This window comes from Pedobacter psychrotolerans, assembly GCF_004340665.1.
Taxonomy (GTDB): Bacteria; Bacteroidota; Bacteroidia; order Sphingobacteriales; family Sphingobacteriaceae; genus Pedobacter; species Pedobacter psychrotolerans.
Map to the genome: position 1 here is coordinate 345741 of NZ_SLWO01000005.1, position 57671 is coordinate 403411.

A 57671-nucleotide genomic window follows, 5' to 3' on the forward strand; every position below is an offset into this window, starting at 1 on the left:
TTAAATAACTTAAAATTAGTTTACAAATAATAAACAAAGTTTAGTATTGCCAAATAATCTTAACTCTAATTATTTGGCAATTATGGATGCTTTTTACCCCAATTTAAAAAGGCTCGCACTCCTGGTGATGTGCTTCCTTTCTCCGCTAATTTTACTGGCACAAACTAAGATTTCCGGCGTCGTTAATGATGAGGCTAATCAGCCGCTTCCCGGCGTAAGTGTTATGATCAAAGGTTCTAAAACCGGAACAACCACCGATAATTACGGTCGCTTTATCCTATCGGCGAATATCGGGCAAACACTCCAGTTTCAGTTTGTAGGCTTCACCAGCCAGGAAGCTACCATTGATCAAAATCTCAACCCAATTACCATTACCTTGAAAGGGAACAATGAAACACTTAACGTAGTAGTAGTAACCGCTTTAGGTGTAAAAAAGGATAACCGCAAAATTGGTTATGCGGTTTCCACCGTTCAGGGAGATGATCTTACCTTAGCCCGCGATCCCAATCCGGTAACAGGCCTTATTGGTAAAGTGGCCGGATTATCAGTAGGTCCATCTGCCGAATTATTGGGTGCACCAAATGTAGCCATCCGTGGAAATACCATTTCTTTATATGTAGTGGATGGTTTCCCAATCAATACAGATACCTATAATATCAGTCCGGATGATATTGAGACTTATACCGTATTAAAAGGCCCGGCAGCTGCTGCACTTTATGGCAACCGGGCATCTTATGGTGCAATCCTCATCACCACAAAAAAAGGCAACAAAAACAAAAAAGGTTTAACCATTGATGTAAACAGCAGTACTGTAATTAACAAAGGTTTTTTAGCCTTCCCACGAGTACAGCATGCTTATGGAGCAGGTGAAAATACTTTTTATCAGTTTGTTGATGGTAAAGGTGGTGCACCGGGCGGTGTGGATGCCGATTATGACATTTGGGGACCTTATTTCAATGGACAATTGATTGCTCAGTATGATAGCCCTATCGTAAATGGCGTACGTCAGCCAACACCTTACACAGCTCGAGGTGCAAATAATTTAACTAACTTTTTACGCACAGGGGTTCAAACGAACAACAACATTGCCTTAACTTCCAACGGCGAAAATCATACCATCCGCTTTTCTGCTTCGCAACAACACCAGGATAGTTATATTCCTGAGCAATACCTGGATATTGCCAATGCGAACCTATATGCATCATTTAACCCAAGCCCACGCTGGAAATTTGAAGGTAATGTTAACTTCAACCGTCAAACCACTGATAACTTTCCAGATGTACAATACGGTCCAAACAGTTTAATTTATAACCTGGCCATTTGGACTGGTGCAGACTGGGATGTTAATGCACCTGACATTAAGGCCATTTGGCAACCTGGTAAAGAAGGTGTTCAACAGCAATTTGCCGAATATACCCGTTACCACAACCCTTGGTTTATGGTGAAGGAATGGACAAGAGGTCATTACAAAACCAACACAACTGGCTACCTTTTAGCAAATTACAAAATTAACACGAACCTGAATGCCACCTTACGTTCACAGGTTGATACCTATAACATCCTGCGTACAGAGAAAATGCCATTTTCTGCCCACCCTTACGGACGTGAAGGCAATGAAGGGGATTATCGTGAAGATCGCCGCGACTTATTCGACAACAATACAGAGTTGATGTTAAATTATGATTATACCGTTAAAAAATTCATTAACATTTCAGGTTTGATCGGTGGAAACATGCGCAACATGTCTTATAATTCCAGCTGGACTTCAACCGACTATTTGAATGTTCCTGAAGTTTATGCTTTCAGTAATTCTAAAAATCCAATCCAGTCTACCAGTTTCAACTCCGGCATGCGGGTATTAAGTGCGTATTACTCATTAGATTTAAGCCTAGGCAAATATGCAACCATTTCAAGTACAGGTCGTTTAGATAAATCTTCGGCCTTTCAAGTTCCTACAACTTATTATTATCCAAGTTTATCGATAGCAACTGTGGTATCTGATTATATTAAAATGCCAGAGTTTATCAGCTTTTTAAAAGCAAGGGCTTCATATTCTAATATTCGTTCTGATGCCACTTCTACTACCATAGGCCCTGCCCCATTCAGTTCAATTACAGCTTTTGGTGGCAGCACTGGTGCTTCACTTTTTAATAATCCATTGGGCTATGGCACCACTTATACTTCTCCGTACAATGGTCCTGATTATTCATTAAATACTTCTTACGCCACCAGCAAACCTTATAACAGTCAAACCGCAGGTTATGCTTCCGATTATTTATACCAGAATGGGATTAAAACATCAACCCGGGTAAACTATGAAGAAGGCTTTGACATCAGGTTTCTGAAAAACAGGTTAACCTTTAGTGGAACAGCTTTCCAGTACATTGATGGACCAAGAATTTTACCAAACGCCATTTCAACAGCTACAGGTTATACCATCGAATATCTGAATGCGCTTAAAACTAAGAAAACAGGATACGAAGGTTCATTAAGTGGTGATGTTTTCAAAAGAGCAGATGGCTTTAGCTGGAATATCTTAACCAATATTTCTACTTACAAAGAAGTTTATAAAGAGCTTCCTCAAGGTCAAAGCATTTATGCCACATTCTTTAAAGCAGGAGACCGCACAGATAAATTATACGGAACCGCGTTTGTAAGAACACCTGATGGAAAAATCATTAATGATGCAGCAGGCAAGCCATTGGTTAACCCAACAGCACAGTTCCTGGGTAACGAAATCGGTAAATTTAACTGGAGCATTTACAATAAATTCCAATATAAAAACCTGAGTTTGGGAATACAGTTTGATGGCAATGTTGGTGGTGTAATTGTTGATTACATGCACAACAAAACCATGCGTGGTGGTTCTAATGCTGAAACTGCAGAAGGTGCCTTGGGTGCCGCAAGGTATCAGGATTGGTCAAATTTTGGAAAGGCTGGTTATAATGGCAGCTATGTTGGAGAAGGTGTAGTTATCGCTAACGGCACTTCAATTAACTATGATTCCAACACTGGTGCCGTACTTAATTATTCGGCTTTACAATATGCGCCAAACACCCAGGTTGCCTTTGTACAGGATTATGTGAGTAAATATTATAATGTTGATGAGGCGAACCTGATGAGTAAAACATTTACCAAGCTTCGCGAAGTAACCCTTGGATACGAGTTTTCTAAAGAATTACTGGAAAAAACCTTTATCAGAAAAGCTTCTTTATCCCTTTACGGCCGAAATTTATTGTATTTCTATAAAGATAAACGTTTTAAGGATGTAGATCTTGATCAATATAACTATGCAACGGCATCAACAGGTTTACAATCACCAACGGTCCGCAGTTTTGGCATCAACCTAAACGCTTCTTTCTAACCTTGATAACACAAAAGATCATGAAAAAAACAGCCCATATATTCCTGCTGCCTCTGGTGCTCATCACCTTGGTAACAGGCTGTAAAAAAAGCTTTGAAGAGCTTACTCAAAACACCAATAAACCCAATGCCGTTTCCGCAGCCCTTTTGTTAAATGGTGTATTAAATAATTTGCCCGACTTACCAGATGGCGCTAAAGAAACTTATAGTCAGTATTACCTGAACAATTATGATTATTATGGCAATAACCGTTATGATTTAGGTGGCGGCGATGACTATTACACTACACTTAAAAACGTAGTGGAGATGGAGCAACGTGCTGCAGCTACTGGCGGCGCCAGCATTAACCCTTATGAGGCTTTGGGTAAATTTTTCAAAGCTTATTTCTTCAGTAAAATGAGTTTAGAAATGGGTGATATTCCAATGACCCAGGCATTAAAAGGATTAGATGCACTGGAGCCAGTGTATGATTCGCAAAAAACAGTGATGCAGCAATCTTTGGCTTGGCTGGAAAGCGCCAATAGCGATTTGGATCAGTTAATTAAAAACCCTGCTAATTTTGGTACGGGCGCTGGCGCAACACTCAGCAACGATATCTATTTCAACAATGACTTAAGCAAATGGCAAAAAACAGTAAATGCATTAAGAATCAGATTATTGCTTCAATTAAGCAAAAAAACAGCTGATACTGACCTGAATGTGATTACACAGTTTGCAAGCATTATTGGCAACCCTACTAAATATCCCCTAATGACCAGTAATGCAGATAACCTGCAATACACCTTTGTAGCACCCAATAACTATTATCCTCAAAACCCGAATAATTTCGGACAGAGCGGATCAAGGAAAAATTCATCTGCTACATACATTAGCTTGCTTACCCGTCTTAGAGATCCAAGAGTTTACGCAACGGCTGAGCCATCAAGAGATTTAGTGGATAACGCCAAACAAAGTGCTACAGATTTTGCTTCTTTCGTTGGTGCAGATGCAGGATTAGATTTGGGTGTGATGTATAACAATGCTGGTTTACAAAAATATTCTTTCATTAACCGCAAACGTTTTTATTCCACTTATACCGGTGAGCCAAGCATACAGATTGGTTATGCCGAACTTATGCTCAACATTGCAGAAGGCATTAACAGAGGATGGGCAGCCGGAAACGCTGAAACATATTACATTGCAGGTATAAAGGCTTCAATGAGTGCTTATGGTATTCCTGAAACGGGCAACTACACGGCATATTTTTACCGCCCGGGATCAACAGATGTAACCAACTCATCCAATTATGATACCTTCATCATCCCGGTAGATTTCAATACTTATTATAACCAAACCACAGTAAAGTACACCGCTGGCGCAACAGGCATCACACAGATTTTGCAACAGAAATACCTGGCCTTATTCAGACATTCTGGTTTAGAATCTTACTTTACGTACCGCCGCACTGGGGTTCCTGCTTTTACAACTGGCCCTGGAACAGGAAACGGAAATCGGATCGCACAGCGCTTCAAATATCCTTCAGCAGAGCGCACTGCCAATGCTAAAAATTATCTGGCAGCCATTACCAGCCAGTTTAATGGCAATGATGACATCAATGGCATCATGTGGATTTTAAAATAATACCTGTTCAGGCAAGGCCCAATAATTGGCCTTGCCTTTTCACCTTAACTCATTATATGAAAAAGCTCATATTAATTTTTGCATTATCCATTAGCGCATCATTTTCCTTTGCGCAAACCAGGAAAACAAAAAACCTGATTATTGTCACTCTTGATGGAATGCGTTGGCAGGAAGTATTCAGGGGAGCCGATTCTGCCATGATCAGTTCTAAATACACTGAAGATAAGGATGAAGTGAGAAAAAAATACTGGACTGCATCTTTGGAGGATCGTAGGAAACTACTTTTCCCGTTTTTATGGAATACCATAGCCAAGGACGGACAAATTTATGGTAATCGCGATTTAGGCAACAATGAGGAATTATCCAATCCATATCGTTTTTCTTATCCGGGATACAATGAAATCTTTACGGGTTTCCCTGATGTAAGAATGAATACCAATGATGCCATTGCCAACCCAAATACGAATGTGCTGGAATTCCTGAATAAGCAAAAAGGCTTTGAAGGTAAAGTCATTACATTTTCATCATGGGAACGTTTTCCACAAATTTTAAATACCAGCCGCTCTGGTCTGCCCGTGTATTCTGGTTATGCAAATTTGAAAAATAGCGATGCAAATGCCAGACTAAGGTACCTAAACGAACTTCAGCACCATGTACCACACTACCTTGGCGATTCTACCAGACTGGATTTCATTACCTATGAATTTAGTAAGGAATACATCAAACAATATAAACCAAGAGTAACGTATATTGCTTTTGATGAGACAGATGATATGGCACATGCAGGCAATTATAAGTTTTATCTCGACCGTGCCAGACAGGAAGATGGCTACATTAAAAACCTATGGGAAATGATACAGGCAGATCCTTTTTATAAAAACAACACTACATTGCTGATCACATGCGATCACGGCCGTGGTGAGGTACCCATAGATCAATGGCGTGATCATGGCGCAAATGTTAAGGGTGCTGAAAATACCTGGTTCGCTATTTTAGGGCCAGATACACCTCCAAATGGCGAATTGAAAACACCGACAATAATTTACCATAAACAACTAGCACAAACGATTTCTATGCTTTTTGGCTTTAATTTTAAGGCAGCTGCCGGACATGAAGTTGGAGATGCCATCAAAACGGTATTTAAATAGTTCGCTGTTTTCTTACAAAATAGAAAGTTGATTTGAAGCGATAGCGCTGAAGATCAACTTTTCTAGTTTTACAAGCTTCTTGAATTGCCTGTTTATTTACTCCCGAACATTTTAATATGATTGATGTTATCAATTAAACTAACCCGATAAACATCATGGCAAAAGAGAAGAAGAAAAAAACAACAAAGAAAAAAGGTGGCAAAAAGAAAGATAAAAAGAAAAAAGGAAGTACTAAAAAAAACAAACTTGGGGTAAAAAACTCCTTGGTGAACAATATCAACGCCCGTAAAAAGAAAGGAAAATCCCGTTCAAAGAAAAAATCAAAAGTCAGCAGAAAGGCATACAAAAAGATGAAGGAAGGCTGGAAGAAATAAGGCATTTAGCGGATTATGATCTGGTAGCATCTTTACGTTAATGGCCAGATTTAATCTGTAATCATGATCTTTCGGTCTGCAAAATTCGTAAAAATTATAAATGATAATTTTAGGCTATCTTTGCACAAAATAAAATCGATGGCGGTATTACATAAAAAAGAAGAAAAAATTCAGGCAGTGCTGGGTAGGTTGCCTAAAAAATATACAGATGAACAATTTGTTGAAATGTTTATCAGACTTTACTCTAAAGATTGGGGAAAGATTAAATCAGCTTACATCAAGCAATCTCAGGATAAAGAAAAGGGTTCTATCATCAACATGCCTAAGCCAGAGATTTATTTGAAACAAGTTTTAGCCAACTACTTACAAAATGCAGATGCACCAAAAGCTGCTGAAGTAAAAGAAGAAGTGATAAAGGCACCAGAAAATAAAGTGGAGAAACCAAAAGCAACAGCAAAAAAAGAAGCTGAGGCAATTGAAGAAACCGCAGCGCCTAAAAAAGCAAAAGCTCCGGCCAAAAAGAAAGTTGAAATAGTGGAAGAGCCTGTTGCCGAAGTAAAGAAAACTAAAACACCAGCTAAGAAAAAAGCTGAAACGACTGAAGAGCCAATTGCTGAAGTGAAAAAAACTAAAGCACCTGCAAAGAAGAAAACAGAAACTGAAGAAGAATCAGCTGAAATCAAGAAACCTAAGGCCGCTGCAAAAAAGCCTGCTGCAAAAAAATAAAAAAAATTTTCACTCAGATATAATAAATCATCCTTTTGGTTGTTTATGTATATGAGAGCGTTAATTTAGATTACGGGGATAGGTCGGTATGATTTATCCCCGTTCTTTTTTAAAGCTTTTTTATTCCTTTAACGCTCATCTCGAGGAGGTTGGAAGGTAAAATAACTGACGAAGTTTAGCCGACCTATGCGAAGGAAACTTCGCCAGTTTAAATATAAAATATCTTTTATAGCTCCTGGTGAAGTGAGCAAACCTCCTCTTTCTTAGATAAGGTAATGAATCAGATTGCTTCAATGCATTTATATAAACCTTAAAAACATCAAATTGTAAACTTCATTCTTATAATTGGTATATCGGGAAAAGTCGATATATATTTGCTTTATGGATCAAGTAGAAATCTTTAAAGCCTTATCAAACAAAACCCGTTTACAGATTTTAAACTGGCTCAAAGAACCTATTACAAACTTTCCAGATCAACCCAATGCTGATTTCGAAAATGTGGGCGTATGTGTCGGGCAGATTCAAATGAAGGCAGGTTTATCTCAAAGTACCATTTCCGAATACCTTTCCATTTTACAGCGTGCCAATCTGGTTACTGCCACACGTGTAGGCCAGTGGACTTACTACAAACGCAATCAGGAAGGCCTTGAAAATTTAAATAAAATCATCAATACAGAACTTTAAAAATAGAAATATATGAACACAGATAGTTTATTTAAGCCATTTAGCTTAAAAACATTAAACACAAAAAACAGAATTGTAATGGCACCCATGACGAGATCTTTTTCTCCTGATGGCGTTCCAACCGATGCAGTTGCAGAATATTATGCAAAAAGAGCTGCGGGTGAAGTGGGATTAATCTTATCGGAAGGAACAGTAATCAACCGCCCTTCATCTTCTGCAGATCCAAATATCCCACACTTTTATGGCGATCAGGCTTTGGCTGGATGGCAAAAAGTGATTAACGATGTTCATGCTGCAGGCGCACAAATGGGTCCGCAAATCTGGCACCAGGGAATAATGGAAAACCATACATCTGGCTGGACACCTAGTACACCTTTCGAAGGCCCATCTGCTTTACAAAGACCTGGTTTTGAAAACGGTGTTCCCATGACTGATGCTGCAATTGCAGACACCATTGCGGCTTTTGGGCAGGCAGCAGCAGATGCAAAAGCATTGGGCTTTGATACGGTAGAAATTCATGGTGCACATCAATATTTAATTGATCAATTTTTCTGGGATGCTACGAACAACCGCACCGATATATATGGTGGTAAAACCCTGGCTGAGCGGACACGTTTTGCCGTTGAAGTAATCAAAGAAACCCGTAAGCGTGTTGGAGAAGATTTTGCATTAATTATTCGTTTATCTCAATTTAAACCTGCTGCTTACGACTTCAAATTAGCGAAGAATGAAAGTGAGATGGAACAATGGTTAACGCCACTTGTTGATGCGGGAATTGACATTTTACACTGTTCTCAACGTCGTTTCTGGGAACCAGAATTTGAAGGATCTGATTTAAACTTTGCTGGATGGGCGAAAAAAATCACTGGTAAAGCCACGATATCAGTAGGTTCTGTTGGTTTAGACGGTGATTTCTTTGGTGCATTTGCCGGACAAAGCTCTCAACCAAGTTCATTGGATGAATTGGTACGCAGAATGGATCGCGGCGATTTTGATTTAATTGCCGTTGGCCGTCCATTATTATCAGATGCAAATTGGGTAGAGAAAATCAAAAATAACCGTACGGATGAATTGAAAGGCTTTAGCAAAGAAGCTTTAGCTGAATTGGTATAAATTTTATCTATTGACAAGGTAAGAAGCACCTCATTTCTGAGGTGCTTTTTTAATACCAGTCCAATTAACAATAAGTCGAATATTATGCTCACCCACAATTAATATCTATCTTTCAATATTATAATCTATAACGTTATCAGAAATATAGTATTAAAGCACTTCATTACCCTAATGCTCACACTGGGCAGCCTAAAATCATATTGCCAGCAAGCAGATAGTATTGGGAAGGTTAACCCTTATCAGCCAAAAATTCAATCTTTTATCATTCCAGCAGCCTTTCTCACATATGGAATCATTGCATTGAATGAAAATCCCTTTAATACTTTAGACCGAGATACCAGAGCCGAATTGCAGGAAGATCATCCCAGGTTCGCCGCTCATGTAGATAATTATAGCCAATTCGCTCCCGCTGCTGCGGTTTTTATCCTTAATTTTTCAGGGATTAAAGGTAAAAACAGCATTAAGGATGCTGCATTTATTTATGCCATTTCAACTGCAATAATGGGTGGAACTGTTTCTACCTTAAAAAGTGGAATACATCGTTTAAGGCCTGATGCATCGGCTTTTAATTCTTTTCCTTCCGGGCATACAGCTACTGCCTTTGCAGCGGCAGAGTTTTTAAAACAAGAATACAAAGACTTATCACCCTGGTATAACTATGCAGGATACACTGTAGCCATTGCAACTGGCACGCTTCGCATGTACAATAACAAACATTGGTTTAGTGATGTAGTAGCTGGTGCCGGAATTGGAATAATATCTACCAAACTATCCTATTTAGTATATCCAGAGTTAAAAAAACTATTTAAGCCTTCAAAAAGATCTAATGTTGTATTGATGCCAACCTATAATAATAAATTATTTGGCCTTGCTTATTCAGCTCGCTTTTAATTCAGGATCTACCCACCACTTTTGATTGGTGACTCATAGTTGTTCGGAAGATTAACAAGCGACCTATCTTTAACCACATCTTTCGCGGTGAACAACGAATCAATATTTTTCTTAAATTCAACTTTCAAAAAAATATTCCATGTCAAATATCTCCCTTATTATAGAAGAACGTCCGGCCAATATTGGCAATTTTATGGTTGGAAGATTGCTGCCTTTCAGGGAAAAGCGAATGGTTGGTCCTTTTGCATTCATCGATCATATGGGACCTGCGGCCATGAGCAATCATGAAAATTTAGACGTGCCGCCACATCCACATATTGGTTTATCGACACTCACTTTTCTTTTCGAAGGAGAGATTGAACATCGGGATAGCTTAGGAACAGACATCATTATTAAACCAAGTCAGGTGAACTGGATGACATCAGGAAGTGGCATTGCACATTCTGAAAGAACGCCAGCACATCTTCGCCAAACAGACAAAATGCTTCATGGCTTACAAATTTGGGTAGCCTTACCCAAAGACCTGGAACAAATGGAGCCTGAATTTTTTCATGTTGAAGAAACTGATATCCCGAGTTGGGAGCAGGATGGCGTAAATATTAAGTTGATAGCCGGTGAAGCTTTTGGACGTAAGTCACCCGTTCCGGTTTATTGCCCCCTTTATTTTATCGAAATTAAAAGCAATAAAAGGCAAAAGCTGAACATTGGGAATGATTTATTTGGGGAAAGTGCCCTTTATATTTTAGAAGGTGGTATTGAAAGCGATGGACATTTATTTGAACCACGACTTATTTTAATTGCCAACGATGCCAAACTTTGTGAGTTTACCATGCTGGAAAACACGACAGTTTACATTTTTGGTGGAGAGCCTTTTCCTGAGGAAAGATTTATTTACTGGAATTTTGTGGCTTCGGATAAAGCTTTAATTGAACAGGCAAAGCAAAATTGGTTGGATCAAAAATTTAAACCCGTTCCCGGCGAAACTGAATTTGTTCCCTTACCGAATCAGAATCCTTATTTAAAAAAGTAAAAGTAACAACAGAAATCCTTTTAGATTCGTCCTCCTGAACTTGATTCTGGATCTTACCATAAAAAGGTGCTGAACTAAATTCAGCATGACGATTTGGTTAGGGAATCCCTTCAAAAAATCCTTCTTTGCGAAGCAGATCTTTCATCTGCTGAAGCAATCGCTATCAAAGAATCTGCAAAATAGATTGCTTCCCCGAAAGGTCGGGGCAAGCTGTCGTTCCTCATCGCAATAACGATAGATCATCTGATCTTACTCTTCCAATAAAGCCTGTCTAATTTTTTCAGCAGCTTCAGCCAGTTCTTCCTGATTTGGACTTAGCTTCTCTTTGCTAAAGTTCATATCGCTCACATTATTCATTGGGATTAAATGAATATGAGCATGTGGAACTTCCAATCCAATTACTGAAACGCCTACTTTTTTGCATGGGAAAGCAGTCTTCACCCCTTTTGCCACAATTTTAGCAAACATCCAAAGACCAACGAAAAGGTCTTCATCCATATCAAAAATGTAATCCACTTCGATTTTTGGAATTACCAAAACATGGCCAGCAGTTAAAGGCTGAACATCCAGAAACGCTAAATACTCTACTGTTTCAGCCACAACATGTGCGTTGATTTCGCCAGCAACGATTTTTGAAAAGATAGTCATAAAAGGTAGAAGGTATAAGGTGAAAGATATAAGGTTTTAATAGCGGAGTGAAGACCATAAGCCTTTAATCCTCCGCTTCTACCTTATCTGGATATTTCTAAAACTTCGAATTGCATTTTACCTGCCGGCACTTCAATTTCAGCAAATTCCCCTACAGATTTACCTAATAAACCTTGTGCAATCGGCGATTTTACAGAAATTTTTCCAGTCTTCAAATCTGCTTCTGTTTCGGCAACTAACTGATAAGTCATGGTAGCACCGTTCTTTACATTTTTGATCTTAACGATAGACAATGCCAACACTTTTGTTAAATCCAATTTCGATTCATCAATTAAGCGGGCATTCGCCAATGTATTTTTTAATTTGGAAATTTTCGCTTCATGCAAACCCTGAGCCTCTTTTGCGGCATCATATTCTGCATTCTCCGATAAATCACCTTTATCTCTTGCTTCAGCAATTGCTTTAGATATTAGCTGACGCCCTGTGGTTGTTAGATAATGAACTTCCTCTCTTAATTTATCTAAGCCCTCTTGTGTGTAGTACGTTACCTCTGTCATTGCTCTATTAATTTTATTTCAAACGCTATAAAAAACAAACAAGACTACATAGTTGGTTACTACATAGTCTTGCTTCAATTATAACGAAGATAAAATCTGAAAATTACAAATGCAAATAAATACACAGGATTTTTGTGATTTAAGGGTAAACAAGATTTTATGTGCTGATTAAATCTTGCCACAATTCCTCCTTTATTTTTTACTTTTAGCTAAAATTATTCAGGAAAATGAAAAAGTTATTCTCACTAGCCCTTATCTGGGGTTTGGGCTGTTATACCATTTCTGCGCAGGAGCTTTATATGCCTAGAAATATCAAGGCGGCCTATCAAAAAGGAACACGATCTATTACTGGCCAACCGGGGCCTAATTACTGGCAAAACCATGGTCAGTACAATATGGACATTACGGTTGATGCAGAGACCAAAGTGGTAAGCGGACAAGAAGAAATATTGTACAGTAACAACAGTAATGATACGTTGAATGTGTTAGCCATTCGTTTTGTAAATAATTTGCACAAACCCACTTCGCCTCGTGGCGGAGCCGTTAGCGAAGATTTTTTATCTAGCGGCTTAAATATTTCTTCTTTTGCTGTTGATGGAGAAACCTATAAGGTAGACAGTAAAAGCTGGGGAACTGTTGGAAATGTGAAACTGAAAAAACCTTTAAACCCGAAATCTAAAATCACAGTTAAAATAGCGTGGGATTATCCTTTATCAAAAGAAAGCGGTCGCGAGGGACAAATTGACCCGAATTCGTTTTTTGTGGCATACAGTTACCCCCGTATTTCAGTGTATGATGATTACAATGGCTGGGATCGAATTCCACACACTGACAGAGCTGAGTTTTATAACGATTTTAATGACTATGTTTTCTCTGTAAAAGCACCCAAGAATTATGTGGTTTATGCTACTGGCGATTTTTTAAATCCTGATGAAGTGCTTCAGCCAGAAATTGCAGCTCGTTTAAAAAAATCGTACAACACAGATGAAGTGGTTCATATTGCAACTGCTGATGAACTAAAAGACGGCAAAGTAACTGCACAAAAAGATTGGAACACCTGGAAATTTAAAGTTGACCACATTACCGATGTTACTTTTGCGTTGAGCAATCACTATGTTTGGGATGGTGGAAGTGTGATTGTTGATCCAAAAACTGGCCGCAGGGCAAGTGCACAGGCTGCTTATAACCCAACTACCGGCAAAGATTTCTTAAACTCTGTTAAATACAACATCAATGCCTTATCCTGGTTTTCAAACAACTGGCCTGGCATTCCCTATCCATATCTAAAAACCATCGCATTCCAAGGTTTTGCAGATATGGAATACCCTATGATGGTGAATGATTCTAATTTTGGCGATCCGGTTTTTGCACAATTGGTTCAGGATCATGAGGTGGCACACACCTATTTTCCTTTCTATATGGGCATTAATGAAACCCGTTACGCTTACATGGATGAAGGTTGGGCAACTACCTTCGAATATTTAATTGGCATTGCAGAACATGGTAAACAAGCCGCAGATGATTTTTACAAAAAGTTCAGGGTAAACAGCTATATCAATGATAAATCAGCGGAAGAAGATCAGCCAGTAATTTCCATGTCTGATCAGGTTTCAGGTGCAGGATATGGAAACAACTCTTACGGTAAGGCTTCATTATCTTATCTGGCGTTAAAAGATATGCTGGGTGATGTTCTTTTCAAAAAAGCATTACATCATTATATGAACACATGGAATGGCAAACATCCTATTCCATGGGATTATTTTAATTCGATGAATACAGGGTCTGGTCAAAACTTAAATTGGTTTTTCCAAAATTGGTTTTTCACTAATAATTATTTGGATTTAGCTATTGGAAAAGTTGCCGCAGATAAAGGAAAATCGTTGGTTACTGTTAAAAATTTTGGGGGCTTTGCCATTCCTTTTGATGTAGTGGTAATTTATGCAGATGGTAAAAAAGAAACCATTCATCAAACACCTGCTGTTTGGAAAGTCAATCAAAAAGAAGTGGTGATTAATATCCCATCAACAAAAAAAATTACATCAGTTACTTTAGATAATGGCATTTACGTAGATGCAACACCAACAGATAATGTTTATATTGTAAAATAGTTGACACTTTAAGGTTGGCAGTTTTCAATTTGCAAACTGCCAACTTTCTATTCTCTATTTCCTCTTCCTTATTCCCTGCTTAAACGGCTAACTGTTCTCTGCTTTGAATGTCGCTTCGTGTTTAACGGGAAAATTCAGTGAGTTGGCAATAAAGCACATTTTATTGGCTTCTTTATGTAGCGATTCTGCAAGTTCTAAATGAGCCTTATCTGCGATTAAAACCTGGGGATGTAAGGTTACCTCTTTAAACTTTCCACTCCCATCAGCCAGTTCCTCCATGGTTCCAACGGCCTCATCCTTATAATCAATTACTACAATTTCATTTTTTGAGCACAGGTGCAAATACCAAAGCATATGGCAACTGGAAATGGAAGACAAGAGCAAATCTTCAGGATTATATTTAGTTTTATCGCCTAGAAAGGCAGAATCTGATGAACCTAAAATATCGGCTTTGCCATCAACTGAAATGGTGTAGTCGCGATCATATGATCGATAATCCATTGTTCCGGAACCCTTATTTCCCGTCCACGTAATTGTTGTTGAATATAAATGATCTTTCGGCATGATATAATTTAGTTAGATTTTGTAATCCAATTTAGGGAATTTTGGTCTGAATTCTTAAAAAGAAATCCAAACTGTTTTAATTTAGAATGAGGATGAGTGAGAATAGCGATTTTATCGTCCTCATTTCATATCCCTCTCAGGAAAAACCCTGTAACTTATCCGCCAACACCTCCGATATTTTTCGGTAAGAATCGAAAGTCCAGCCGCCTACATGCGGCGTTAAAATGATCTTTTCATTCTTTTTTAATTCCTCATACCAATCTTGTTCTGCCAGGGCAGGAAACTTTTCAGTTTGTAACACATCTAAACCAGCGCCTAAAATTTTACCAGATTTAATGGCATTCAAAACAGCTTTTGTATTTACTACCTCTCCCCTTGCCGTATTAATAAAGAAAATTGGTTTTTTAAAATGGAAAAAATATTCATCATCAACCATTTGCCTGGTTTCGGCAGTGAGTGGAATGTGCAAGCTCAACACATCACTATGCTTCACAATCTCTTCCATACTTACCTCACGGACAAAAGCATCGCTAAAACCAGTTTTATATTTGTCGTAGGCCATTACATCCACTTCAAAGCTAGCCAGTTTTTTAGCAAAACTTTGCCCCATAAAGCCGTAACCTATAATCCCTACCTTTTTACCTTTCAACTCATAACCTCGATTGCCTTCACGATCCCAGATTCCATTTCTGATTTCCTGATCAGCCTTGCGGAAATTATTCATCAACGACAATAACAATCCGGTAGCATGTTCTCCAACAGCATCACAATTTCCTTCAGGCGCATTAATCAGTTCGATGTTTCTTTCAAATGCGATTTTATCATCAATATTATCTAAACCTGCACCTGCTCTGGCCACAAATTTTAAATTGGGAGCAGCTGCAAAAACCTCAGCATCAATTCTAAACTTGGTACGCACGGCAATACCTACATAATCCTTAATTTTCGCTAACGTTTGCTGCCGTGTAATTTGTGGTTCATCATCAACCACATAGCCCATTGCCATAGCACGTTCCTTAAAAACAGGATGTAAATCATCAACGATTAATATTTTTTTCATTTGTATATTTTATTTTCGACGTTTTTGAGATCAGACAAAAGTAACATTTTATGAAAGGCTTCAGCGTCACAAAACCCCTTATTTATTTAAGCCAACCAGCATCATTTAGGCTCACAAAAATATTACTATAAAACCGCTGTAATAAAATAGTTACGCCACGCTTATTAAACTTAGTTGCTGTTACTTTGTCTCCCTTTACAACACACACACAAATTTTAATTTTTAATGAGACTTTTACAATCGCGTGCCGTACCCATTACCCTTCTATTTTTAAGTTTAACATTTAATCTTTTTGCCCAAACTGGTGGCAAAGCAAAAATCACCGGTGTATTAAAAGACGCTAAAACTCAAGAAACTATTCCTTTTGCTACAGCTGTTTTAATAGATAAAACAACGGCAAAGAATGTGAAGATTGCACAGACAGACCTGAACGGAGCCTTTGTAATGACTGACTTACCCAAAGGAAATTTTACTTTCAAAATAAGTTTTGTTGGCTATCAAACCATGGTGAGGGACAATGTTGCCATTACCGCAGCAACAGGCACTTTAAACTTTGGCGACATTAAAATGAATGCGGCCAAAGGAAATATTTTAAGTGAGGTGACGGTTACAGGCCAGAAACAGGGCATGCAGATGGGAATTGATAAAAAAATATTTTCAGTAGATCAGAGTGTAATCAGTGAAGGTGGTTCGGCTACTGATTTATTGCAGAATGTTCCTTCCGTTTCTACAGATATGGATGGCAATGTAAGTTTACGAGGTTCTACAGGCGTTAAAGTTTTAATTGATGGCAAGCCTTCTTTAATTGCGGGTGGTAATGTTGCGCAAATTTTAGCTTCCATTCCGGCCAGTTCAATTGAAAGTGTAGAAGTAATCACCAACCCCTCAGCTAAATATGATGCAGAAGGTCAGTCGGGCATTATCAACATTGTTTTAAAGAAAAACACTAAATTAGGTTTCAATGGTTCTGCTGCAATTACGGCTGGTAACCGCGATAATTATAATGCAAATACGAATTTAAGTTTCCAGAACAGCAAGGTAAATATCTATGGAAACTATAGCTATCGTTATGGAAACCGTGTTGGAGGGGGTTATCAGGACATTACCTATAAATCAGACTCGGCAAGAACAGCCTTTACCAATCAGGCAACCACTTCAAATACTTTGGAAAAAGGGCATAATGCTAAGGCTGGTTTAGATTATTATCTGGCACCTAAAAGCGTAATCAGTTTATCAGGCGGTTTCAACTCAAGAGAAAACGAGCGAAATGAATTATTGGATATCAGACAATTGAACCGTGCACAAACACCTGTTTCTTTGAGCAACAGAACCAATTTAAATGATGGCTATGGTAGCAGTTATGATTTAAATTTGGATTATGTACAGAAGTTTAAAAAACCTAAAGAAGAATTGAGTTTCAATTTTGGTTATTCAAGCGGAGATAACAATAACGATCAAACCTACAGCACTACTACAACCAATAGAAACAATGTTCCGATTAACGAAAACTTAAGTTTACAAAGAGTTTTCAACAGGGGCGATAACTCAAACTACAATATCCAAACAGATTATAGCTTACCTGTTGGCAAAGCCGGTAAAGTGGAAGTCGGCTACCGCAGCCAGATTCGTTTAGGGGATAACAACCAATATGCAGATTCTATTTTAACAAACACCAGCGTTTATATAGAAAACAACAAACTGATCAATAACTTTAATAGCAAAGACCAGGTGCACGCCCTTTATGTAAACTATCAAAATCAAATTAAAGATTTTGGGTACCAGTTGGGTTTAAGGGCTGAAGATGCCCGCTTGGATACGCACTTAGATGGCTACACCAATAATGTGCTAACTTCAAGCGAAGGAAATATTCACTACAAAAGATTATATCCAAGTGTATTTTTAACACAGAAACTGAAAGGTGATAATCAACTTCAGTTAAGCTATACCCGCCGTGTAAACCGCCCACGCCCATGGGATACCAATCCATTTTTGGATGTATCAGATCCATTTAACTACAGAGGTGGTAATCCGAACTTATTGCCTGAAGACGTTCACTCTTTTGAATTGGGCTACAGCAAATACTGGAAAAAAGTAACCTTAACTTCAAGTTTGTATTTTCGTCAAACCAATGATGTTATTCAACGGGTAAGAAGCTCACCTGTTAACGGAATCATCACTTCAACACCACAAAACTTATCACGCCAGATTAACAGTGGTTTAGAGTTAATTGGCCGTTTCGATTTAGTGAAAGCGTTAAATTTCACCACCAATGTAAACCTTTACCAGGCAAAATTTGATGGTGATGAAAGATTCAATATTAAATCAAGCAAGGGCTTTAGCTGGAATGGAAACGTAACCGCAAATTTAACTGTAGTTAAAAACGTATCGGTTCAAGTTCGTGGCGATTACCGTGCACCAGAAGTGATGGCGCAAGGTAAACGCAATGCGATGTACGGAATTGATGGTGGTGCAAAATATGACTTCCCGAACAAAAAGGCTTCATTAAGTTTCAATGTGAGGGATGTATTTAATACCAGAAGATGGAGTATGACCACTGAGGATGATTTTACAATTGTAGATTTTGAACGTCAGATGCAGGGCACCATGGGTAATTTAACCTTCTCTTACCGCTTTGGAAAAACCACATTTAGTAACGTGAAGAAACAGAAAAAAGAAGATCAGCAGGAAAATAGACCTGATGAAGGGTCATTCTAATAGCGTAAGGCGTTTCGAATATCGGAACGCCTTTTTTGTTTAAGTACAGCGTGTAAAAATGATATTCATTATCTTGCGCTATGGAAGATCAAAACCCTTGGAAGACACTCAATAGTGAATTAAAATACGACAACAACTGGATCAGGGTTACCGAACATCAGGTCATTAATCCATCTGGTGGTTCAGGAATTTACGGTGAGGTGCATTTCAAAAATTTCGCTATCGGCATTTTACCCCTTGACGAAGAAAAAAACACCTGGCTGGTTGGGCAATATCGTTTTCCACTTAAAGCCTATAGCTGGGAAATTCCGGAAGGCAGTGGACCATTTCATGAAGATCCTTTAGATAGCGCAAGACGAGAACTTTTAGAGGAAACCGGGTTAAGTGCCAAAAACTGGAAAGAGATTCAGCGGATGCATCTTTCCAATTCTGTAAGTGACGAACATGCCATTATTTACCTTGCAACTGATCTCATTCAAGGAATAGCCATGCCTGAAGAAACAGAGCAATTAATAGTAAAGAAAGTACCATTTGATACCGCCTACCAAATGGTTTTAAATGGTGAAATAACCGATTCGATGAGTGTTGCTGCTATTTTAAAAGCAAAACTGATGCTGCTCAATGGTGAATTATCATAGTAATTTTCCAAACCCAACAGTTTTTAAAAACCTGCGGGGTTTATTTAAGTCTTATTATCTTTGCGAACTATTTAAATAAATATGAGCAAGTTTTTCGGCTACATTTTAAGCCCTGTTTTCTACTTTTTCTTTGGATTGACACTTTGCATCTTCCACCCTATCCAGTGGATTTGTCATCGCTTTTTCGGATACAAAGCACATAAGGTTTCTGTAGACATTCTGAACTTTTTTTTAACTTATTGCCAGATATTCTTATTTAATTCTGTTCGCTTTAAAAACGATTATCACCTTCCTACTGATCGGCCAATTATCTTTACCGCTAACCACCAAAGCATGTATGATATTCCTTCTATGATCTGGTTTTTAAGAAAACACAGTGCAAAATTTATTTCTAAAATAGAACTTACAAAAGGCATCCCATCCATTTCCATTAACTTAAGATTAGGTGGTGGTGCAAATATTGATAGAAAAGATAATAAACAGGCCATATCTGAAATCATTAATCTTGGACGCAGAATGAAGGAAAACAACTGGAGTACTGTTATTTTTCCTGAAGGCACAAGGGCCAAAGACGGACAGGTTAAAACCTTCCAATTTGGCGGAATTGCGACTTTATTAAAAGTTGTTCCAAATGCATTAGTTGTACCTATCGCAATTGAAAACTCTTGGAAAATTGTGCGTTTCGGCATGTTTCCACTTACCACAGGCCATGCCCTAAAATGGACCGTATTAAAACCAATAGAACCCGAAGGAAAGACAGCAAACGAAATTACACTGGAAGCTGAAACTGAAATTAGAAAAGTGCTTGGACAATAGAAGTATCAAGATTAAAGTATCAGGTATCAAGACTAACGTATTAGGTATCGAGACCTATTGTGATTCTAGACTTTGGACTTAATACTTGATACTCATGATTATGGACTAAAGACTCCAGACTAAATATTCTTATTGCCAATTACTTTAAAAAATTCATCTCTGTAGGTATCTCCAACCGGAATGATTTTCTGATTGATGGTGATCCTGCTTCGCTCAATACTTTCAATTTTATCTACTGCTATGATGTACGATTTGTGTACCCGAATGAACTGACTTTGTGGCAAAGCTTCTTCCATTTTTTTCATGCTTTGAAGGGTAATTACCCGTTCAGTTTTAGTATATATAGAAATATAGTCTTTTAAACCTTCAATAAAAAGAATATCATGTAAATAAATCTTCTGGATTTTATGTTCCGTTTTTACGAAAATATAATCCTGAACAGGATTTGCGGGAGCTGAAAAAGGTGCAGGTGTTACAATTGGCTGGGCCACACTTGCCGGTGCCTCTACAGGTTTAAATTGGTTATGAACTTTTTCTACTGCTTTATAAAAACGGTCAAATGCAATTGGTTTCAAAAGATAGTCTGATACGTTAAGATCATAACTTTCCAAAGCATATTGTGGGTAAGCAGTGGTTAAAATATAATGGCATTTATTTCCGGCAATTTTTAAAAATTGGATTCCGGTGAGTTCTGGCATTTGAATATCCAGGAAAACCAGATCGATGCCACCAGCCTGAACAATTTGCAAAGCTTCTATAGGATTTTCGCACCTTTTAACGAAATTTAAAAAAGGTACCTTTGAGATATAATCTTGCAGAATATCGAGCGCTAATGGCTCATCATCAACAACAATACAATTTAAGTTCATTTTAGCTTTATAGTTTTAATTCATGATTTGGATAACATCCGCAGGTATTTGGTTCCCGGATTATATATCAATCATCAGTTCGCAGGTATAATGGGTAGCCGAATTTACAACATTTAATTTATATCTGTCAGGATATATCAATTGTAATCTCCTTTCTACATTGGTTAAACCAACTCCACCTTGTGCATCTTTATTCTGATTGTTTTTTTTATTGATCACACTGAAATGAAGGATTTTTTGATTGGCAATGATGTTAATTTTCACCGGATGCTCTGGATCAGTTACCACACCATGTTTGAACGCATTTTCTACAAAAGAGATCAACATCAGCGGAACAATTTTCTGATCATCAATTTCTCCGTTTAATACCATCTCAATGTACGCTCCATCTTTAAACCTGATTTTTTGTAAATCAATGTAATTGGTTAAATAATCAACTTCCTTACTTAGTGATACTGTTGGCGTATTGCTTTCATAAATCATGTAGCGCATAATTTCAGAGAGCTTCATGATTGCATCAGCCGTTTTATCTGATTTTTGATAAGCCAAAGAGTAAATATTATTAAGCGAATTAAAAAGAAAATGAGGGTTGAGTTGCGATTTCAAAAATTGCAACTCCATTTCACGGCGTTCACTTTCAAGATTACGCTGAATGCGTTCATTAGCAAACCAATCTGCAGCAAATTTGATCAGGCAACTGGAAACCAGAAAGAAACCACATAGAAACAACTGTGCGAAGAAATATTGATTAACAGTGATCGTTTTTCGCTTGCCTTCAGTCATATACTCCATCATCTCTTTCGGGTTTAACACCGCAATTGCAGTTTTAATAAATGCTGCTACACCTAGAAGAATAATAAAAATGAAGATATAAAGAAAGTACTTCTTTTTCTTTTTAATGAATTGAGGAATGAGGATAAGGTAATTAATGTAAAATAGCGAAACATTTATGATTCCAAATAATACAAGAGATATTAGAAAGTGCTTTATATTTTTTGTATCGGAATCAAAAAAGGCACTTAATGCAATGATGATTAATATAACTGTCCAGTACAGTGCATGCAGTATGATTGGCCCTTTGCTTTTCGTCATTATGATTTACTTAATCTTCCAATCGCATCCATGATTCGATTAGTGCATCCAAAGTAAATAAAGTTTCCTTTTTAACCCAACACAATCTACCAACTGGCTTTTTTTTTCTACGAACGGCCAAAAAGCCCAAATTTATCGACAAACACCGTTTTTTAGCGACAAACCATAAAATTGCCCGTTGATCTATAATCTTGAACACTTGGTATAATAGATTTTAGCAGCCAATTTCCATTCTGTTTCTTTGAATCATCAAAACGAAACAACCATGAAAAATTCATCAGCAATCAACTTCACCAATCAAGCAGTAATTACTGATGATTCTTTCACAACCTCTCAAATTAAACTAACTGTTATGAAAAAATTAGCCAATACCTCGCCATTTTTACTTTTATTATTGCCAGTTTTTATGATGATTATATTAACGCTTACCGTTAATACCAATCAAAATGATGCTGAAATAGTAGTTAAACCAGCCAAAGCACCTACTTCAATGGTGAAACAAGCTACAGCTATTTTTAAATAGTGTAATGAGTAATTTTGCAATAGAAACCGTTGGACTAAATTTTACCTTTGGCCGGCAGGCAATTTTAAAAAATTTAGCATTACAAGTTCCCAAAGGCAGCATTTATGGTTTCCTTGGGCCAAATGGAGCAGGAAAAACCACCACGATAAAAATCCTGCTTAATCTCTTGAAATCTCCATCCGATCAGGTCTTTATTTTCGGAAAAGAAATCAACAATAACCGCATTGCCATATTAAAGCGGGTGGGCGCACTGGTAGAGCAACCTGCTATTTATGGGCATCTCACCGGAAAAGAAAACCTGGTTAACCGGTGTTTGCTTCTAGGTATTAAAAGAAGCAAGGCTGATGAAATGCTGGCACTCGTTGGCTTAACAGAAGCTGCAAATAAGAAATCAAAGCAATATTCTTTAGGGATGAAACAGCGATTGGGTATAGCCCTAGCCTTAGTTTCCGACCCTGAACTGCTCCTCTTAGATGAACCGACAAATGGTCTCGATCCAAATGGCATCATCGAGATCAGAAACCTGATGATTGAGCTCACTACAAAGTACAACAAAACCATTTTGGTATCCAGCCACCTCTTAGCAGAAATAGAAAGAACGGCTACGCACGTCGGCATCATCAACAAAGGAGAACTACTTTTCCAGGGAACCATACAGGAGCTTCAGCTACTTAATAAACCTTTGCTAGAAATTGAAGTGACTGATATTGATCGGGCTTCAATGCTTATTGAGGAAAAGGGATATGAAATTGCAACCAAAACGGATGCAAAAATTTGTATTCCGTTTATATCTCAAACAGAAAGTGGAATGATAAATACTTTATTGGTACAAAATGGGTTTACGGTCACCAGTCTTTCACAACAAAGAAAAGATTTAGAAAACCTATTCCTGGATATTACTAAAACAAACTAAAAATGCGCTCTTTATACATTTCCATATATTCAGAATTTTATAAATCAAGAAAAACACTTGCATTTTGGGCATCGATTTTATTGCCGCTTATTATCTGTAGTTTAATCACTTTTGGCTTTTATAGCAGTTCAGAAAAGATTTTAAATCTTCACCAGCCACCAATGATTCTTTGGCTGCGTTACATTAGTGCAGCCCTTGGTGTAATGGGCATACTGATTTTACCCTTTTATGTTATTTTTATGGCATTTTCAGTTAATAACATCGAACACAAAAACGACACCTGGAAATCACTCTTTGCCCAACCACTCAATAAATTCTCTATTTATGCTGCCAAATATATCTTTGCCGTAATTCTAATATTTCTTTCGTTGTTCCTGTTCTGCAGTCTTACTTTTGCATTCGGACATTTATTGCAACTCCTGGTACAGAAATTTAATTTCAATCAGTATGATCCCTCCATGATCCTGATTAAATTTTACACCAAACTCTTTTTATCTTCCCTGGGAATCTTATCTATTCAGTTTATTTTAAGTTTGCTTTGGGGCGATTTTTTAAAACCCATGGGGATAGGTTTTGTTGGTACAATTATGGGCATTATTGCAGGCAATGTAGGTTGGAAATACGCTTATTTAATTCCATACAGTCATCCATCATTGGTTTTAAGTGGCAGTAAGGCAGCAGCAAACCCTTCAAACTTCCCCATCTTCACACATGAAATCTATAGCAGTTTAATTTATGCCTCTGTACTCTTTATTCTGGGTTATTTCATTGTCACCAAAAAAAGTATTAAATAATCCTGCAATAAAATTTCGATCTCTATTTGATAGATTAAAATTAGATCCTGCAATCATACAAAAGCCTGCTTTTTTGATCATTACTGATCAAAAGGCAGGCTTTGTTGTTTAGAGAGAGAGAAGCGTTAAAAGGAGAGCGTTATTCCTTATTAAAAGGACAAAATTCTTTGTTTAAATGCCCAAACAATGAGCTGATAAGAGTTGCGTAAATCAAGTTTTCTTACCATATTTCTTCTATGTGTATTTACGGTATGCTCACTAATAAAGAGCAGATCACCAATTTCCTTACTGTTATAACCTTTTGACAAAAGACGTACGATGTCTATTTCCCGTTCAGTTATTAAACTATTATTTTCATTAACTAAAACATCGTTTATCATTTCAAAAAATAAATGTGGTGAACAAAAAAGCAATTAATAACGATTATGCAAATAAGAAAATGCTGAACCTTTGTTTAGCCTAAACTTTAAGCATGATATCTGGATAGGCAACTTTAATATTTAAAAATCTGTATTTCGTTTGTTTCTATATTCAAAAGTACGTGCCACTACTGATTTATGAGTAGCATAAAACACCCTAAATAAAAAGGTGATTTTACGGTATTAAAAATACCAATCGCTATTGCCTGCCATCATCTAATTCACGACTTTAGGGATCTAAATCATTTATAAATACTCATATGGAAAAATTAAACAAATCGCAGCCTATTGATAAAGAAATAGCACAACAAATGGTTAATGCCTATAGTGAAGAGGCTGCCAGCCGCAACTCCAAGTCATATACAAAAGCAGTATGGTTCCCTGCAGATCAAATTCTGGCAATGGCAAAAAAAATTAGTGAAGGTAAACATGATGGTTTAAGAATATACTTTGCAAAATATTTATCTGAATCATTAGAGGGTTTACCAGAAGATCATCTAGGACGTAATACGGTATTGCTGGTACCTACTTATGCAGCTGGTGAAACTAACGCACGTGGCGAAGTAACAAATACACATGAGGATGATGTAGAGGATATCGAAAACAGAGGCACACTTTGTCCTTCTATGTGTGACGGAGTTGAGTTATAGTGTATGAATTTTTTTAACCCTATCATTATTGCCGAAATAATCTGTCTGATTGTAGCATTATTCCTCCTTCTTAAAGATAAAATTTCTTTCTGGAAGGTTAATATTGCTTATCTTGTTATTGCATTATCTACAGAAGCGAGAGGGGCATATCTGGCAATTCTGCGTCATCATAATTTAGGGTTATATAATACATTCTTACTTTTTGAAATCGCATTTATTTCTTATGGAATGTACTATTGTCTAAAAAAATACATTGATCCAAGGCCAATAGTTTTTACTGGCCTTGGTATCTGTTATCTGATCTTTACTATTTTTACATTTAAAAATGGAATCCATGCTTATAATGACATCTTTAATGATAATACAGTTAATGTAATGTCCGTTATATTTGTACTGTATTGCCTTTATTATTATTACAAACTTTTGAATGACGAGGAAACGCTGGAACTCAAACATCATCCAGAATTTTGGTGGGTTAACGGCGTATTGTTCTACTATTTCGGCAGTACGGCGACTAATCTTACCTACGATCTTTTTAAGATTAAGCTTTTTGAACATATTCCGCTTCGCTTATTTATCTATTACATTACCAATACCATCCTTTACAGTAACTGGATTTACAGCTACATATGCAGAGCCAAACAACGCAAATTGCAACATTAATTGCAATAACGACACTGATATTTTTATTGATGCCGCTATTTCTGATTCTCTACATCAGATCTTATGCGAAGCATAAAAAAAATCATTTGTTGGAAAAAGAACATATGCGGCGAAAGTTTGAATCTGAAATTTTGCAGGCGCGGATCGAGGTACAAGATCAAACCATGCAAACCATTGCTACAGAACTGCATGATAATATTGGTCAACTCCTTAGCCTGACAACTTTAACGCTTAATTCTGTAAACCTGATGGATAGCGAAAAAGCAGAGAAAAAAATTGGCAATTCTCTTTCCCTAATTAATAAATCTATCAAAGAGCTGAGGGAGCTGGCAAAGCTGTTACACGGAGAACAGATTGTTGAAAATGGAATTGGCTATGCACTCGATCAGGAAATAAACTGGTTAAACAAAACCGGTGCTTACGAAATAGAAATAAACAACACCCTGGTTGATTTGACAGAAAAATCACCAGATAAGGACTTGATCATTTTACGTTTATTGCAAGAAATTATTAACAATATTATCAAGCATGCCAATGCTACTACGATTACCTTTAACGCCTATTATGAAGAGAAGATCCTTCATTTACAAATTAAAGAAAATGGAATTGGCTTCGATTATGACCAAGATGCAATAGCACCATCCGGAATGGGATTAAATTCTATTCATAAAAGAATAGAAATGATCAATGGAAAATTAATATTAAATTCGTCACCTAGTAACGGTACAAATATATTAATTGAAATCCCCTATCCCTAAAACATGCCCGCTCTGTCTATCTCTATTGCTATTGTTGATGATCACACACTTTTTCGTTCAGGTTTGGCAAGTTTATTAGATGAGTTTGATGAAATTAAAGTGCTGTTTGAAGGCATTAATGGCGTAGATCTTCAAAATAAAATAAAAAACCATCCTGATTTACAGCTTATTTTAATGGATATTAGTATGCCTGTAATGGATGGATACGCAGCTACAAAATGGGTTAAAGAAAATTATCCTCATGTAAATATACTGGCGCTAAGCATGCTGGAAGATGAAAAAGCCATTATTGGAATGTTGAAAGCTGGCGCAGGCGGTTACATGCTCAAAGAGTCTACACCGATAGATCTTCTCAATGCCATCAAAGCCATAACCGAAAAAGGATTTTATGTTAATGATTTGGTATCAGGCCGACTATTGGTAGCGCTTAAAGATGGTGACACAAAGCCAGTTTTTAGTGCCCGTGAATTAACATTTCTTCAACACTGCAGTAGTGAACTCACTTATAGAGAAATTGCCGACCTAATGAATGTTAGTCCGCGTACAGTAGATAATTATCGTGAATCTCTATTTGCTAAACTCAATATTAAATCCCGTACGGGCCTGGTGGTTTACGCAATTAAAAACAATCTGATTAAAATATAGCTCCTTTAAATTTCAAGTCTTTATTTTCAATATAATTTGGATAACTAAATAATTAGTTTTAATTTTAGTTATGTCAACATTTGTTGTTCATCCTTATTGTAAAAATAATTATGGAAATTAAAGATTTAACTAAAGCCGAAGAACAGATTATGCAGGTTTTATGGCAACTGGAAAAAGCATTTGTTAAAGAAGTTATAGATCAACTTCCTATACCCAAACCCGCATATAATACGGTTTCAACAATTATCAGGATTCTGGAAACGAAAGGTTTTATTGATCATGAAGCTTTTGGAAAGGCGCATCAATACTATCCCTTGATTAGTAAAGAGGAATATAAGCGTCATGCTACAGAAAAACTTCTCGGAAATTACTTTGAAAACTCTGTAGAAAGTATGTTTTCCTTTTTTGTAAAAGAAGAGAAACTTGATTTGAGTGATGTTGATGAGATTTTAAAAATGATAAATAAAATTAAACGCAATCCAAAATGAGTTTCGCCCACTACCTGCTGCAGGTAAACTTATACCTGATTGTTTTTTATGGTTTTTATAAATTACTGTTAGATAAGGAGACCTATTTCTTACTAAATCGCATCTATTTAGTAGTTTCGGGTCTTTTGTCTTTGTGTATACCATTTATACGATTGGAATGGATTACCCGGCAGGAAGCTGCGCAAAAGGTTTACACCACGGTAAACTGGGGGGGCCTTTTAGAAAAGGCAACAATAGTTCCAGATCAGCAAACTGTTTTGAGCTGGCCAAGTGCTCTTGTTTTTATCTATTTCACAGGTGTATTGTTTTTTCTGGGTAAGCTAGTGATTAATTTATTGGTAGTTAAAAATCTAATTAACTATGCGAGAGCTGGTTCAGCATTTTCATTTTTTAGCAGAAAAGTAATAGACGAAAACCTTCCTTTATCAAATGTAATTGATGTTCATGAGGATACACATGTTAAACAATGGCATACGTTGGATATTTTATTTTTTGAAGTATTAGGTATTTTAACCTGGATAAATCCATTCATATATCTGTATAAAAAATCAATCAAAAATATACACGAATTTTTAGCTGATCAGCAGGCTGCGGAATTTCAGGGCGATAAAGCAGACTACGCCATGCTTATTCTGAGCCATTCTTTTGGGGTTTCACCAAATAGCTTAACGAATGGTTTTTTTGAAAAATCACTCATTAAAAAGAGAATCTTCATGCTTCAGAAAGAAAGATCAAAAAAAATGGCCATCATGAAATATGGTTTTTTTATCCCGCTTTTTGCCATTTTAATTATCTTTTCTTCAGCCACTATTCGCAAAAATAAAAAACTGATCGCCCTCTCAGACCAGATTCCTTTAGAAAAACCAATTGAAATCATGCAAGATATGGTCGCTCCGAAAAATGAATCCTTAAATGAAACATCATCTAAAAATGTGATTCTTTCTTCAGGAGAAAAAGTGGATGCAAATTGGAATGGCTTTTATCGTTTCCTGGCAAGAACAATAAAATATCCATCTGAAGCTCATCAAAATAATTTACAAGGTAATGCACAAATTAAATTTACACTTCAAAATAATAAAGTAACTCAAATTAGCAGTGTTGTAGATTTAGGTGATGGCTGTAATGAAGAGGTAATGAAAGCGATATTATCATACAGAAGTTTTAAAAATGTACCTAATGGAAAATATACTTTAGCCGTCGGATTTAGATTAACTGATCATAAATCGGCCATTAAGAACAGAAATTTTGTTGCGGTTCCTTCCTATCAGAAATTATCTGCAATTAACATTGTTGGCTATTCGGCTACACAAAAAGATAATCTTCCCCCTGAAAAAGTATTCGATTTTGTATCCATAGATCAACAACCTGAATTTCCGGGAGGAATTACCAAGTTTTACGAATATTTAGGAAAGAGTATAAAATATCCTGTATTGGCACAACAAAACAATGTTCAGGGAAAAGTATTTCTATCCTTTATTGTGGAAAGGGATGGAAAACTATCTGACGTGAATATTACGCATGGATTGGGCAGCGGAACAGATGAAGAAGCCGTCAGGGTAGTTAGTGGATCACCCAGATGGAATCCGGGGATAGCTGACGGAAAAACAGTTCGGGTAAAATACAACCTCAACGTAAATTTCAAATTGAATACGGGTGATGAGTCAGCAACTCCATCCAAAACACAAAATTCAATTTTGAAGTCTAATCAAAATGTAGGTTTTATTAAGACAAAGGATGGCGCATTTAAAGGGGTAATTGTTATCGATGGAACTAAATTAGCAGATAAAGAGGTTTTATATACCATGAATCAAAATAATATTGAATCGGTAAATGTATTAAAAGGTAATATGGCTACCGATCTTTATGGCGCAGAAGCAAAAGAAGGTGTAATGCTAATCACCACTAAAAAAGGAAAAACTAATTTATTCAGAGACTTGAATCAAAAAGAAATCAACATTGACAAGGGTACAACTGTTGATTATTTACGCAAAAAATTCTAACATAATCTGCCTATGAAAGAAACATCAATTGTGATTATTGCATTAGATTTTGATCTTCAAAGGTTAGCCACTAAATAGAGCTAAAACCTAAATTATTAAATAAAAACCATTAAACATTAATTTAAAACATCATGAGAAAGCTAATGATTTTAGCCCTAATGGGCATCGCCATGTTTATTAATTCTGCAAAGGCACAGAAAATTTATGATTTTGTATCTGTAGAGAAGCAACCGTCCTACCCTGGTGGCATTGCGAAATTTTACGAATACCTAGGAAAGGAAATTAAGTATCCTGAGGCAGCGATAAACAATAAAACACAGGGTAAGGTATTTGTAAGCTTCATTGTTGAAAAGAACGGCAAATTAAGCGATGTGACAGTAACCAAAGGATTATCTACAGAAACTGATGCTGAAGCCCTACGGGTACTTAAAAACTCACCAAACTGGAATCCAGGCATATTAAATGGCAAGCCGGTAAGAGTAAAGTACAATATTAATGTTAATTTCAATCTCTCGCCTACAACAGGAAAAATGACAGCCATTAAATCGGGAATACAACCGGAATATCCTGGAGGTACAAGCAAACTTTATAGTTATTTGGCAAAGAACCTTAAGTATCCGGCGCAGGCAAAAAAAGATAAGGTGGAGGGAAAAGTATTTTTAGCTTTTAATGTGGATCAAGATGGCACATTATCAGATGTACAAGTTATTAAGGGGCTCTCAAAGGAAACCGATGCAGAAGCTTTAAGAGTTATGAAATCTGCACCAAGATGGAATCCGGCGATTGACGCAAACGGGCATCCAGTTAGAGTTAAGTATCAAATGGCTATTAACTTTACTATGACCTAATTGATATATAATCAAAACTAAAAAGCACAAAAGCCCTGCTAAAAAATAGCCGGGCTTTTGTGTTTTCTCTCCTGTCTCGGAAGTTTAAATCTATAAATTTTTTAGGGTTTATACAAACTTTACAGAATATAATTTCAAATAAGAAAAATTTTAATATGCTAACATAGAATTATTTGCGTTTCACAAACTTATATTTTGTTGCGTTTGATTTCAAAATGCATCTGGTGAAAAGTAAAAAGCCCCAAACTAGGTTTGAGGCTTAAGATTCAGCTCTTCAGCTGAATGCACAGTATATTTTTAAATTGTTTCTTCCGAAACAAATTTTGCACTTGCAAAGTCACGGTTCATGCGTGCTATGTTTTCAAGAGAAATCCCTTTAGGGCATTCTGCTTCACAAGCACCCGTATTGGTACAATTACCAAAACCTTCAGCATCCATTTGTGCCACCATGCTTTGTACGCGACGATAACGTTCTGGCTGACCTTGCGGTAATAATGCCAATTGAGATATTTTAGCAGATACAAATAACATGGCGGAAGCATTTTTACAAGTTGCCACGCAAGCGCCACAACCAATGCATGCTGCAGCCTCAAATGCTGCATCTGCCTGCATTTTCGGAATCGGAAGGCTATTGGCATCCTGAGCATTCCCTGTATTTACAGAAATGAAGCCCCCTGCTGCAATAACCCTATCAAATGCAGAACGATCTACGGTTAAATCTTTCACTACCGGAAAAGCTGCCGCTCTCCATGGCTCTACCACAATTGTATCACCATCTTTAAAAGAGCGCATGTGTAACTGGCAAGTGGTTACCAAATCTTTCGGTCCGTGAGGGCGACCATTAATGAACATCGAGCACATGCCACAAATACCTTCTCGGCAATCGTGATCAAATACAACCGGTTCTTCGCCTTTGGTAATCAGATCTTCGTTTAATACATCGAACATCTCCAAAAAAGACATATCTGGTGAAATACCAGCTAGTTTGTAATCCACCAAAGCACCTTTGGTATTGTTATTTTTTTGACGCCAAACTTTTAGCGTTAAGTTCATATTTCCTGTACTCATGATATTGAGATTTAGGCGGGGAGCATAAGGCATAGGGCTAAACAGCTCCATGCACAATGCACTCTGCTATTTATAACTTCTTTGTGCTACTTTAATATTTTCAAACTTCAATTCTTCCTTGTGAAGTTCGAAGTTTACACCTTCTTTAAATTCCCAGGCTGCAACATATGCAAAGTCTTCATCATCCCGTAAAGCTTCGCCCTCTTCAGTTTGATATTCTTCACGGAAGTGACCGCCACAGCTTTCATTGCGATTTAAAGCATCGATACACATCAATTCTCCTAATTCAATAAAATCGGCTACTCGACCAGCTTTCTCCAGCTCAGGATTTAACTCTTCAGCAATTCCAGGTACTTTAACATTACTCCAGAACTCCGCACGTAATGCTCTTATATCTTCAATCGCTTGTTTCAAACCTGTTTCACTACGAGACATACCACATTTTTCCCACATGATGTGGCCTAAACGTTTATGGAAATGATCTACAGATTTAGTACCTTTTATATTAATTAAGGTGTTTAATATTCCCTTTGCTCTTTCCTCAGCCTCTACAAATGCAGGGTGATCCGTTGGAATGGCTTTCACCGAAATTTCTTTTGATAAATAAGCGCCAATGGTATAAGGAAGAACGAAATAACCATCAGCCAAACCTTGCATCAAAGCAGATGCACCTAAGCGGTTCGCACCGTGATCGGAAAAGTTAGCCTCACCAGTACAATATAACCCAGGAACAGATGTCATTAAGTTATAATCAACCCATAATCCACCCATTGTATAGTGAACTGCAGGATAAATACGCATTGGTGTTTCGTAAGGATTCTCACCTGTGATTTGCGCATACATATCAAACAGGTTTCCGTATTTTGCTTTAATTACCTCAGTACCTAAGCGCATACATGTTTCTTTATCAGGATTATGAATCCCTGATTTAGAAGCTTCAATTTTACCGTAACGTTCAGTATTAGCCTTAAAATCCAGATATACCGCTAATTTAGAAGCTCCAACACCATAACCAGCATCACAACGCTCTTTTGCAGCACGGGATGCCACATCACGAGGAACAAGGTTACCAAAAGCAGGATAACGACGCTCTAAATAATAATCTCTTTCATCTTCAGGAATTTCTGAAGCTTTACGGTTATCATCTTTCTTTTTAGGAACCCAGATTCGTCCATCATTACGTAATGATTCTGACATCAAGGTTAATTTAGACTGGTGATCTCCGGAAACCGGGATACAAGTCGGGTGAATTTGTGTATAACAAGGGTTTGCAAAGTAAGCGCCTTGCTTATGAGCTTTCCATGCGGCAGTAACATTACTTCCCATGGCATTTGTAGAAAGGTAAAAAACGTTTCCGTAACCACCTGTTCCTAATACAACTGCATGGCCGAAGTGACGCTCAATTTCGCCGGTAATTAAGTTACGGGCAATAATACCACGTGCCTTACCATCAATTTTAACTACCTCAAGCATTTCATGGCGGGTATACATTTCTACCTTACCCATACCAATCTGGCGTTCTAAAGCTGAATATGCACCTAATAGTAGTTGCTGACCTGTTTGGCCCGCAGCATAAAAGGTACGTTGCACCTGGGTACCACCGAATGAACGGTTATCTAGCAAACCACCATATTCACGCGCTAAAGGCACACCTTGAGCAACACACTGATCTATAATATTGGTACTTACTTCTGCTAATCGATGTACATTGGCTTCGCGGGAACGATAATCTCCACCTTTAATCGTATCGTAAAAAAGACGGTAAACACTGTCACCATCATTCTGATAATTTTTTGCGGCATTAATACCACCCTGAGCTGCGATAGAGTGCGCTCTACGAGGTGAATCCTGGAAACAAAAACACTTTACTTTATAACCCATTTCGGCCAGAGTTGCTGCTGCAGAAGCACCTGCCAAACCTGAACCTACAATAATTACTTCAATAGTTCTTTTGTTCGATGGGTTAACCAAAGGCACAGAAGACTTAAATTTAGTCCATTTGTTGGTTAATTCACCCTCTGGAATATTTGAATTAATATCTGACATATCTCTTTTGTGCTAAAAACTAATTAATTAAACCGGTATAAACTGCTATTGGCATCAATGCGAAAAGGATCGAAATGATAATTGAGTACCAAACACTAGCTCCCTTAATTATTCCATTATATTTTGAATGATTCCAACCCATGGTTTGGAAAGCAGAAGCAAAGCCATGTAATAAATGATAACATAGTGAAATCATTAATAACACGTAAGCCGCAACTCTAACCGGATCATGGAATTTTTCTCTCATCACCGCATATAAATCTTCGTGGCCGTTAGCATCAACAGTTGGAATACCAGTAAAGCGAGATACTACCCAAAAGTCTTTTAAGTGAATCACTAAGAAAATAAGTAGCAAGGTACCTAGTAAGCCCATTGAACGGCTATACCACTTACTATTTGCACTGCCATTATAAACGGCATAAGTTTGTGGCCTTGCCTTTTTATTTTGAATAGTTAGGTTGATAGCCTGGTAAATATGTACCAGCAGCCCTAAAAACAAAACATACTCACCAGCCCTGATGATCCAGTTGGTTGCCATAAAATGAGCACCCACATTGAATGTTAAACCATTATCATCAAGAAAAATTAACGAGTTAATACCCGCATGTACAATTAAAAAGAGTATCAGGAATATTCCTGTAACACCCATCACGTATTTTCTTCCTATTGATGAAGAAAGTGCATTTCCGAAACCACTCATTTGATTAGGATTTATATCTAAATTTCTTGCAAAAGTATCTAATTATGAGTTTAATTTATAAACCATTATGACAAAACGGCGATAAAACATTTATTTAGAAACATTCTAAGTCAGAAACGAAAGAAATTGAAAGAATTTGTATAAAACGATCATTTGAATAAATAGCATTATACACAAACATTAAGAAAAGGATAATAAGAGAAAAATTAATATATGAATATCGATATCAACATCGGAATATTTAGGCACAAAAAAAAGTCCCGATTTGCATCGGGACTTTCAACGATTTATGTGTTCGAGTTTTCTTAAGCTACTTTTACATTTACCGCGTTAAGGCCTTTTCTACCTTCTTCTACATCGTAGTTTACGGTATCATTCTCGCGAATGTTGTCAATTAAGCCTGAAGCATGAACAAAAATTTCGGCATCGCCATTAGATGGAGTGATAAATCCGAAACCTTTAGTTTCATTAAAAAATTTTACTGTTCCTTGTTGCATTATATTGTATTTTAATTTGTACCAAAGATAGGCTTAAATACCTATAAACCAATGTTTATTTTTAATAATAATAAAAATAACTGGAAAATACTGTTTGAATGGCTATTAGACGACATTTCTTCGATCAATTAAATTCAGAAAGAGATTCAACATTGCCTAATTTAAGCATATATTTAGCAATAAATCACAATTTTCAGCTTGCTTTATGCCTAAAACTGTTCCTAATTAAACTAATGCTAATGGCTTTATCAATGAATATTTTATATGTTCACTACTAATCAAACATACAGCTATTGTCATGATAACAATTAAGCTAGTTTTAAATTTTTATCATAATTGATCACCAGATCATCTGTCAGCTTAACCATAAATAGTTCGTTAAAATTCTCTTTAGAATGATAACTTAGAATTAAGTAATCGTTGGTGGTTTTGTGCAAAATCATTTTTGGACTCGTATAAGTTATCTCCAAAACATGGGCAGCTTTATTTAATAGGTCTGAGGAAAGAATATGAAGTTCGACCCAATCGAAGAGAATGGATTGCCCCTGCGAATCAATCAATTCGGGCATTTTATTTTTTAAAGAAATCAGTGTATCCATTACAGATGATTCCAGTTTTTGATGCAAAGAATAAGCTTTCGCATTTTCTTTCAACATTTGAGAAAAGGTATGCGAGCGTTTATCTTGAGCATAAGGCTTAGATCTTTTTTGAAATTCGCGATACGTATTGTGAAATATGCTGCGTTCAAAATCAGTTCTGCACATGAAGTTAATATATTGTTTTGAACTGAGGTTAATGTAAGCTAAAGCCATATAACTGTTTTATTACTGATTCAAATACGAATAATTGACTATTAAGTTTACCACTATTAGTCAATCGATAAACGGTTAAATAACAAGCATATTATGAACATGCGTAAACGTTATTTCTAAATGAAAACGATAAAACTTTGTAATTCGCTTCAATAGCTGAAAAATTAAATGGATACTGAACTTTTAGTCACTTATAACCCATCAACGAAGTTATCCGCGAAACGATAAATATTAAAATCTGCTTGTTGCAATGCCGTTTGAATATCTGCTGTAAGCTTCTTTTTGTCAACATTACGCATTTTATAGTTCTGAATAAGTTTCCAGGCTTTCTCTGCAAAAAGAAATTCTTGCCGTTGGTTAATATTGGCAATTGGTTCCATAATCCAGTTCCCTAATGCATCAACGCCAATATCTTTATCAGCTACCGTTTTTAAAACCGGAATTAACTTTACGCCCTGATGAACCATTTTTTTTAGGTTACTAGCGAAATTATCAGCTCCTTCTCTATCGGCTTTGTTAACCACAAAACAGTCAGCAATTTCCATCAATCCTGATTTGATATGCTGAACATCATCCCCTGATTCCGGAACCAGAACCACAATTGTTTTATCGGCTAAACCAGCAATTTCTACTTCAGATTGCCCGACACCAACAGTTTCGATAAGAATAAGATCAAAATTTGATGCTTTTAGAACATCAACCATCTCAATTGTTTTTGCGGAAATGCCACCCAACGCACCTCTGGTAGCTAAAGATCGAATAAAAACATTGGGATTATTAAACTGTCCGGCCATCCTGATTCGGTCGCCAAGTAACGAACCAAAATTAAATGGGGAGGTTGGATCGATTGCCAAAATGGCAATCCTTTTATTTTTAAGGGTAAAAAAGTTAATTATGGAATTTACCAGCGTACTTTTGCCTGCACCTGGAGGCCCGGTAATGCCAATTACAGGAGTTGATGAACGACTGTTCAAATTTTTGAGAATAGAATCTGCTGGCGAAAGATCATTTTCAACAAGCGTTAATGTTCTTGCCAAAACCTTGTAATTGCCTTGTTTTACTTCGCTTAAAATGGATAGGGAGGTATTATTCATCAATAAAACTATCTTTGTACAAATTAACAAAATAATCAGCCACAAAGCGCAAACAACTAAGACGGAATGAAACCATCATCATTTACCAAAACCCGCAGGAAACTTATCAGCAAATCATGATAGCTTCATTACCGTTAAAAACATATTTGAACAGATGAAAGTTACTGGGTTTACCTTTTTAAGAAATGCAGTCGCAAACGATTATCCTGCAAAGGAAGCCATACTTTCTGTTCTCCCCTTGTGTGATGATTTTGTGATAGCCCTAGGGAATTCTACTGACGAGACAACAGAATTAATCAAAAGCATAGATTCAAAAAAAATCCGCATTATTGACACGGTTTGGGATGAATCTATCCGTGAAGACGGACGGGTTTTTGCTGATGAAACCAATAAAGCCATCGCAGCTATTTCGAAAGATACGGACTGGATGATTTATATTCAGGGAGATGAAGCCATTCATGAAGATTATCTTCCATTAATTAGAAAAGAAATGGAGTTAGCACTAGGTAACAATGATGTCGAAGCACTCCTGTTAAAATACAAACACTTTTATGCTTCATACGATTACCTCGCTGAATCGAGACGCTGGTATAGAAGGGAAGTTAGAATCTTAAAAAACTTACCAGGAATTCACTCTTATCGCGATGCACAAGGCTTTAGGATTGATAACAGAAAACTGAAAGTTAAATTAATTGATGCTTATGTTTACCATTACGGCTGGGTAAAACCACCTAAAGGCTTACAGGGAAAAGTTCGGAATTTCAATCAGTTTTATCAAACAGAAGAGTGGATTGAAGAAAATTATCCCGTTCAGGAAACGTTTGATATGCACAATGCAGATCGGTTAGTGCATTTTAGAGGTACTCATCCCAAAGTGATGGAACAAAGAATTGCGGCTGCAAACTGGAAATTTGAAAAGGATTTAACTAAAGAAACGCCTAAAATGAATTTCAGAAGAAAACTCTTGCAAAAAATTGAAGATTTGACAGGGCTGCGTCTTTTTGAATATCGTAATTATAAAATTGTGAAGTAAATGCAGAAAAAAAGCTCACCATATTTACTCAACTTTTAAACTAAAAGTATATTATTAATGAAAAAACCTTCAGTTCTTGTCACTTTTGATTCTATGAAAGATGCCAATTGTGGCTATTTCTCGTTTGGAAAAGGACTTGGCGATGCATTGATTCAACAAAATAAAGGAAAATTTAAATTAAATTTTTATTTATTTAAGCAGACACAATACCTTTTCAATGGTCTGGTTGATATTTTATATCTTTCCAAACTTGACCGACTGTTTTTTAGAAAAAAAAATGAATTTGAGGTTGTTCACCTATCTGATCAAACTTGCAGGTTGAGGCCCAGTAAGGTAAATGCTAAAAAGATAATGACCATTCATGATATGAATAAGGTTCATTTAAAATTCAGCAGACCTCATCGTATTAAAGTCTATTTAAAGAAGTTGGGAAAACTTATCTCACAATGTGATAAAATTGTTTGTATATCTCAATTTGTAGCCAATGATGTAAAGTACTATTTCCCTGAAGCTAAAGATAAGATCAGTGTAATTTATAATGGAGCAGATAAATTGATCTCTGATGAAAATCATCAGCCCTTGTTTAAACCAACCAAAAAGTTTCTTTTTACCATTGGTTTATTATCAGTTCAGAAAGGATTTCATTTATTACCAGCTTTATTAGAAAATAATGATTTTGAATTGATTATAGCTGGTAAAGAAACCCCACATAAACAACGTATTTTAGAAGAAGCTGAAAGATACAACTGTGTAGATCGGGTACACATCATCGGACAGATTAGTGATGAAGATAAGGCTTGGTATTATAAAAATTGCAGTGCTTTTTTATTCCCCTCAATAGCCGAAGGTTTTGGATTACCTGTTATCGAAGCTTTATATTTCGGTAAACCAGTATTTCTTTCAAAATTCACATCTTTACCAGAAGTAGGCGGCGACGCTGCCTATTATTTTGATAATTTTGAAGCTGAACATATGCATAATGTGTTTACTAATGGTATGAAAGATTTTGTTCAAAGAAATAGATCAAAAGAAATGGTTATTCAGGCGGAGAAGTTTTCTTGGGATATTGCCGCAAGTCAGTATCTAAGTCTGTACAAGGAATACATTGAAAAATAAACGGTATTGAAGAAAGTTGCAATAGTAATTCCATTTTATAGAAATGAGATATCTTATTATGAAAAGATTTCATTAATACAGTGTGAAAAAGTTTTAGGCAATCACGATAAGATAGCAATAAAACCAATGGATCTTAATCTACCAGATGAAACCAAACTATTAAACTTTCACCATACCGTTAGTTTCAGTAATAACTATTTCAGAAGTATCTCAGGCTATAATAAATTAATGTTATCAGCTGAGTTTTATAAGGAATTCCTTGAGTATGAGTATATCTTGATTTATCAGATGGACTGTTTTGTTTTTTCCGATCAATTGGATTTCTGGTGTAACCAAAATTGGGATTATATTGGTGCTCCATGGATCAGGAAAACTTATCATAAAAGCCCTCTCGGACTATACTTTCTAAAAATAAAACAGAATATCAGCTCGCATTTTAATTTTTCTGAGAATAATCAACCCAACCAATATCAGTTAAATAATCAAGTTGGCAATGGTGGCTTTTCATTAAGGCGTGTTCATAAATTTTATAATTTATGCCTATTGATGCAACCTGTGATTAATCAATATCTATCATCTATTGGTAATTTGCATAATGAAGATGTTTTTTGGAGTATCGAGGTTAATAGAGAAAAGAGAATTTTAAACATCCCGGGTTGCGAAAAAGCCTTAAAATTTGCAGTGGAAGTGCCACCGATAAGACTTAAATATTTGCAAGAAAAAGACTTACCATTTGGTTGCCATGATTGGGATCGATATGCAGACTATTGGCGCACAATATTTAGCAAATTGGACTACAAAATCTAGTATCAAGTCAAATGTAATTTAATCCATTCTATAAAACCTTTCAGATAGGTTTTATTAGAAAACCGTACATTTGCCTAGTTTTATTTAATATTTTTCAGGAGAAATTTTAAACTGCTGTTTAGACTTATCATATACATTTTTCATAAATGAAAATTTACTTTCGCTTATTATCGTTTGCAAAACCAATTGAGAGGTTCGCTATTCCATATGTGATTGCAACATTATTATCTATTCTGTTTGGAACATTTAACCTGGCGCTTTTATCACCATTATTTGAAACTTTATTAAATGCAAATAAACCTGCACCTAAAACACCTACACTTACTGATAAAGCTACTGAATCATTCAGTTTACTAGGGAAACTTCGAGAACTGGTTACCGATTCAATAGCCAAAAATTCGATTGAAAAGACTTTACTTTACGTATGCGCAATCATCGTGATATCTGTTCTATTATCGAACCTATTCAGGTATTTTTCTCAACGTTACATGGAAGATTTAAGGGTACATACATTATTGAATTTTAGAAAGAGGGTCTTTGATAATGTGATGAATTTGCATGTAGGCTTTTTTAGTAATGAGCGCAAGGGTGACATTATTTCAAAAGTAGCTTCTGATGTTCAGGTGGTACAATTCACAGTAACCAATACACTGCAAGTGGTTTTTAAAGAACCCGTTACTTTAATTGTATATGTAGTTTTATTATTTAATATTTCTGCTAAACTTACATTATTCTCGCTTTTAGTAATTCCTATTTCTGCTTTTATCATTAGTAAAATCGTGAAAAGGTTAAAACAACAGGCAAAGGAAGCTCATGAGTCTTTTGCAAAAATGATTGGTTTTTTAGATGAAGCTTTAAGCGGTATAAAAATAATTAAAGCTTTTAATGCAACGGAAAGAACAAAAGATAAATTCAATAATGAAAATATCTTCTATTCTAATTTAAACCGGAAAATGGTAAGAAGACAGCAATTAGGTTCCCCGGTTTCTGAATTTTTAGGTGTTTTGATGATCGCTATTATTGTTTGGTATGGTGGAAGTTTAATATTACATAACGATAAAAATGCACTCGCAGCTGCAGATTTTATAGCCTACATTGCTATTTTTTCTCAAGTGATGCGCCCGGCTAAAGCATTAACTGATTCGTTTAGTGGTATTCATTCAGGAATTGCTGCCGGAGAACGCGTTTTAGAATTGATCGACACCAAACCAGAAATGGTTAATAAAATCGATGCAATAAGTATCACCAAGTTTAATAAGGCCTTAGTTTTAGATAATGTAGCTTTTAGTTATGGAGAAAAACAAATTCTAAAGAATATAAATCTTGAAATAAACAAAGGTCAAACGATTGCTTTAGTTGGTCCTTCTGGTGGTGGAAAAAGTACATTGATGGATCTAATTCCCAGGTTTCATGATCCTAAATCTGGAGTAATCAAAATTGATGGCTTAGATTATAGAGATGTCAAAATTGAAGATCTCCGTTCACAAATGGGTACGGTTAACCAAGAATCTTTTTTATTTAATGACACCATTTTTAATAACATTGCGTTTGCCAAACCAAATGCAACAGAAGAAGAAGTTGTAGCTGCTGCAAAAATTGCCAATGCTCATGAATTCATTTTGAATACAGAAAATGGTTATCAATCTTCTGTAGGAGATCGGGGTAATAAATTATCTGGTGGACAAAGGCAACGTGTGTGTATCGCCAGGGCAGTTTTGGCCAATCCGCCAATTATGTTATTAGATGAAGCAACCTCTGCGTTAGATACGGAATCGGAAAAACTGGTTCAGGATGCGCTGAACAATTTAATGAAGAACCGGACATCGATCGTAATTGCTCACCGTTTAAGTACCATACAACATGCAGATAAAATTGTGGTGATTGATAAAGGCGAGGTGGTAGAAACCGGAAGCCATGCAGAATTGATTAAACAAAATGGTCTGTATAGAAGGTTGATCGACATGCAAGCATTTAATGATTAATAGTCTTCAAAATGGCATGGTTTCAATAATTATTCCTACTTTTAATTACGGACACTTAATAGCAGAGACCTTAAATTGCCTACAGGCACAAACCTATCAGTTTTGGGAGGCAATTATTATTGATGATGGCTCAAACGACGATACAGAAGTTGTAGTTGAATCTTTTATAAAAATTGACCCTAGATTTTCGTATATAAGACAGGCTAACCAAGGCGTTGCGGTAGCTAGAAATCTTGGATTGAAGCTAGCAGAAGGAGATTTTATACAATTTCTAGATGCTGACGATCTCATCTCAGAAAACAAAATAGAGTTACAAATTAACTATCTTAAAGAAAATATTGCAGTTGACATCTGCGTTGTCAATACAAAATTTTTCAATAGCCAAAATAAATCAAAACTCTACACAGATTTTGCATTGAGAAACAAAACTTTTATACCCGAAATTTATGGCTCTGGTTACACTTTAATTTCTGATTTTTTAAAACGTAATCCATTAGTAATACAAAGCCCACTATTTAGAAAGAGTGTAATTGATAAAATTGGCAGCTTTAAAAATGGAATGCATTATTTGGAAGATTGGGATTTTTGGTTTAGAGCTGCCTCTGCTAATTTATGTTTTGGATTTTTAAAAAATGACTCAGCCTTGGCATTAGTTCGTGTTCATTCGCAGAGTGCTACGCAACAGTCAATTAAAATTATAGAAGCTGAGATTTTATTTAGAGATCTTGCAAAAAATAATCTTCTCAAATCAGGTTTAAGTGATTCTCAAAAAAAGGACCTTATTACCGAGAACGATAAGCTTCGAATTGATACCTATAAAAAAATAATGGCGCAGACTTATCTTTATGAACTGAAAAAATTCGTTCAATATTATAAGGAGATAAATAATACAATGTCTTTTTTAAAAGCACTTCTTAAAGCCTTAAATATCAAAAGAAAAACTATTTACTCTAAGAAAAAGGTTTAAGTATAATATCTGAAAATAACAATGAGTACAATTTCGCCTACTAAAATAGATGTAATTATTTTAAGTTACGCAAAAACTGAGGTTTTGAAGCAAATGACTGAACAAGGAATCAAATCTTTGGTTAATTCAGAATCTCATGATAAAATTTTATTCAATATTATCGTAGTTGAGTCCGAACGTAGTCTTGAACCATTTAATTATGCTAACTCCAAAACAGTTTATCCTAAGGAAACATTTGGCTATCATAAATACATGAATATTGGAATTAAATTCACAAAAAACCCATTCGTATGTATTTGCAATAACGATTTGCTCTTCCATCCTAATTGGGCTACAGAAATCTTAAAAGCATTCGAAAAAAATCAGGAATTAGAGAGTGCTAGCCCTATCTGCTCGATTCACCATCCTAAAATTGGTATTTCACTAAATACAGGTTTACACATTGGATATGAAGTTAGGAAAGAAGTGGCGGGGTGGTGCTTATTTTTTAAAAGAAGTAATTTAGAAAAAACGGGGCTTTTGGATGAAAAATTTACTTTTTGGTATGCGGACAATGATTATGCTACTACACTTGAAAAGCATAAAATTAAACACGCTTTAGTAACTACTTCAATAGTAGATCACCTTGAAAGTAAAACACTGAAAACTTTCGAATTGGAAGAACAAATGAAAATGACCACAAGGGAACGCTTTTATTACGAATACAAATGGGGAAGACGGGGCTATTTTTCATATTTAAACAGATTATTTAAAGCAAAAAGAGAAATCAATCGACAGATTAAGAAATCGCGAAACGTTTAAGCGCATACTTAGTAGCTTTTGCAATTAGTGTTAAATAAAAATCTATAGTCACTAGTTTAGAAGCTTTGCTTGCTTGAATTACCTGGAACATCTCTATTGATTTAAATTCCTCTCTGCACATCCTTCTAAAAATATTCTTAAATGCCTTTAGCTCTCCGCTTTTAAGTTTTTCATCTTCTAAATTTGTTAAATTTATCGGTAGATATTTACTCCATTTTGCATGAATCTTTAAAATCTCTCGCAACCAATCTTTATTAAATCTACCCTCAGAAAAGTGCTCAATCAGCACTTCAAATGTAACTGCAACTCCATGGGTTTGATTAATTCCCAAAGAAAAATCTAAATCATACCCATGAAAACCTTTTAAAAGCTTTTCATCAAAAGCGTAGTTTTGTAGTGCCTCTCTTGTACAACACATCCACACTCCATCTATGCAAACTACTTTGGCCAGTTTAGTACCGGTTTCGTTAGAATAATCTTTTGTAGTTTGCCTTTGCTCATACTTATAATTTTGAATAATATTATAATACATTACCTCTAACGCATCAATATCATAGCAATGCCATCCAGAAGGTGATAAAGATTTATACTGGCTACCTGCTACGCCTATAAGACCAAGTTTTTTATTATCTAAAAAAATATCAGAAACAGTTTTACCCCAGTCAGTAGTATGTATTTTGATGTCCTCATGCATAAAACAAAAGATATCAAACTTCGCTTTCATTGCTCCTCGATTGTATACTTCACAAAGCCCATTTCTACCTTCACTATTATCAAAACTGATAATTTCGAATGGGACACCTACAGTAGCTCTTATATTATCTTCAGCTCTTGCTAATAACTCTGTGCTAGTAGAGGCTATTATAATTGAAATCATATTATTTAAATAAAACCCAGAACTTGAAGTTTGCATTCCAGTACATCTCTCCAGTATCTTTTCACAATTTTAAATCTTGTTATACTTGTCAATTTCCTGCGTTTATGTAAGGGAAAAAGTATGTTATAATGATAGTAAAGAAAAAACAAAATAAATACCCTCTTTAATAAATTTGTTTTTTTTGAATACAGGGAAATTATTTTTCTTATAAAAGTATCATCTCTATTTTTTTTTAGGACCTTATAAAAGGTTTCCAACTGGAATTTACAAGATTTGTATTGAATTATTGAAATGCCACCTATTGAATTAGATGATGAAACCTCTTTTTGAATTACTGAATTAGAATGAACACGATAACTTGTTAGCACTTTATCAAGAAATATTATTTGCTGATTATAAGTTGCTATAAAACCAATCCACCAATCATAATAACCATGTTCTGGAAATGGCAAAGTTTGTTCAATAAAATGCGCCTTTGCTAAAATAGTGTGGCCAGCTACATAGTTATTAATAAGTATGAATCTATAATCCGAACTTGTAAAGCCAGAAGATTCAAAAAGATGTTTGCCCTGAAAAAAACCAGTTTCGTCGATTAGTCTAGAATTTGAAAATATCATCCCTTTATCGCCAATATTTGCTTTCAGTTCTTCTAATTTATCTAAATCCCATACATCATCTTGATCGCAAATAGCAATAAATACGCCCTTTGCTAACTTAATTGCTTTCTCGAAATTTTTATTGAAACCTATATTTTCGAGATTGAAAAATAATTTTATCTGAACATAACGTGATTGATATTCAGATAAAATAGATTTTGTATTGTCATTAGAACAATCATCAACAATTATAATTTCTATGTTTTTATAAGTCTGAGCTACCAAACTATCTAATTGGTATTTTAAATACTTTTCGCCATTATAAGTACACAATACAACTGATATTAATGGGATGTTGAAGTTGGTCATCTTCCACGAAAATAACAATTCTATTTTTAATATTATAATACAACTTCACCTGCTTTTAATTAACAGTTTATCTCTTTAAATGCTGAAATGATTTGGTTAATCGTCAGAAGTTGTATTTTTACAACTATAAATGATTTTGCAAATTCAAGAGATTTAAATTTTTAATGAAAAGTATTCCGAACAAAAAATATGATTATTTAAGTGTAGGCTCGGGTACATTTGAGGTAACCTTCTATCATGAAATGATAAGCTAGATGTTTAATAATTGATAAAAAGAGACTTTCCGTAGGTAATATTCATTTTAGAAAAATAGAAGATATAAATGTTCATTGGTATGGTGCATATACGTTTTATACCAGCAATAATCTTTTAGGGATTATGTAAATCAGTTTGCTGAATTTAACATATATATCAATTCACATATTGCAAATTAAAGGGAAATTGTATAATCTTCTCTTTAATATGAATTTTTACCGATTATAAGGCAAGAAATCACCAAATCGGCTGTACATTTAAGCATCTAAGGACTTCAATATCCAGAAGAACAAGCCTAAATAGTTGTTATAAATATTTATGAAACTAATTAAGCATTATACTAAAAAACGTTGGGGAAAACGCAATGGATCTTCAAGATTTTATTATGAAAAGATTACCAGTCAATTTTACTGGCGATTATAATTACTTTATCGACAAATATGATATGCGTTAAGTTATTGCCTCTGCTTTAGCCAATTCTAAAATCGAATTAAATAGTGAATAAAGAACTAACTATATTTTCCGTTTACCACAGGAAATTTCCCGTCCCGGAGTGTGATTACATTCAACCTATACAAGTTGGTAGAGTCTTTACTAACTTAGAATTAGGTTTTATTTCTGACGATATAGGTGAAAATATTGCAAATAAAAACAAAACTTATAGTGAGCTTACCGCTTTGTTTTGGATTTGGAAAAATATAGATAAAATAGAGAGTAAATGGATTGGCTTGTGCCATTATAGAAGATATTTCGTGTTACCAAAAACCCGAGTTATAAAAAAGTTATTTTCTAGCAAACTAATTACTGACCCGCGAGATAGTTATAATATGGAATTTAACAAATCTTTATTGATTGATATATCTTCTCAGCAATTAAAATATAAATTGATAGAAGCATTATCCGCAGGAAAAATGGTAGTTCCAAGTCAAGCATACCTTAGCCTGGAATTAAAAGCTGAGGCTAACATTAAAATGCATTACATCTACAATCATATTTCTGAAGACTGGTATCTAATGCAAGCTGCAGTATTAAGTTTGTATCCTGAATATGAAAATTCGTTTAACATATTTTTTGAGAGGGAAACTAAAATGCATTGTTACAATATGTTTATTGCAAATAAAGTTATATTCGATGCTTATTGTACTTGGCTGTTCACTATTTTATTCGAACTTGAGAAAACAGTTAAATTAAGTGAATATGAATATCAAAGACGTATTTTCGGTTTTTTTTCAGAGCGATTGTTCAATCTATATCTTTTTCATAACAAGCTTGAAAAATATGAATTTCCTGTGTTATTCTTTACTTAGTTAACCGCCTACAACCCATTTAAATCTTGTTTTAAGTATTAACTGTGTTAAGATAAAAGCAATTCCGTAAACAAGCAAAAACCTCAAAATTGAGTAGCCAATATTCTCGAATAGGGAAAACGTGGTAAAATTCCATTTATTCCATTTAAAAATCTCAGGCAAAAGACGGATAATTATAATCTGATGAATTAAATAAATCCCAAAAGTTGAAGCTCTGGGTTTTAATCGTTTATCAATAAATTTTATATTGCCTATTTTAAGTAGTAAAATGAACATAGTTATAGAATAGGCGATATTTGAAATTCTTAATGTATTGTATTCATCTTTAGATCCATGCTTGGCTAAATAAATAATTTCCAAACATGAAAATACAAATAAAATAAGATTAATAATTAAAACCCAACGCCATTTAATTGTTTTAACAAAAGTCATGACCTGATCATAATAACGGTTCAGATATATGCCTAACCAAAGATAGAATACAAAGCCAAATAATGCGGCTGAGTGATGTGTTACAAACCATTCCTGGTAAAGGTTTGCACTATAAAGTAGAGATATAACCGCTAAAATTAGACCAAACCAAAGTTTGTATAGATAGCGTTTGAATATTAATAATATACTAATGCAGATTAAGAAGTTCAAAATAAACCAAAAACTACTTTCAAATAAAATATATCGAAATTGCTCTAAAAAATAGTCGCCCGGATTCATTCCACTAAAAAGTGGATCCCCAGATTTTATATGCAAGACCCAATTGTGGATAAGGTTGAGTATAATCAAAATTATTATCCAAAAAAGCCATGGCTTAATCGTATTCTTAAACCTTCTTCCTAGATATTGTAAGGGAGTATATTCTGTAAACTTATAATTGATCAAAAAGCCTCCGATTAAGAAGAATGCTATTGTTGCAAATTTCCAGAATTGCATTGCCATTACTTGTATCCAGATATCAGTGGTGGCAATATATTTCATACCCCATAAAACCGTAGAATGCTCATATACTATTCCTATCATAGAAATACACCTGATTGTATTAACAAAATCAAAGTTTTTCTTTATGATCGAAACTTCTTTATTTGATGCAGTATTCATTAAACAGCTTGATAAATGTTTTGCGAATATCTATAAAAATCGTAGTAATAAAAAAACATTATATTTTTTAAGCATTCAATTGCTTGAGGGAGATATTTGCTGAACCATTTTTATTGATTTGGATACCTAATTTAGTTTTCGATTCTAAATTGAATTTACTATTAATCGCAGAAATAGCTTTTTTAAACCTAATTATTAAGAATCTCACAAGATGGGATTATAAGGAAGAGCTACCGGAATATTGAGTTCCATCCTAGTAAAATAAACAGACCAACCTTGTGCAATCTTGATTAAGAAACTACTTAAGTAAATAATATATTGATCAATATTTACACCAAAGAAGCCAACTGGTTTTCCGTATGTTCGTTCTCCTATTAATTTAACATTAAAATAAGGTTTCAAACAATAGATAAGTAATTCGCTAGCTGATGCCATTTGCACGGAAATTAATAATTATCTGTTCTCAAAATGTTAGATATAGGAAATACCTTAAGAAGGTATCGAGATGATCACCAATACACCCAGCAATACGTAGCCAATATCATAGGAATAAGTAGAGTCGCTTATAGAAAATGGGAAAATAATGATGTTGATTTTGCCCTCTCCCAATTAAGGAAAATAGCCGATTTGTATGAAATCCCCATTCACGAAATTATTCTTCAATCAAAATTTAATAAGAATCAAATCATTCCAATACAACAAAAAGGGCATCAATATTATTGATGCCCTAGGTATATCTATTTAATAGCTAATTACAATTTTCTCGCTACTTCTACTTGTTCGTAAGCTTCTACAATATCACCAACTTCGATGTTATTAAAGTTTTGAATGTTTAAACCACACTCGTAGCCTTTTAACACTTCTTTTACATCATCTTTAAAGCGTTTTAATGAAGCTAATTCACCAGTGTAAACCACAACACCATCTCTAACGATACGGATTTTGCTATTACGGGTAATTTTACCATCTAATACCATACAACCTGCAATGGTACCTACTTTAGTGATTTTGAAAGTCTCACGAATTTCAACGTTAGCTACAATTTTCTCTTCAAATTCTGGATCTAACATACCTTCCATCGCAGATTTAATCTCATTGATCGCATCGTATATGATAGAATATAAACGAATATCGATTTGCTCCTGTTCAGCTAATTTACGCGCACCAGTTGATGGACGAACCTGGAAACCAATAATGATCGCATCAGAAGCTGAAGCTAATAATACATCAGACTCTGAAATCTGACCAACACCTTTACTGATGATATTGATTTGAATTTGTTCAGTCGAAAGTTTCAACAATGAATCTGCTAATGCTTCAATTGAACCATCCACATCACCTTTAACAATGATGTTAAGTTCTTTAAAGTTACCGATAGCCAAACGACGACCGATCTCATCCAATGTAATGTGTTTCTGTGTACGTAATCCCTGCTCACGTTGTAATTGCATTCTTTTGTTTGCAATATCACGTGCCTCAGTTTCACTTTCCAATGCATTGAAACGATCACCTGCTGTAGGTGCACCTTGCATACCCAATACTTGTACTGGTTGTGATGGACCTGCAGATTCTACTTTAGCACCACGCTCATTAGTCAATGCTTTAACACGACCGCTAAAGCTACCAGCTAAAATCGGATCACCTACCCTTAATGTACCAGCCTGAACCAATACCGTAGTTACAATACCACGACCTTTATCTAATGCAGATTCAATAACTGAACCTGTAGCTCTTTTATTAGGGTTAGCTTTAAGTTCTAATAACTCAGCTTCTAATAATACTTTATCTAAAAGTAAATCAACATTTAATCCACTTTTGCTTGAGATTTCCTGTGATTGATATTTACCACCCCAATCTTCAACCAAAATGTTCATTACAGATAATTGCTCACGAACCTTATCTGCATTTGCGCCAGGTTTATCCACTTTAGTAAAAGCGAAAACCAATGGAACACCAGCAGCCTGTGCATGGTTAATGGCCTCTTTTGTTTGCGGCATCACCGCATCATCCGCAGCAATTACGATGATTGCAATATCGGCAACTTTAGCACCACGGGCACGCATCGCTGTAAAGGCTTCGTGACCAGGCGTATCTAAGAAGGTTACTTTTTTACCGGTTGGTGTAGTTACCATATAAGCACCGATGTGCTGGGTAATACCACCTGCTTCACCAGCAACCACATTCGCTTTACGAATATAATCTAGCAATGAAGTTTTACCGTGATCGACGTGACCCATAATCGTAACAACCGGAGCTCTTTCGATTAAATCTGCCTCGTTGTCTTCTTCTTCAATTACATTTTCTTCATCTTCATCCGGTTTAACGAATTGAATTTCATAACCGAATTCATCAGCAACAATGGTTAAAGTTTCCGCATCCAAACGTTGGTTAATCGAAACGAACATACCTAAGCTCATACAAGTACCAATAATTTTGGTCACCTGTACATCCATCATGCTTGCTAACTCATTCGCTGTAACAAATTCTGTTACTTTTAATATTTTAGATTGAGATTCAAGTTCATTTGCGGCTTCTTCTGCGTTAAATGCAACATCATCACGTTTCTGACGTCTCAATTTAGCACGTTGAGCAAATTTACCAGATTTACCAGCTCCACTTAAACGAGCAAGTGTTGCTTTGATCTGATCTTGAATTTCTTTCTCAGTTGGCTCTTCTTTAGGTCCGCTTGGTGTAGCATTTCTATTTTGGAAACCACCTGGTCTGTTGTTATTTCTATTTCCCTGGTAAGGAGTTCCACCTTGTCCGGCTGGTCTGTTTCCCTGGTATGGAGTACCACCACCCGGCCTGTTGCCTTGATAAGGCGCACGAGGAGTACCCGATGCACCTGGTTGACCCGGGCCTGGAGGATTTTGTCCTTGCTGACCCTGACCACCATGTTGACCTGGCTGCCCTGGGGCTCCTGGAGTTTTTTTACGTTTGCGTTTACGTTTAGCAGCTTCACTATCGCTAGATGATGCCACTGGACCGTTTCTTCTATCCGGAGTGGTTGGTAAAATAATTTTACCAATGATATTCGGACCAGTTAACTTAACGGTACGGGCTTTCATTACCTCAGGCTCGTTAGTTGCTGGCTTAACTTCTGCAGGTTTCACCTCTGCTGGTTTTTCTTCAGCTTTAGGTTGTTCTACAGGTTTTACTGGCTCTGGTGCTTTTGCAACTGGCGCAGGCGTAGGTGCCGGAGCTACAGGAGCTTCCTCTTTTTTAACCTCCACTGGTTTTTCTTCAGCTTTTGGTTGTTCTACAGGTTTCACTGGTTCTGGTGCTTTTGCAGCTGGCGCAGGCGTAGGTGCCGGAGCTACAGGAGTTTCCTCTTTCTTAACAGGACGTGTTTTTGAGTTCAGATCATTTAAGTCGATCTTTCCTACAATTTTCACCCCTGGTAATCCGCTTTCTTCAATTTTATCTTCTGCCTTAGCAGGTGCAACTGGCGCTGCTGCCGCAGGAGTTGGTACCGGAGTTTCTACCTTAGGGGTTTCAACAACCTTAGGTTTTTCTACCGGAGGAGTAGATGTTTGAGTATTCTTAATCAGAACCTCTTCATTTTTCTCAAAATCGGTATTCTTCTTCGGCGCTTCTACTGGTTTTTCAGTCTCAGGCTCGTCACGACGTATTTTACCAATCACTATTTGCTTGGCTTCTTCTCTTACGATCTTATCTCCCTGATACTCTTTCAATAAGGCACTATACATGTCTCCCGTAAGTTTAAACATCGGGCTCTTCTCGGCAGAGAATCCCTTTTTGTTTAAAAACTCAACGGCCGTACCCATGCCTATATTAAGTTCCTTAATAGCTTTAATTAAAATGATTGGTTTGTCGTCTGACATTTAGCTCCTGTTATTTTTTAATATAATACAAAAGTAGTGTTTATTTGGCAATTACACCACTTATTCAAATTCTGACTGTAAAATCTGAACCACTTCTTTAATGGTTTCTTCTTCTAAGTCTGTGCGTTTTACCAAATCTTCCACTGTAAGTGCCAAAACACTCTTAGCAGTATCGCACCCGATAGCCTTTAATTCATCAATTATCCAGCTATCAATCTCATCTGAGAATTCTTCCAAATCCACATCTTCGTCACTTTCTTCTCCAGCCTCACGGTAAACATCAATTTCATAACCAGTTAATTTACCAGCTAATTTAATGTTATGTCCGCCACGTCCAATAGCTAATGAAACCTGATCTGGTTTTAAATAAACCGAAGCATGTTTAGTTTCATCATCTAATTTAATAGAGGTGATTTTTGCCGGGCTTAAAGCACGGGTGATATATAATGAGATATTATTTGTGAAATTAATCACATCAATATTTTCGTTTTTCAATTCGCGAACGATACCATGGATACGAGATCCTTTCATACCTACACAAGCCCCTACCGGATCAATACGATCATCGTAAGATTCTACAGCAACTTTAGCACGTTCTCCTGGCTCACGAACAATTTTCTTCACAGTAATTAAACCATCGAAAATTTCAGGAACTTCCAGTTCAAACAAGCGTTGTAAAAACTCAGGCGCTGTTCTTGAAATAATAATTTTTGGATTCGCATTAATCATTTCAACTTTAGAAATTACAGCTCTTACTGAATCACCTTTTTTGAAATAATCTGCAGGAATCTGCTCTGTTTTAGGTAGCAAAAGCTCATTACCTTCATCATCTAAAACCAAAGTTTCTTTTTTCCAAACCTGATAAACCTCACCTGTGATAATTTCACCTACGCGATCTTTATATTTTTTGAAGATTTCATCCTTTTCTAATTCCAATACTTTAGAAACCAAAGTCTGGCGGGCAGCTAAAATCGCTCTCCGCCCAAAGCTTTCTAAAGTGATTTGTTCGATATAATCGTCACCAACTTCTAAACTTGGGTCAATTTTATGTACTTCAGCAAGTTCAATTTCTAAATCATCATCTTCAGAAAACCCGTCTTCCATTACTTTTCTGGTTCTCCAGATCTCTAAATCTCCATTATCAGGATTCACAATTACATCACAGTTTTCGTCTGTCCCGTATTTTTTACGCAACATACTACGAAAAACTTCTTCCAACACACTGATCACCGTTGGGCGATCTATATTTTTAAAATCTTTAAACTCCTGAAAAGAGTCGATTAAATTGATTGTTGTAGTACTCATTTTTATTTAAATGAAATTAACACACTTGTTTCTAATATATCATTAAACGGCACAGTTGTTTGAACATTTACCGCTTTTTTTCCTTTTTCTTTTACCGATTCTTCCAGCAACAAGTTCTCTTCTGTAACCTCCAGAAGCTTTCCTTCTTTTTTTTGCCCATCCTTTAATTTTATACTTAAGGTACGGCCTATATTCTTAATGTACTGGCGATTTAACTTTAGTGGCTCGCCTACACCAGGCGATGAAACCTCTAAATTATAAGCCTGCTCAATTACATTTTCTTCTTCTAAATGAAATCCTACATGCCTGCTTATGGCAACGCAATCTTGTATACTAATACCCTCATCGCCATCAACATGAATAATTAACTTATGGTTTGGCAACATTTTCACTTCTACCAGAAAAAGCTCTGGCCGATCTGCTATCTTTTCTTCAACAAGAACTGCAACTCTCTTTTCTACCTGCATATTTTAACCCAATTTCATAGAAAAAGGGGACATTGTCCCCTTCTCTTTTCTTCGATTACAATGCAAATGTAGGTATATTTTCTATAAAATCAAATACTCAGGTTAATTATTATGCTGATTATTACCGTTTAAGTGTTTGCCGTTGGGGCTGCAGGCTTTGTTTAACCTGACCTAAAATTATTTTTTCTACCGTCGCAAATTCAACGCCTATTAAACTTTCAACTACATAATCCTTTCCTTTTACAAAAGGTAAATCTGGCTTAAAAACAATGGAATCTCCAATTAAATTAGTTTTCCCATTAACCAAAATTTCATCCTGTAAACTATCCTGTTCGCCTGGTTTAATTAAGACTGTAACGAGTTGATTAGAATCAGCATTTACAGCAAACGCATCTCTAACCTTTAACAAGCTTGCTTTATCGAGATTTTTAATTACTATTGATGCACTATCCTTTGAAAACTTAATGATTGGTTTTTTGTTTGTACCAGAACAAGAAACCAAAGACAGTGCAAATAGCGCAACTATTAAAAATATATAAAAGCTTTTAAACATTAACAAATTTAACATTATGAGATTAATTATTGAAGTTCTTTTGATGGGACTTGCCTTTTTTATCGGGGCGAAACTTGTACCTGGTGTAGAAGTAACAGGATTTATGAGCGCACTTGTGGCAGCCGTTTTAATCGCACTTGCAAATGCAACAATTGGATTTATTTTGAGGTTACTAACCTTCCCTATTAACTTTTTAACACTGGGCCTGGTATCCTTTATTATAACTGTTTTAATGATCCTTTTAGTAGACAGCATGATGACCTCTTTCAATACTTCTGGTTTTTTTGCTGCTGCATTTTTAGCGATTATCGTAGCTTTAATCAAAGCGATTTTTGGCGCTGTTGCAGGAGAGAAAGAATAGTTGGGAGTTTAGAGTCTTTAGTCAAGAGTCTTTAGTCCAAAATTGTTAGTCGAAAGGCTTCTTCGATAAAACAAAAAAGTCTGTAGTCTTGAGTCAGTTAGACTTAAGACTACAGACTTTCGACTTCAGACTAAATTTAGCGAATCACTTCTCTTGAAATGACCATTTTCTGTATTTCAGATGTTCCTTCATAAATCTGGGTAATTTTCGCATCACGCATTAAACGTTCAACATGATATTCTTTAACAAATCCATACCCACCATGTACTTGCACAGCTTCAATAGTTACATCCATAGCGACCTTTGAGGCAAATAATTTAGCCATTGAGCCCGCCTGTGTATATGACAATCCCTGATCCTTTAACCATGCCGCTTTATACACCAGTAACCTAGCGGCTTCAATTTGCGTAGCCATATCAGCCAATTTGAATGCGATGGCTTGATGTTCTGAAATAGGTTTCCCAAAAGATTTCCTTTCTTTAGCATATTGTGTTGCCAATTCGAATGCACCCTGAGCTATTCCTAAAGCCTGCGCTGCAATTCCAATTCGACCACCTTCCAATGTTTTCATGGCAAATTTAAACCCAAAACCATCTTCTCCTATCCTATTTTCTTTAGGCACTTTAACATCATTAAACATTAAGGAATGGGTATCAGAGCCACGAATTCCTAATTTGTTTTCTTTTGGTCCAACAGTGAAACCTTCCATTCCCTTTTCTACAATGAAGGCATTGATTCCTTTATGCCTTAACTCCGGATGAGTTTGTGCTATAACCAGATAGGTTGAAGCTGTACCGCCATTCGTGATCCAGTTTTTAGTACCATTTAATAAATAATAATCACCCTTATCTTCGGCAGTTGTACGTTGAGAGGTAGCGTCAGATCCTGCTTCGGGCTCTGAAAGACAGAATGCACCAATCTTTTCACCAGAGGCTAAGGGCTTCAAATATTTTTCTTTTTGTTCTTCGCTTCCGTAAGCTTCTAAACCATAGCAAACCAGAGAATTATTTACCGAAACCACAACTGATGCAGATGCATCGATTTTAGAAAGTTCTTCCATCACCAAAACATAAGAAATGGCATCAAGTCCACTCCCATTATATTTCTCGCTAACCATCATCCCCAGAAAACCAAGTTCTCCAAGTTTTTTTACTTGCTCTGCAGGAAACTTTTGATGCTCATCGCGCTCAATTACACCTGGTTTCAACTCCTGCTGTGCGAAATCGCGGGCAGCTTGTTGAATCATCAATTGTTCTTCACTTAATTCAAAATGCATAACATTATGTATAAAAGGTTTAAACCAAATGTAGCATTTCTAATTGAAAATTACTATGGCTGCATAGTAATTTTTTATTCAAAAACTTATATATTTTACAATATGATTGTTCTATACATGTAGATATCTTTCTAAAAAGATTATTAAAAGTCATGTTGAGCATCATTAGTATTTATCGCTATAATAGATAAATGAATAAAAACCTGTTAATGATGAGTTCCGAGCTCCTTTTTGTGAGAAGCGATCATTCTGAACAGGCTTATACTACCTAAAACAAGAATAATCAATACCTGCGACGAATGAATGATAGTGGCATAGGCTAATCCATCTTTAAAAGAAATTGAATATAAAACTAAAGATTGCCCAACCATCCAATGAAAAACCCCTATACCGCCTTGTACCGGAGCGGCCATAGCAAAGCCTGAAAATATGAGTGCAGTAAATGCAGCATCTATTGGCATATTCTTAGTAACTGCAAGAGCGGAAAAGCATAAGTACATGGAAAGCAGGTAAAGACTCCAAATTCCTATGGTATATAGTAGAAATTTGCGTTTTCTTTTCATTTTGCTATACGACCCAAATCCTTGCCTAAGGCTTACAAAAATTCTTAAAAATTTCTTGCCTACTTTTCTGCGCAGTATATAAATTAAAATGCCAATGATTGAAATCAAGAATGAGCCCAATATCAATAACCATCTATAATTTATTTGCTTCAATTTCTCTTCAATATGGTGATAAATGATATTTTGAAGAAAATTTGACACCAGGTCATATTGGAAAATAAATAAGGCTAACCCTCCTAAAAGAAGCACTAAAACATCAAAAAGTCTTTCTGTAATAACGGTACCGAGGGATGCAAAGATCGGAACTTTCGTTGTTTTATGAATAGCTGAACAGCGAACAATTTCACCAAAGCGAGGCAAGGCAAGATTAGCCAAATAGCCTATCATTACAGCATGGTAAGCAGTGGAGAAACCCACCTCATAATGAATAGAACGATAAAGCATTTGCCACCTTAATGCACGAAGCACATAGGCAAGCCATGCAGAAAATGATGAAATCGCTACATAATATAGTTTAGCAGTTTTAATTTCCTGCCAAATCTTAAATAAATCCTGTCCTCTAAATGCTAAGTATAAAATCCCCATTCCAATCAAAAACATGATGAGGTATTTTATTGCCGTTTTGAGGTCGAATGTCACAATTTTATTTCAGCAAATGATTATTGTCGTCAGGAAAAACAAGAATAGGATTATATTTTTTCGCATCCTCTATTGGAAGGCTGCCATATGACATGATGATTAATACATCACCCAATTGAGCCAAACGGGCAGTTGCACCATTTAAACAAATTGTTCCTGTACCGCGCTCTCCTGTAATCACATAAGTTTCGAAACGTGCACCATTATTATTATTAACAATCTGCACCTTCTCATTTGCGATAATATTTGCCGCATCCATCAAATCTTCATCTATCGTAATACTGCCAACGTAGTTTAGTTCAGCTTGTGTTACTTTAACACGATGTATTTTCGATTTTAATATGGTAATAATCATTTGGCAAAGTTAGTAATAATGTTAGAATGAATGAGAGAATTAGTAGATGATAAAGTTAGAAACGATAGAGCTATTCAGATACTCCAGAACATTCATTCATTATTTTAAAATCACATTATCAATCAGTCTTGTGGATCCCACTTTCGCAGCAACCAATACCACCAGATTTTC

The 57671-nt window shown here is 35.9% G+C and carries 57 protein-coding genes (1 of these 57 only partly in view); 32 read left to right on the top strand and 25 right to left on the bottom strand.

The window, feature by feature from the left end; all coding sequences use genetic code 11:
* Positions 1 to 82 precede the first annotated feature (82 nt).
* The 9 genes from EV200_RS14625 to EV200_RS14665 all read left to right on the top strand — a co-directional run bounded on the left by EV200_RS14625 (position 83) and on the right by EV200_RS14665 (position 10949).
* On the top strand, positions 83 to 3364 hold the full coding sequence (locus EV200_RS14625; RefSeq protein ID WP_132533882.1) for a SusC/RagA family TonB-linked outer membrane protein: 3282 nt from the start codon (positions 83 to 85) through the stop codon (positions 3362 to 3364).
* Positions 3365 to 3384: 20 nt separating this feature from the next.
* Positions 3385 to 4983 (top strand): SusD/RagB family nutrient-binding outer membrane lipoprotein, encoded by a 1599-nt coding sequence (locus tag EV200_RS14630; RefSeq protein ID WP_132533884.1) that lies wholly within the window; start codon positions 3385 to 3387, stop codon positions 4981 to 4983.
* 56 nt (positions 4984 to 5039) lie between these two features.
* Positions 5040 to 6131 (top strand): alkaline phosphatase family protein, encoded by a 1092-nt coding sequence (locus EV200_RS14635; protein ID WP_132533886.1) that lies wholly within the window; start codon positions 5040 to 5042, stop codon positions 6129 to 6131.
* Between the two features lie 155 nt (positions 6132 to 6286).
* Positions 6287 to 6505 (top strand): hypothetical protein, encoded by a 219-nt coding sequence (locus EV200_RS14640; RefSeq protein WP_132533888.1) that lies wholly within the window; start codon positions 6287 to 6289, stop codon positions 6503 to 6505.
* A 138-nt stretch (positions 6506 to 6643) separates the two neighbouring features.
* Positions 6644 to 7231: a hypothetical protein gene (locus tag EV200_RS21905; RefSeq protein ID WP_188754121.1), complete on the top strand. Its 588-nt coding sequence runs from the start codon at positions 6644 to 6646 to the stop codon at positions 7229 to 7231.
* Between the two features lie 381 nt (positions 7232 to 7612).
* A complete protein-coding gene (locus EV200_RS14650; RefSeq protein ID WP_132533890.1) occupies positions 7613 to 7915 on the top strand; it encodes an ArsR/SmtB family transcription factor in 303 nt (100 codons plus the stop codon).
* A gap of 12 nt (positions 7916 to 7927) precedes the next feature.
* Positions 7928 to 9028 (top strand): NADH:flavin oxidoreductase, encoded by a 1101-nt coding sequence (locus tag EV200_RS14655; RefSeq protein ID WP_132533892.1) that lies wholly within the window; start codon positions 7928 to 7930, stop codon positions 9026 to 9028.
* 171 nt (positions 9029 to 9199) lie between these two features.
* Entirely contained in the window at positions 9200 to 9919 is a 720-nt protein-coding gene (locus tag EV200_RS14660; protein ID WP_132533894.1) for a phosphatase PAP2 family protein, read from the top strand.
* A gap of 139 nt (positions 9920 to 10058) precedes the next feature.
* Positions 10059 to 10949, top strand: coding sequence for a pirin family protein (locus EV200_RS14665; protein ID WP_132533896.1), 891 nt, complete (start codon positions 10059 to 10061; stop codon positions 10947 to 10949).
* 249 nt (positions 10950 to 11198) lie between these two features.
* Here the strand turns inward: EV200_RS14665 and EV200_RS14670 are convergent, their stop codons facing one another.
* Entirely contained in the window at positions 11199 to 11597 is a 399-nt protein-coding gene (locus tag EV200_RS14670) for an HIT family protein (protein WP_132533898.1), read from the bottom strand.
* A gap of 83 nt (positions 11598 to 11680) precedes the next feature.
* Positions 11681 to 12154 carry a transcription elongation factor GreA gene (gene greA, locus EV200_RS14675; RefSeq protein ID WP_132533900.1) on the bottom strand — a complete coding sequence of 158 codons (474 nt, stop codon included), beginning with the start codon at positions 12152 to 12154 and terminating at the stop codon, positions 11681 to 11683.
* A 227-nt stretch (positions 12155 to 12381) separates the two neighbouring features.
* Between greA and EV200_RS14680 the strand changes: the two genes are divergently transcribed.
* On the top strand, positions 12382 to 14262 hold the full coding sequence (locus tag EV200_RS14680) for a M1 family metallopeptidase (protein ID WP_132533902.1): 1881 nt from the start codon (positions 12382 to 12384) through the stop codon (positions 14260 to 14262).
* A gap of 87 nt (positions 14263 to 14349) precedes the next feature.
* Here EV200_RS14680 and EV200_RS14685 read toward each other — a convergent pair whose 3' ends face one another.
* The gene (locus tag EV200_RS14685) at positions 14350 to 14826 is read right to left on the bottom strand and encodes an OsmC family protein (protein WP_132533904.1); all 477 of its coding nucleotides are present in this window, start codon (positions 14824 to 14826) and stop codon (positions 14350 to 14352) included.
* Between the two features lie 136 nt (positions 14827 to 14962).
* On the bottom strand, positions 14963 to 15886 hold the full coding sequence (locus EV200_RS14690; RefSeq protein WP_132533906.1) for a 2-hydroxyacid dehydrogenase: 924 nt from the start codon (positions 15884 to 15886) through the stop codon (positions 14963 to 14965).
* Between the two features lie 225 nt (positions 15887 to 16111).
* On the opposite strand from EV200_RS14690, the gene EV200_RS14695 reads away from it, so the two are divergent.
* The 3 genes from EV200_RS14695 (at position 16112) to EV200_RS14705 (ending at position 20055) form a co-directional block, all read left to right on the top strand.
* Complete coding sequence (locus EV200_RS14695; RefSeq protein ID WP_132533908.1) at positions 16112 to 18601, top strand: outer membrane beta-barrel family protein; 2490 nt, start codon at positions 16112 to 16114, stop codon at positions 18599 to 18601.
* Positions 18602 to 18681: 80 nt separating this feature from the next.
* Entirely contained in the window at positions 18682 to 19239 is a 558-nt protein-coding gene (locus EV200_RS14700; RefSeq protein ID WP_132533910.1) for an NUDIX domain-containing protein, read from the top strand.
* Between the two features lie 81 nt (positions 19240 to 19320).
* Positions 19321 to 20055: a lysophospholipid acyltransferase family protein gene (locus EV200_RS14705; RefSeq protein ID WP_132533912.1), complete on the top strand. Its 735-nt coding sequence runs from the start codon at positions 19321 to 19323 to the stop codon at positions 20053 to 20055.
* 119 nt (positions 20056 to 20174) lie between these two features.
* On the opposite strand, the gene EV200_RS14710 is transcribed toward EV200_RS14705, so the two are convergent.
* A complete protein-coding gene (locus tag EV200_RS14710) occupies positions 20175 to 20924 on the bottom strand; it encodes a LytR/AlgR family response regulator transcription factor (RefSeq protein ID WP_132533914.1) in 750 nt (249 codons plus the stop codon).
* Positions 20925 to 20984: 60 nt separating this feature from the next.
* Complete coding sequence (locus EV200_RS14715) at positions 20985 to 22016, bottom strand: sensor histidine kinase (RefSeq protein WP_132533916.1); 1032 nt, start codon at positions 22014 to 22016, stop codon at positions 20985 to 20987.
* 265 nt (positions 22017 to 22281) lie between these two features.
* Between EV200_RS14715 and EV200_RS14720 the strand changes: the two genes are divergently transcribed.
* From EV200_RS14720 to EV200_RS14730, 3 genes are read left to right on the top strand one after another with little or no spacing between them, the layout of a single operon-like run.
* A complete protein-coding gene (locus tag EV200_RS14720; protein ID WP_132533918.1) occupies positions 22282 to 22539 on the top strand; it encodes a hypothetical protein in 258 nt (85 codons plus the stop codon).
* Between the two features lie 4 nt (positions 22540 to 22543).
* Positions 22544 to 23452 carry an ABC transporter ATP-binding protein gene (locus tag EV200_RS14725; protein WP_132533920.1) on the top strand — a complete coding sequence of 303 codons (909 nt, stop codon included), beginning with the start codon at positions 22544 to 22546 and terminating at the stop codon, positions 23450 to 23452.
* A 2-nt stretch (positions 23453 to 23454) separates the two neighbouring features.
* Positions 23455 to 24246 (top strand): ABC transporter permease, encoded by a 792-nt coding sequence (locus EV200_RS14730; RefSeq protein WP_132533922.1) that lies wholly within the window; start codon positions 23455 to 23457, stop codon positions 24244 to 24246.
* Positions 24247 to 24395: 149 nt separating this feature from the next.
* Here EV200_RS14730 and EV200_RS22220 read toward each other — a convergent pair whose 3' ends face one another.
* Complete coding sequence (locus EV200_RS22220; RefSeq protein ID WP_132533924.1) at positions 24396 to 24626, bottom strand: response regulator transcription factor; 231 nt, start codon at positions 24624 to 24626, stop codon at positions 24396 to 24398.
* 299 nt (positions 24627 to 24925) lie between these two features.
* On the opposite strand from EV200_RS22220, the gene EV200_RS14740 reads away from it, so the two are divergent.
* From EV200_RS14740 to EV200_RS14770, 7 genes are all read left to right on the top strand, one after another.
* Positions 24926 to 25315, top strand: a complete 390-nt coding sequence (locus EV200_RS14740) for a hypothetical protein (protein ID WP_132533926.1) — start codon at positions 24926 to 24928, stop codon at positions 25313 to 25315.
* Between the two features lie 3 nt (positions 25316 to 25318).
* A complete protein-coding gene (locus tag EV200_RS14745; protein WP_132533928.1) occupies positions 25319 to 25978 on the top strand; it encodes a hypothetical protein in 660 nt (219 codons plus the stop codon).
* Positions 25945 to 26736, top strand: a complete 792-nt coding sequence (locus EV200_RS14750; protein WP_132533930.1) for a sensor histidine kinase — start codon at positions 25945 to 25947, stop codon at positions 26734 to 26736. Before EV200_RS14745 ends, EV200_RS14750 begins: the two co-directional genes overlap by 34 nt.
* A 3-nt stretch (positions 26737 to 26739) precedes the next feature.
* Entirely contained in the window at positions 26740 to 27381 is a 642-nt protein-coding gene (locus tag EV200_RS14755; RefSeq protein ID WP_132533932.1) for a response regulator transcription factor, read from the top strand.
* A 110-nt stretch (positions 27382 to 27491) separates the two neighbouring features.
* Positions 27492 to 27869, top strand: a complete 378-nt coding sequence (locus EV200_RS14760; protein ID WP_132533934.1) for a BlaI/MecI/CopY family transcriptional regulator — start codon at positions 27492 to 27494, stop codon at positions 27867 to 27869.
* Positions 27866 to 29869, top strand: coding sequence for a TonB family protein (locus tag EV200_RS14765; protein WP_132533936.1), 2004 nt, complete (start codon positions 27866 to 27868; stop codon positions 29867 to 29869). Before EV200_RS14760 ends, EV200_RS14765 begins: the two co-directional genes overlap by 4 nt.
* A gap of 131 nt (positions 29870 to 30000) precedes the next feature.
* Positions 30001 to 30717 carry an energy transducer TonB gene (locus EV200_RS14770; RefSeq protein WP_132533938.1) on the top strand — a complete coding sequence of 239 codons (717 nt, stop codon included), beginning with the start codon at positions 30001 to 30003 and terminating at the stop codon, positions 30715 to 30717.
* 297 nt (positions 30718 to 31014) lie between these two features.
* Here EV200_RS14770 and EV200_RS14775 read toward each other — a convergent pair whose 3' ends face one another.
* The 6 genes from EV200_RS14775 to meaB all read right to left on the bottom strand — a co-directional run bounded on the left by EV200_RS14775 (position 31015) and on the right by meaB (position 36934).
* Positions 31015 to 31785, bottom strand: coding sequence for a succinate dehydrogenase/fumarate reductase iron-sulfur subunit (locus EV200_RS14775; RefSeq protein WP_132533940.1), 771 nt, complete (start codon positions 31783 to 31785; stop codon positions 31015 to 31017).
* A 66-nt stretch (positions 31786 to 31851) separates the two neighbouring features.
* Positions 31852 to 33831 carry a fumarate reductase/succinate dehydrogenase flavoprotein subunit gene (locus tag EV200_RS14780; protein ID WP_132533942.1) on the bottom strand — a complete coding sequence of 660 codons (1980 nt, stop codon included), beginning with the start codon at positions 33829 to 33831 and terminating at the stop codon, positions 31852 to 31854.
* A gap of 19 nt (positions 33832 to 33850) precedes the next feature.
* Positions 33851 to 34531 carry a succinate dehydrogenase cytochrome b subunit gene (locus EV200_RS14785; protein WP_132533944.1) on the bottom strand — a complete coding sequence of 227 codons (681 nt, stop codon included), beginning with the start codon at positions 34529 to 34531 and terminating at the stop codon, positions 33851 to 33853.
* A gap of 305 nt (positions 34532 to 34836) precedes the next feature.
* A complete protein-coding gene (locus tag EV200_RS14790) occupies positions 34837 to 35028 on the bottom strand; it encodes a cold-shock protein (RefSeq protein WP_010599638.1) in 192 nt (63 codons plus the stop codon).
* Positions 35029 to 35336: 308 nt separating this feature from the next.
* Positions 35337 to 35840, bottom strand: a complete 504-nt coding sequence (locus EV200_RS14795) for a hypothetical protein (protein WP_132533946.1) — start codon at positions 35838 to 35840, stop codon at positions 35337 to 35339.
* 191 nt (positions 35841 to 36031) lie between these two features.
* The gene (gene meaB, locus EV200_RS14800) at positions 36032 to 36934 is read right to left on the bottom strand and encodes a methylmalonyl Co-A mutase-associated GTPase MeaB (protein ID WP_132533948.1); all 903 of its coding nucleotides are present in this window, start codon (positions 36932 to 36934) and stop codon (positions 36032 to 36034) included.
* Between the two features lie 154 nt (positions 36935 to 37088).
* On the opposite strand from meaB, the gene EV200_RS14805 reads away from it, so the two are divergent.
* The 6 genes from EV200_RS14805 (at position 37089) to EV200_RS14830 (ending at position 43640) form a co-directional block, all read left to right on the top strand.
* On the top strand, positions 37089 to 37967 hold the full coding sequence (locus EV200_RS14805; protein WP_132533950.1) for a glycosyltransferase family protein: 879 nt from the start codon (positions 37089 to 37091) through the stop codon (positions 37965 to 37967).
* Between the two features lie 57 nt (positions 37968 to 38024).
* Complete coding sequence (locus EV200_RS14810) at positions 38025 to 39083, top strand: glycosyltransferase family 4 protein (RefSeq protein WP_132533952.1); 1059 nt, start codon at positions 38025 to 38027, stop codon at positions 39081 to 39083.
* Positions 39084 to 39089: 6 nt separating this feature from the next.
* A complete protein-coding gene (locus EV200_RS14815) occupies positions 39090 to 39890 on the top strand; it encodes a DUF5672 family protein (protein WP_132533954.1) in 801 nt (266 codons plus the stop codon).
* A gap of 146 nt (positions 39891 to 40036) precedes the next feature.
* Positions 40037 to 41872 carry an ABC transporter ATP-binding protein gene (locus tag EV200_RS14820; protein WP_132533956.1) on the top strand — a complete coding sequence of 612 codons (1836 nt, stop codon included), beginning with the start codon at positions 40037 to 40039 and terminating at the stop codon, positions 41870 to 41872.
* A gap of 16 nt (positions 41873 to 41888) precedes the next feature.
* Positions 41889 to 42839, top strand: a complete 951-nt coding sequence (locus tag EV200_RS14825; protein ID WP_165877936.1) for a glycosyltransferase family 2 protein — start codon at positions 41889 to 41891, stop codon at positions 42837 to 42839.
* A 21-nt stretch (positions 42840 to 42860) separates the two neighbouring features.
* A complete protein-coding gene (locus tag EV200_RS14830; protein WP_132533960.1) occupies positions 42861 to 43640 on the top strand; it encodes a glycosyltransferase family 2 protein in 780 nt (259 codons plus the stop codon).
* On the opposite strand, the gene EV200_RS14835 is transcribed toward EV200_RS14830, so the two are convergent.
* Together EV200_RS14835 and EV200_RS14840 are read right to left on the bottom strand one after the other, a co-directional pair.
* Positions 43618 to 44517 carry a glycosyltransferase gene (locus tag EV200_RS14835; protein WP_165877937.1) on the bottom strand — a complete coding sequence of 300 codons (900 nt, stop codon included), beginning with the start codon at positions 44515 to 44517 and terminating at the stop codon, positions 43618 to 43620. The two genes, EV200_RS14830 and EV200_RS14835, sit on opposite strands and share 23 nt — an antisense overlap.
* A gap of 5 nt (positions 44518 to 44522) precedes the next feature.
* On the bottom strand, positions 44523 to 45482 hold the full coding sequence (locus tag EV200_RS14840) for a glycosyltransferase (RefSeq protein ID WP_132533964.1): 960 nt from the start codon (positions 45480 to 45482) through the stop codon (positions 44523 to 44525).
* Positions 45483 to 46234: 752 nt separating this feature from the next.
* On the opposite strand from EV200_RS14840, the gene EV200_RS14845 reads away from it, so the two are divergent.
* A complete protein-coding gene (locus tag EV200_RS14845) occupies positions 46235 to 47044 on the top strand; it encodes a DUF4422 domain-containing protein (RefSeq protein WP_165877938.1) in 810 nt (269 codons plus the stop codon).
* Here the strand turns inward: EV200_RS14845 and EV200_RS14850 are convergent, their stop codons facing one another.
* Together EV200_RS14850 and EV200_RS14855 are read right to left on the bottom strand one after the other, a co-directional pair.
* Entirely contained in the window at positions 47045 to 48136 is a 1092-nt protein-coding gene (locus EV200_RS14850) for an acyltransferase family protein (protein ID WP_132533968.1), read from the bottom strand.
* Positions 48137 to 48340: 204 nt separating this feature from the next.
* Positions 48341 to 48571: a S41 family peptidase gene (locus EV200_RS14855; protein WP_132533970.1), complete on the bottom strand. Its 231-nt coding sequence runs from the start codon at positions 48569 to 48571 to the stop codon at positions 48341 to 48343.
* 33 nt (positions 48572 to 48604) lie between these two features.
* On the opposite strand from EV200_RS14855, the gene EV200_RS14860 reads away from it, so the two are divergent.
* Positions 48605 to 48859 (top strand): helix-turn-helix transcriptional regulator, encoded by a 255-nt coding sequence (locus EV200_RS14860; protein WP_132533972.1) that lies wholly within the window; start codon positions 48605 to 48607, stop codon positions 48857 to 48859.
* 29 nt (positions 48860 to 48888) lie between these two features.
* Here EV200_RS14860 and infB read toward each other — a convergent pair whose 3' ends face one another.
* From infB to EV200_RS14880, 4 genes are all read right to left on the bottom strand, one after another.
* Positions 48889 to 51981, bottom strand: a complete 3093-nt coding sequence (gene infB / locus EV200_RS14865; protein ID WP_132533974.1) for a translation initiation factor IF-2 — start codon at positions 51979 to 51981, stop codon at positions 48889 to 48891.
* Positions 51982 to 52041: 60 nt separating this feature from the next.
* Positions 52042 to 53286: a transcription termination factor NusA gene (nusA, locus tag EV200_RS14870; RefSeq protein WP_132533976.1), complete on the bottom strand. Its 1245-nt coding sequence runs from the start codon at positions 53284 to 53286 to the stop codon at positions 52042 to 52044.
* Between the two features lie 2 nt (positions 53287 to 53288).
* Positions 53289 to 53753 (bottom strand): ribosome assembly cofactor RimP, encoded by a 465-nt coding sequence (gene rimP / locus EV200_RS14875; protein WP_132533978.1) that lies wholly within the window; start codon positions 53751 to 53753, stop codon positions 53289 to 53291.
* 121 nt (positions 53754 to 53874) lie between these two features.
* On the bottom strand, positions 53875 to 54306 hold the full coding sequence (locus EV200_RS14880; protein ID WP_132533980.1) for a hypothetical protein: 432 nt from the start codon (positions 54304 to 54306) through the stop codon (positions 53875 to 53877).
* Between the two features lie 16 nt (positions 54307 to 54322).
* Here EV200_RS14880 and EV200_RS14885 point away from each other — a divergent pair, with 16 nt between their 5' ends.
* Positions 54323 to 54667, top strand: a complete 345-nt coding sequence (locus EV200_RS14885; protein WP_132533982.1) for a phage holin family protein — start codon at positions 54323 to 54325, stop codon at positions 54665 to 54667.
* Between the two features lie 136 nt (positions 54668 to 54803).
* Here EV200_RS14885 and EV200_RS14890 read toward each other — a convergent pair whose 3' ends face one another.
* The 4 genes from EV200_RS14890 to panC all read right to left on the bottom strand — a co-directional run.
* Positions 54804 to 55943, bottom strand: a complete 1140-nt coding sequence (locus EV200_RS14890; RefSeq protein ID WP_132533984.1) for an acyl-CoA dehydrogenase — start codon at positions 55941 to 55943, stop codon at positions 54804 to 54806.
* Positions 55944 to 56149: 206 nt separating this feature from the next.
* Positions 56150 to 57145, bottom strand: a complete 996-nt coding sequence (locus EV200_RS14895; protein ID WP_132533985.1) for a lysylphosphatidylglycerol synthase transmembrane domain-containing protein — start codon at positions 57143 to 57145, stop codon at positions 56150 to 56152.
* A gap of 4 nt (positions 57146 to 57149) precedes the next feature.
* Positions 57150 to 57500, bottom strand: coding sequence for an aspartate 1-decarboxylase (gene panD / locus EV200_RS14900; RefSeq protein ID WP_132533987.1), 351 nt, complete (start codon positions 57498 to 57500; stop codon positions 57150 to 57152).
* A 99-nt stretch (positions 57501 to 57599) separates the two neighbouring features.
* On the bottom strand, positions 57600 to 57671 hold the 3' end of the coding sequence (gene panC / locus EV200_RS14905; protein ID WP_132533989.1) for a pantoate--beta-alanine ligase. The gene runs 774 nt beyond the window's last position; 72 of the gene's 846 nt are visible here — the last part of the coding sequence; the start codon falls outside the window, past its right edge; it ends in the stop codon at positions 57600 to 57602.

Coding starts and splice junctions, on each gene's coding strand:
- EV200_RS14625 (WP_132533882.1), top strand. CDS start 83: ATGGATGCTTTTTACCCCAATTTAAAAAGGCTCGCACTCCTGGTGATG.
- EV200_RS14630 (WP_132533884.1), top strand. CDS start 3,385: ATGAAAAAAACAGCCCATATATTCCTGCTGCCTCTGGTGCTCATCACC.
- EV200_RS14635 (WP_132533886.1), top strand. CDS start 5,040: ATGAAAAAGCTCATATTAATTTTTGCATTATCCATTAGCGCATCATTT.
- EV200_RS14640 (WP_132533888.1), top strand. CDS start 6,287: ATGGCAAAAGAGAAGAAGAAAAAAACAACAAAGAAAAAAGGTGGCAAA.
- EV200_RS21905 (WP_188754121.1), top strand. CDS start 6,644: ATGGCGGTATTACATAAAAAAGAAGAAAAAATTCAGGCAGTGCTGGGT.
- EV200_RS14650 (WP_132533890.1), top strand. CDS start 7,613: ATGGATCAAGTAGAAATCTTTAAAGCCTTATCAAACAAAACCCGTTTA.
- EV200_RS14655 (WP_132533892.1), top strand. CDS start 7,928: ATGAACACAGATAGTTTATTTAAGCCATTTAGCTTAAAAACATTAAAC.
- EV200_RS14660 (WP_132533894.1), top strand. CDS start 9,200: ATGCTCACACTGGGCAGCCTAAAATCATATTGCCAGCAAGCAGATAGT.
- EV200_RS14665 (WP_132533896.1), top strand. CDS start 10,059: ATGTCAAATATCTCCCTTATTATAGAAGAACGTCCGGCCAATATTGGC.
- EV200_RS14670 (WP_132533898.1), bottom strand. CDS start 11,597: ATGACTATCTTTTCAAAAATCGTTGCTGGCGAAATCAACGCACATGTT.
- greA (WP_132533900.1), bottom strand. CDS start 12,154: ATGACAGAGGTAACGTACTACACACAAGAGGGCTTAGATAAATTAAGA.
- EV200_RS14680 (WP_132533902.1), top strand. CDS start 12,382: ATGAAAAAGTTATTCTCACTAGCCCTTATCTGGGGTTTGGGCTGTTAT.
- EV200_RS14685 (WP_132533904.1), bottom strand. CDS start 14,826: ATGCCGAAAGATCATTTATATTCAACAACAATTACGTGGACGGGAAAT.
- EV200_RS14690 (WP_132533906.1), bottom strand. CDS start 15,886: ATGAAAAAAATATTAATCGTTGATGATTTACATCCTGTTTTTAAGGAA.
- EV200_RS14695 (WP_132533908.1), top strand. CDS start 16,112: ATGAGACTTTTACAATCGCGTGCCGTACCCATTACCCTTCTATTTTTA.
- EV200_RS14700 (WP_132533910.1), top strand. CDS start 18,682: ATGGAAGATCAAAACCCTTGGAAGACACTCAATAGTGAATTAAAATAC.
- EV200_RS14705 (WP_132533912.1), top strand. CDS start 19,321: ATGAGCAAGTTTTTCGGCTACATTTTAAGCCCTGTTTTCTACTTTTTC.
- EV200_RS14710 (WP_132533914.1), bottom strand. CDS start 20,924: ATGAACTTAAATTGTATTGTTGTTGATGATGAGCCATTAGCGCTCGAT.
- EV200_RS14715 (WP_132533916.1), bottom strand. CDS start 22,016: ATGACGAAAAGCAAAGGGCCAATCATACTGCATGCACTGTACTGGACA.
- EV200_RS14720 (WP_132533918.1), top strand. CDS start 22,282: ATGAAAAATTCATCAGCAATCAACTTCACCAATCAAGCAGTAATTACT.
- EV200_RS14725 (WP_132533920.1), top strand. CDS start 22,544: ATGAGTAATTTTGCAATAGAAACCGTTGGACTAAATTTTACCTTTGGC.
- EV200_RS14730 (WP_132533922.1), top strand. CDS start 23,455: ATGCGCTCTTTATACATTTCCATATATTCAGAATTTTATAAATCAAGA.
- EV200_RS22220 (WP_132533924.1), bottom strand. CDS start 24,626: ATGATAAACGATGTTTTAGTTAATGAAAATAATAGTTTAATAACTGAA.
- EV200_RS14740 (WP_132533926.1), top strand. CDS start 24,926: ATGGAAAAATTAAACAAATCGCAGCCTATTGATAAAGAAATAGCACAA.
- EV200_RS14745 (WP_132533928.1), top strand. CDS start 25,319: ATGAATTTTTTTAACCCTATCATTATTGCCGAAATAATCTGTCTGATT.
- EV200_RS14750 (WP_132533930.1), top strand. CDS start 25,945: ATGCAGAGCCAAACAACGCAAATTGCAACATTAATTGCAATAACGACA.
- EV200_RS14755 (WP_132533932.1), top strand. CDS start 26,740: ATGCCCGCTCTGTCTATCTCTATTGCTATTGTTGATGATCACACACTT.
- EV200_RS14760 (WP_132533934.1), top strand. CDS start 27,492: ATGGAAATTAAAGATTTAACTAAAGCCGAAGAACAGATTATGCAGGTT.
- EV200_RS14765 (WP_132533936.1), top strand. CDS start 27,866: ATGAGTTTCGCCCACTACCTGCTGCAGGTAAACTTATACCTGATTGTT.
- EV200_RS14770 (WP_132533938.1), top strand. CDS start 30,001: ATGAGAAAGCTAATGATTTTAGCCCTAATGGGCATCGCCATGTTTATT.
- EV200_RS14775 (WP_132533940.1), bottom strand. CDS start 31,785: ATGAGTACAGGAAATATGAACTTAACGCTAAAAGTTTGGCGTCAAAAA.
- EV200_RS14780 (WP_132533942.1), bottom strand. CDS start 33,831: ATGTCAGATATTAATTCAAATATTCCAGAGGGTGAATTAACCAACAAA.
- EV200_RS14785 (WP_132533944.1), bottom strand. CDS start 34,531: ATGAGTGGTTTCGGAAATGCACTTTCTTCATCAATAGGAAGAAAATAC.
- EV200_RS14790 (WP_010599638.1), bottom strand. CDS start 35,028: ATGCAACAAGGAACAGTAAAATTTTTTAATGAAACTAAAGGTTTCGGA.
- EV200_RS14795 (WP_132533946.1), bottom strand. CDS start 35,840: ATGGCTTTAGCTTACATTAACCTCAGTTCAAAACAATATATTAACTTC.
- meaB (WP_132533948.1), bottom strand. CDS start 36,934: ATGAATAATACCTCCCTATCCATTTTAAGCGAAGTAAAACAAGGCAAT.
- EV200_RS14805 (WP_132533950.1), top strand. CDS start 37,089: ATGAAAGTTACTGGGTTTACCTTTTTAAGAAATGCAGTCGCAAACGAT.
- EV200_RS14810 (WP_132533952.1), top strand. CDS start 38,025: ATGAAAAAACCTTCAGTTCTTGTCACTTTTGATTCTATGAAAGATGCC.
- EV200_RS14820 (WP_132533956.1), top strand. CDS start 40,037: ATGAAAATTTACTTTCGCTTATTATCGTTTGCAAAACCAATTGAGAGG.
- EV200_RS14825 (WP_165877936.1), top strand. CDS start 41,889: ATGGTTTCAATAATTATTCCTACTTTTAATTACGGACACTTAATAGCA.
- EV200_RS14830 (WP_132533960.1), top strand. CDS start 42,861: ATGAGTACAATTTCGCCTACTAAAATAGATGTAATTATTTTAAGTTAC.
- EV200_RS14835 (WP_165877937.1), bottom strand. CDS start 44,517: ATGATTTCAATTATAATAGCCTCTACTAGCACAGAGTTATTAGCAAGA.
- EV200_RS14840 (WP_132533964.1), bottom strand. CDS start 45,482: ATGACCAACTTCAACATCCCATTAATATCAGTTGTATTGTGTACTTAT.
- EV200_RS14850 (WP_132533968.1), bottom strand. CDS start 48,136: ATGAATACTGCATCAAATAAAGAAGTTTCGATCATAAAGAAAAACTTT.
- EV200_RS14855 (WP_132533970.1), bottom strand. CDS start 48,571: ATGGCATCAGCTAGCGAATTACTTATCTATTGTTTGAAACCTTATTTT.
- EV200_RS14860 (WP_132533972.1), top strand. CDS start 48,605: ATGTTAGATATAGGAAATACCTTAAGAAGGTATCGAGATGATCACCAA.
- infB (WP_132533974.1), bottom strand. CDS start 51,981: ATGTCAGACGACAAACCAATCATTTTAATTAAAGCTATTAAGGAACTT.
- nusA (WP_132533976.1), bottom strand. CDS start 53,286: ATGAGTACTACAACAATCAATTTAATCGACTCTTTTCAGGAGTTTAAA.
- rimP (WP_132533978.1), bottom strand. CDS start 53,753: ATGCAGGTAGAAAAGAGAGTTGCAGTTCTTGTTGAAGAAAAGATAGCA.
- EV200_RS14880 (WP_132533980.1), bottom strand. CDS start 54,306: ATGTTTAAAAGCTTTTATATATTTTTAATAGTTGCGCTATTTGCACTG.
- EV200_RS14885 (WP_132533982.1), top strand. CDS start 54,323: ATGAGATTAATTATTGAAGTTCTTTTGATGGGACTTGCCTTTTTTATC.
- EV200_RS14890 (WP_132533984.1), bottom strand. CDS start 55,943: ATGCATTTTGAATTAAGTGAAGAACAATTGATGATTCAACAAGCTGCC.
- panD (WP_132533987.1), bottom strand. CDS start 57,500: ATGATTATTACCATATTAAAATCGAAAATACATCGTGTTAAAGTAACA.